A 57,671-nucleotide genomic window follows, 5' to 3' on the forward strand; every position below is an offset into this window, starting at 1 on the left:
CATACCCCTCATGAAGAGTCTGCACAGCCGCCATGATGAAGTGCGCAAAGGTTTCTCCGGCTCGTTTTGATAGGGGATTCCATATGAAGTCTTCACGAAGCTGAGGGATAAGTTGCCAGTCGAAATCCCCCTCCCTCGCCAGACGATCAATCTGACGGCTACCAGATTTTGTGTCTAATGCCCTCGCAAGTAACCGATAGCATTCGCCGAGTCGTGGGTACGGTGGTTGTGGCGAGTGGTTGCTGGCCATTGGCAGGGATTCCATCAGGTGAATTTTTAACTGTTCGCATCCTTGCGAAAGACAGTCCATAAAGTCGTTATGCCTTGGGTCCCTGACCACGATTGCGTCCGGATTGTCCACCATGGACCTTACTGGGCCAGTTCCCTCCTGGAAATTGGTTAATACCCGTTGGACGCGCGCCGCCTTTCGCGTCGCCACTGGACGGTTTGTTCGCAGTACCCTTTGCCATGTGGCAGATGATTCCGAGGTGGGGCTTTTGCATGATTCGTCTCCTAGATAAGTAGCGACATGGCTACGGACACGAATGTAGGAAATTTCTATACAGCTGGCTGCGCGCAAGTGGTCAATTTTTCTCCCACCGGCTGTTTGAACGTCGAACCCATCGACAGATATCCCACGAGGTGTTTTGCGAGAATGAGCATCGAATAGAGCTTTCAACTTCATCAAGATACAAATGTCGACGGCGTTTCGCGAAGATGGCACAGTGACACACGCCTAAAAAACTGAGGTGGTGCAGCTGTAGACGTCGTCGATACGTCTGTACTGCGTTGCATGCTTTTGAATCTTCAGCATAAGGATTTGCGTCAATGACCGCGTTCACTCCTGCTGTAAATCCCATAAAAGCCTGGCTCAGCGAGTTTTTGCTCACCCGCGAGCTATTCAAAGGACCTAACGGCAAACCTCTGTACAGCTACCAACTGTCCGAACACGAGTACGCATCCTTACGCGATTTACTTCAAAAGTACCTTCGCCTAGCGTCCAGTCCAGTTCAGGTCATACACCTGGGAGCATGTTTTTGTTTATTCGTCAGTGAGCAGTACCGTAGAAATTACAACAGCTCATGGTCCTGGTCAGGCGCTGAGAGTGAGTTAGCCGTCTCACTTTCACACAACCAGCATGCAACCTTGACCAGTAAAGGACTGGAATACTGGAAACGCCCTATTCGGTACCGTGAAAACGGTAGGGATTGGCTAGGGTCCCTTTTTGCAGAAGGTGGGCTACCTTGGCCCCTGGTTCAAAAGGAATCGCATGGCTTTGGCAAAGCCGTCAATCGAGGTATTAATCTCTTCAGTGCAGGGAGCAGCCACCGAACAACTGCTGACCTAATAGCGGCGCACGAAGATGAATTGCCAATTCCCTTTCGAAATCTAGAAACCAGGCAACTGCTTGCCGGCATTGTTGAACAGTTGATGCATCTGGCTGGGCAATATCCGCTTAAGGATCAGAAAGACCCTGCTGCTTACCTGGATAAAGTCGCTCCTGCGTGGACAGAAGCCTTTCCAATCCCTCTCGATGAAACTAACGCTAGAGGCCTGATTAATGATTGGCTACATGATGCTGGCAAGCAGCGGCTTGATAGAACAGAGGCCCTAATTCAAGCCAGAGCATTCACCTGTGAGCATTTTCTATTAGGCACACTGCCGGACTGGAGGATTAGGACAGAGCTGGCCTTGCCAAAGGAACACTCATTTGACATTGATCCCCAGCAGTTGGGTAGCACTCGGCTCGATCAAGCCTATTACGAAGGTGAGCACATATTAGCTCGTGGGCCTGCGGTGTATGCCCAGCTGAACGAGTCGCGTCTGACGATCCGCTTCTCCAATCCCTCAATATCAATAGAACGTCGCCGGCTAGGCGAACCTGTCACGCTGCGCTTACTCGACAATGGACGAGTTGTTCAATGTTTCCAATTCGACGGCAGCGAGTTGGATTACGAAGAAACGCCGTTAGTTTTTGAGCAGCGGGTTGATTGCTGGCAATTGGTCGGAACATCTTCTTGCGGTGTCGCTGGTGAGTCCGCACGTATTCGCATTCCGACCAAATTTAGTTTTTCGTCAGACAGCCTCGCACCATCGCTGCTGACTACCGACAAAGAGAGCGGCCAGTGGCTGGATCTACGGGCCGATGTATCGCTCCAAAACGGCCCTGACCTCTATCGAATCGAATTAAATCAAAATCAAAACGAACATCGAAAGCCCGCTCTGGCCGGTGTTCATGGGCTCTATGACAGTAACCCAGGTGTTGTATATTTGGGTTGGCCACGACTTGAGTTGCCCGAAGACTATGAGTTTGGTCTGGGCGATATTCTAGAATTTGCCAATGGGCAACCCCTGGACACTCCTCGCCGTACCGGGCCCTTCGGTGTCGTTCGTTACACCTTGAAAAACCGCACGGGAAAAACGCTTTTAACTCGCCGCTTTGCCGTACTACCCAAAGAATTCAGTACCTCGTTGCTTCCCGCAACCACCGAAAAACCTGCTCGATTGCAGGTCAAAGGTGCACTCCAGCTTGACTTAAAAATCGACAGCTCGCTGCTAATGGCCAAGCGATTGGAGTCTGAACACTCCGCAACCACTTTCAACCTTATTCATCGAAGCGATACACCTCCTGCTGGTTTTACGCTGGAGATCGACCAGAAAAGCAGCAATCAGCCACTACGACTTCGCCTCCCGTACCCGTATCAAGGAGCCCGGCTTATTGGACCAGACGACCGGCCCTCACGAGCACACGAACTTACGTTACCTGAGCTTATAGGACATCGCATCGCATTGACCTCAGGGCAAACTCAAGGGCAAAGTTTCTACATGCAACTGGAACTGGTGTGCGAGGCGCTGCCACATCCAAAACGGCACTATGAGATCAAAGTAGGCTCATCGCCCACGCTGCTAAATTTATTTAGCTACCAAAATGACATGCTGCAAATGCTGGGAGCTGTCGACGAACAAGACGCGTTTATTAAGCTCACCTTAGAAACCGAACAGCGCGCGTTCAGCCTGAATATCAGACGGTACAACGGCCGCTTGCAATGGGAAAGTCGAGACACATTCACGATCTGCGAAATAAGTAACGCGACAATTTTGAATGACACCGAAGTTGAAGCAATGTTGCTTTCTGATCCTAAACAAGCGCCAGTCAAAATTGAAGAACTCAAGAGCCAGGATGTTGGCACCGGGCGATTTATTATACCCAACACCATGCAACGTGATGGCCCATGGCTAATCTATCCAGCCAAAGATAGTAAAACTCAATTTCGCCCTGCACTGTTCGTGTCGACTTCGTCGATTACTGAAATTCAAACTGAAGTTTTTTCCCTGCACAGGGCGACACAGGTTTTTCACCCCAAAACCAACGCAAACGCCATCAGTCAACAAATCACCGTCATGGCAAAAGAGTTCGGACACAGTGGCTGGCAATATTTAGCGGACTTAAAGCAACACTACGCGCACCTGCCATTGTCCTCATTTGAAAGCTGGAAGGCACTGTCAAAGCAACCAGAGGCGCTGGCATTCGCGGTGCTCCGACTAGAAATGGACGAAGCGTTCTGCGCTCGAATTCGCGATGAGCTGGCGGTGATCTGGGAAGCAATTCCTCTCCCCATCTGGGCCGAAGCGCATGCACGATTTTTACAAGGGCTGATCGCATGTGGCTTGCCGGAGATTCTTATCAAAAACCTTGAAACGAATCGCGCGGCCGTGTTGCGACTTGTGGTTTCCGGCTTTGATTATTTGGGCGACTACCTAAGTACTGGCAATAAAAGCAGTCTGACCAAAATCCCTCCCCAACTGGTGGTACCGGGCTGGAATCAAGCCTTACGCCAACAACACGCTACCGACAGACAGTGGCCTACCGATCTTACTGCGGAGTTGACTAGCTGGATCATTCAGAATCCGATACCTGCATTCTTGAGAGAGATTACCCCTGTTGGTTTCACTAAAGCGGTTTCTTACTTACCAATTTTTTTGGCCTATGTGACGGCAGGCAAGGCCACCCTAAATGATCTTCCTGTTCCGATGGCGTACCTAAAATTCGCCATTCGATTGGTTTCTGATTTTGACCGTCAGGGATGGTTCGCACCTACTCACGCACTGATGGTTTCGTATTTGCTAGCCTCCGAAGACGAGGCATAAGGAGTTCCGATGCGTTTTTTCACGAATTTAATTGAGCAAAGCCTTAACCGCACGCGGGAAGCAACCTTAGGCGTCCTAGGAGTTAACGAACCAGGGCTTCGCCGCCATCTGAACGAAACAATGGTTGATGAATTGGGCGCCGATGGCTGCTTTTTGGCTCCGCCGGTTTTCGAACATACGTTTGGTTGGAAAGAGTCGGAAAAACGTCTTCTCGACTTAGAGGGGTCATTGCTCTCCAAAAGCCTGCTCAATACATTACAAAACGCCCATGCGTATGACTTTCCAAGAGAAGCCCATCCCTATACGCACCAGCTTCAGGCTTGGCGAACGTTGCTTAACGAGAAACCTCGATCTGCCATCATTACCAGTGGCACCGGCTCGGGAAAAACAGAATGTTTCATGGTGCCTATCCTTGAAGATCTAATCAGGGAGCGTGAGCGAAATCAGTCATCCTTGATTGGGGTGAGAGCGCTATTTCTCTATCCTCTCAACGCCCTAATCAACTCTCAACAGGAGCGATTAGATGCATGGACCCGTGCGTACGGTAAAGATATTCGGTTTTGTTTATACAACGGTAAAACTGAAGAACGCGAAGGGGTCATTCGTAAGATTCAAGAACAGAAACCCAACCAGGTTTTGTCACGTGAGCTTTTGCGCAAAGAGCCCGCGCCAATATTAATGACCAACGCGACAATGCTCGAATACATGCTGGTTCGTCAGGTAGACAATCCTATCCTGGAGATTTCAAAGCAACAGCAGTCTCTACGCTGGATTGTCCTCGACGAGGCACACACTTACGTTGGTTCTCAAGCCGCAGAAATGTCTCTCCTGCTGCGCCGCGTCGTTCAAGCATTCGGTAAAAATCCTGAGGAAATTCGTTTTGTCGCGACATCGGCCACCATCGCCGGGGGTGAGGCCGAAGAAAAGTTGAAACGCTACCTTGCAGATCTCGCAGGAGTGCGGCTAGAACAAGTCGACGTCATTGGAGGATCTCGTGTTTGGCCGGATATCTTGTTCGACTCGAAAGTCGAAAAGGCCTCGCTGGAGGTCGTGCAGTCTATCGAGGATGAACAAGAAATATCACCGACCCGTTTTGATGCTTTAGGACGCAATTCAATAGCACGCTCGTTAAGGCATGCGATTGTTAACTCGACGAAACCGTTAGATTTAAATGAATTACTGACGATACTGAAATCCGAATTGATGCCCGGCTCGCGGCTGGAGCAGCAACGAGAAGTGTTAGGTTGGCTCGATGTATCAACTGGCACCCGACGCCATAAGGACGAACCGCCGTTTCTTAAGCTACGGACCCATCTTTTTCAACGAATGCTTCATGGACTATGGTCCTGCATAGACCCCAATTGCACTGTCAAATCTGCCAGTCTGAATGAATGGCCATTTGGCAACGTCTACGTTCATCAACGTGCACGCTGCGAATGCAACGCCCCAGTGTACGAATTAGGATTTTGCGATGACTGTAAAACTCCGCATTTGATTGCGGAAGATCGCAACGGGGTTCTTCACCAATTGAGCCCGTACGCAGGAGATGAGTTTTCTCTGAGCTACGAAAGCGGCGAAGAAGAGACGTCGCCTGAAAGCGAGGTAACCGGCCCCACTACTAGTCGTACTTATGCACAACGTTTGGTAATTGCCGGTTTACAGGTCGCACAAGATCCCTTTTTCAGCGTCAGCCTCGATCTCGACACCCACGGCTTATGTGCTACTAACTCAGCGCGCCCTATCAACATTACTATCGCTGAAGAGAAAGCGGCTTGCTGTAGTCACTGCGATCACGAACTTCCAAACAAAAAAAGCTTTCTGAGAAAAGCGTACCTGGGCGCTCCGTTCTATGTTGCGAATGCCGTCCCGACGGTGCTGGAGTTTTGCCCAGATGCCGACAAAAAAGACAGTAATGAGCGCTCCCCAGAAGAATTACCCGGTCGGGGGCGCAAGCTAATTACGTTCACCGATAGCCGTCAAGGTACGGCACGTATGGCCGTACGCATGCAACAAGAAGCCGAGCGTTCGCGGTTGCGTGGCTTGGTATTTGAAACGCTTCGTAACGTTCAGGCCAAAGCTGATGCGGAACCTAAAGACGTTCCTACCGGCAACTATGATCTGCTGATGCGCCACGCAGAAGGCTTAGAACAGTCAGGAATGAGTGTCATGGCGGCTGATCTTCGCAGACAAGCAGCCGCGCTACGATCCGGCAGCGCCCCACAAAAACGAATCATCAACGTCGACTGGGCAAGCATGGTGCATGAGCTAGCGGCATCCAAGGATGTTGAACAATCAATCTTGCGCTACAACCGCTACGCCAACCCGGTCCTTTTTGACGGGAGCCAAGGTGGCGCAACCATGGCTCGCTTACTTTTGGCTAGGGAATTTTCCCGACGCCCAAAAAATCAAAACAGTACCGAAACTCTCGGCCTCGTAAAAGTAACCTACCGAGGTCTCAAAGAAATTAGCTCTACACCGCCGATGTGGACGGAAACAAACGCGGTACCGGCGACAGGACCATTTTCGGCGCCTGAAACTCGGTTAACTCTTGAGGACTGGCACGACTACCTTAAAGTTGCACTTGATTTTTACGTGCGCGAGAACACCTTTATAAACATGGATCGCGACATGCAATCCTGGATGGGTAGCAGGTTTACCCCCAAATCGCTGTTTTCTCCAAAAATCGAGATGGAAGAAAGCACAACAGTAAAAAAATGGCCTCAAGTAAAATCTGGAAATCCGCATCGGTTAGTAAAACTACTGGAACAAGCCACCGGATTGAATCGGACGGTCGCTACAGATGCGGACAAAATCAATGCTTGGCTAGAGGCCGCATGGTCTGCTCTGACACAGGCTCTCATCCTGGAGCCCGCAGACCCAGGGCATCGCCTGAAACTAGAAACCCTGACCTTTTCTCTATTAGAAGAGGGGTGGCTCTGCCCGATAACGCACCGAATTTTTGACTCGACTTTTCGTGGGCTAACCCCCTATTTACCCATAAAGTTGCGTCCGCAAGACTACCGTTGCCAGAAAATCCAACTCGCCTCGCTAGCCAACCTCCAGATAGATGGTAGCGCCGTGACCAAGCAATTGCAGATCCGGTCGCAGGTCTTACAAGATCCGGTCATCCAGCACCTTCGGTCTGAGAATCTCTGGACCGATATTAGCGACCGTACCGTGGAAGGCGGATTTTACTATCGAACCGCAGAACATTCGGCTCAGCAGTCGGCGCAGAGACTCGATGACTATGTTGATTTGTTTAAGAAGGGTGATATCAACGTACTCAACTGCTCCACGACTATGGAGATGGGCGTAGACATTGGGGGCATCTCTGCTGTAGTGATGAACAATCTGCCGCCCCACCCTGCCAACTATTTGCAACGGGCGGGACGCGCCGGACGCCGTAGTGAGGCACGCGCGATAGCCTACACCTTATGTAAAGCGGACCCTCATAACCAGCGCGCGTTTGCACAGCCTAAGTGGCCATTCATTACCGCCATTCCCGCTCCCACCATTACTTTAAGCTCTTCTCGCATTGTTCAGAGGCACGTCAATTCACTGCTCTTGTCTATTTTCCTAAAGTCAAAAACCAGTAGTGACGGTGACCGAACTAGGCTGACTCTCCAATGGTTTTTTGGCGGAGACGACTCACCCTGCCAGCAATTCAAAAGCTGGCTGATTAGTAGTCAGACAGAATTCGCAGACCCAATCAAACGCCTTGTCAGCGGAACTTGCTTAGATGGCTGCCTGCTTAGCACAATCTCAGCCGAGACTCAGGAAAGCGTACGTATTCTGGAGGACCGGTGGCTTGAAGAGTCTCGAAAGCTCAACGCTAAGCTGCAAGCGGCGACAGATTTACCGTACAAAAAAGCGCTAGAGCTGGAGAAAAAACGTCACGACGGTGAGTACTTGCTTCGCGATCTCGCGTCCCGTGCGTTCCTTCCAGGATATGGATTCCCTACCGATGTCGTGACACTCAATACCTACAACATTGAGGACTTCAAGCACCAGCGAACTCATCCTGAGAGTCGTGAAGACAGCATTTTCAACAACAAAGAGCTTCCGTCTCGCGGCTTAAACATTGCGATCCGAGAGTATGCACCTGGGTCGCAAGTGGTAATCGATGGGCGAGTCTATCGTTCGGCAGGAATCAGTTTGCAATGGCATGCGTCAGGCCAAGTGAACGAAGCACAAAAATTTGATATCGCCTGGCGATGCTCAAATTGTGGAGCGACAGGCGTAATCGAAAACGCCTATACCAACAGCTCCGAGCTAACGTGCTCACACTGCATGCACGCAATTCAACCAAATGAGCGCCGAACCGTCCTTCGCCCTGGCGGCTTTGTAACCGACTTTTATGAGTCCACAACAAACGACATCACTTCTCAGAAGTTCATCCGAGTCGAACGACCTCGCATCCAACTGACTGGCGAGACGATCTCGCTGCCCGACAAGCGGTGTGGTTTCGTTCGATTTGGTCACGATGGCAGTGTGTTTCATCATTCATCCGGTGAACACGAAAAAGGTTACGCCGTGTGCCTAACCTGTGGACGTGCAGATTCAATGCTCGCCTTCGGTGACATTCCTAAAAATCTGCTCCCAGATCAGCTACACCGGCCAGTGGGCGGGATCACAGGCAGTCGTAAAGAGTTCGACTGCCCCGGCACGGCAGTTAAGCCTAACCTGTTCTTGGGCTATCAAATTCGCACTGACGTCATGGAGCTTTACTTAAGAAGTCCCCAGACAGGCCTGTGGCTCGGAGATAGTCTGGCAGAGCAAACTATAGCCACGACTCTTGCCGTTGCGCTACGCGACGTAATCGCCGAACTCTTAGGTATTGCCAGCACAGAAATGGGCTTTGGTTTCCGTCTTGATCGCGATATCGAAAGTGGACAAGGGCGAACGGTCATTCAGCTGTTCGATGAAGTCAGCGGAGGAGCCGGGTTTGTCCTGGCTGGCTTAGCGAATACAACCGAGCTATTACGTAAAACGTTAGGGAAGCTGCATTGCCCGGTTAACTGCGAAAACGTCTGCTCGCACTGTCTTGCAGGTCAAGACAGTCGAGTGGAGCGAGAGGAGCTAGATCGTGGACGCGCCATGGAGTGGCTGACTGTGTCGGGCCTAATCGAACATTTAGACTTGCCCAGCGAGTTTGAAACTGTGGTGGGGGCTAGTTATTGCTCGACCGGCCCGATCCGCTATTTGTCCTCTGCGATCAATTCAGCGGATCGCAGTGAAAACGACACCTCTATTTGCTTGGTGATGAGGGGAGATGCAGAGGACTGGGACCTAGATCACCCTTACTTCCGTGAAAAAATCCTCACTTGGGCAATCGCTGACAAACTCAAGGTGAAACTGGCAATTCCTTCAGGAGCGTCGCTAAGCAAAGAACAGAAGAACACCCTCTTTGACCTGGCTAGTCTTGGGGTTGTGATTGAGGATATGGACAACTCCCTCCCACTGATCAAGCCTTACCTGGTGGCTCAAATTCGTTCCAAGTCGGGCATCAAGAGTCTTTTTAGCAGCGATGCCTCCGCTGCGACTCCAGGAGCCGGATGGCTGAGTAGCAACGATGGAATAGTATGGGCTGGAAGCGACTGTGTTTCTGATTGCGGTGGTCAGCCTATCGACGTCCGGACCTGGCGCCAATTTGAGCAGGGTGCACGGGTCATCGAAATCACCCACGAACTTGACGGGCCTATCAGCAGCTTGCATAGACGTCTCGCTACTCTCATTGAGAAGCACGCGCCCGAACTGACTGAGTTGATTGCCACAGACCAAGCAGCAGTGGTCAGCTATTCCGACCGTTATTTGAAATCACCATGGTCGTTAATGTTGTTAAGCGGTTTTCTTGAACTTTTCAAAAATGAAAAACTTAAGTCGCTGCGAATTCAAACGCTAGCATCCAGTGGCGATCAGTCCAGCAATCAAATTAGTCATGACTGGAGGTTCCAACTTGATCAAGAAGCTCTTCTTAAGCTTTGGTTGGGTAGCCAGTTCTCCATCTCACCTGAAGTTGAAATCAAAGAACGAAGCCGGGAGCTTCAACACGCGAGAGTGATAACAGTAGATTGGGTATCGGGTAAGCGCAGCAAAGTTTTCCTTGATCAAGGAATGGGATACTGGCGAGGTAGAATGCCGTATCGCGACCAGATGGGGTTTGACTTCCGCGCTAACCACGAGAGCCAAGCGCTACAAATGCTGGAGAAATATAAAGTGGCGCAAATGTGTCCTAGCGGTGAGTGGCCCACTTACATGAGCCTGCTCGTGAGCTAAGCCAAGCACCCAATGAGCCAGAGAACGGTGTCCACCTAAGACAAAGTGGACACCACTTTTCTGTCTTCAAAGGCACTCGAAAATAAGGTGCGTCAAATTTCTTTAGGCCTAGACTCTACTCCAGCTGTCACGTATGGGGTAGGTCGAGGTCAACATAAGCGAACAACGGCAGGTCATACAGATCACCGAACAGTTGATAGATCTTCGCAGAGGCGTTGATCAGTTTTTTTACACTGCCAGCGTGATGCGTCAGGTTTATACGCTTGTTGTGGTCCCGGCTCATCGCACTTAACGCCTCATAGACCCGAGCATCCGGCACACAGCAGAACTCGCCTGGAATTGATGGATAAAGCTGACAACGCAACTCTCGCATGACCAGAGGGATCTTGATCAGCATGCTTTTCTGGCCGGTCCCCAAGCCTTTTAATGAACGCATAAAGTCGAAAAACGCAGCGTATTGGCTAGTCGTGATCATGACGTTGATGGCACGTTTGATGCCGTCCCAGTTGTGGGCAAGGACTTTCACACTCGCGTAAACATCTTTCCTGAAACTGACCTGCTTCCTAGTGTCGGGATCGAGGCACTGACCTAAGGTCTGCACCATGGAGGCCTTACAGTTACTGCGCTCTATTTCGACAAACGCGTCGTTTGTCCATAAAGCTGGTGCGTCTTTGTGAGCCAGCTTCATCCAGGCCACAAAATAGACGGCATTCTCCCAAGGGCCTGTCCGAGACCAAACCACCGCCAAGACAAACAGGAGAAACAGATCCTTCTCCTCTCGTAGATCCAGCTTCAGTGAACGACCATCCAACAGAGGAATTTTGAAGTCAGCAACCCATCCTCGATAACTTCCAACCTCGTTGAGGTTGGCATAGGCGAGGTTCGGCGACGCGGCCTTGAAGCGGTCGATCAGCCATGCGGCCGCCTCCATTTCTTCATTTCCAGGCACAGTGCTCGTGGGTGCCTGAGTCTGTTCGTAACGAGGTTTGGAAATCACACTCAGCCCAGCGCAACGATACCCGGTTGATGGACATTTCATGTCTACGCGGTCAAAACGACCAGAAGCAAGCAACTGATCAACCACTTGCGCTTCCGCTTGCATCTGGTCTTTTCGGTTGGCTCCATTGGTTCTAATCCAGTAATCCAACGAGTCCGGCTTCTTGTGATCGGTCAACCCTACTTTGATGGGACCCAACACCATGGAGCCACCCAATCCCTCTACTTTTGTAACCAAAGCATCAATGCTGAATGAGCCGCCGTCTCTCAACGTAATCATTACGCGTCCTTAATTTTTTCATTTAAAACACTGTTGAATACTAGGGTCACCAGTGGATTTCCAGGTAAACAGTAAACCAGGGTTTCCCCTTACGAGCCCTACATACATCAACGTTCCCGGCACTCAAACGCGTCTCGCAGACCTTCGGCATACGAGGCCCAAAATAAACGCATACGCCCCTGAGGATCCGGCATGTACAGCGCATCCTCATAAAAATACTCCAAGGCATCAGCCGCTGCGGCATCACCGCTGAGCGCAGCTCGCTGCAACCAAAAAAGCCCCTTTGAGACGTGACGCGAAACGCCATTGCCCTCCAGGTAACTCTTCCCAAGGCGTGCAAACGCCGCAGTGTCGCCGGCACGAGCGGCTTTTCGGTACCAACGAAATGCCTTCCGGTTATCGGCATCAACCCATGAGGCTTCACAACTGCCTTTTCGATCCCGCGCGTCGTAAAGCCACGCGACCTCCAAAGCAGCCTCGCGGATCCCACCTTTAAACGCCTTTTTCAGCCATCGCTGGGCCATTTGCTCATCGACGGCGATACCTATTCCGTAGGTATACAGCTGCCCTAGATTGAAAAAGGCTTCAGATAAATCGTCCGCCGCAGCCAGCCGAAAAAGGTGCAGAGCAATCGCTGGATCCTCGATCAACGTGCACCCATCCAGCCATAACCAACCGAGGTCATTTAGCGCATCTGCATCATGTCCGAGTGCTGCTCGTCGAAGCTGCGCATATAGCAGGAGAAATGATTCTCGTGCCAAGGCCGCTTTTAAAGGATTCATGGCCTTCACTTCAGCGTATGACACAGCCCCATGACGCTCAGACATTTCAACAATCCGCAGAGTCGGCATGCCCAATCCCGCCCCCAGGCCGTCATGTTCACTGGATTCACGGAGCTCCAGCATTTCAGGCTCGGGCAGAAAAGCTTCAAGTATGTTGACGACATTTGCAGGCTTGGGCATCGCCATTTCTCGGCTCCGACATCAGATTGATTTCTCGAAAGGAATCATCCACCCTCTGAGCGACAAACTGTGTCGCAATAGAGGAAGCATGGAGATGTCAGGAAAACGCCTGGAAGAGAGGTTTCGCCTAGATCTACTCCTGGCAATGATTCCCACACGGGGCGGCACGGCAACGCCGTCCGGCTTGCGCGTGGCACAGTTCCAAGAAAGACTTCGAGCCCAGTCCATCGAGGTGGACGACCGGACGATTCAACGCAACCTCAAAGCCTTGCTAGAGGATAAACGCTACGGTGTTAAGCGAAAAAAAGAAGGTCGAGAATACGTGTATTGGGCCGACAAGGAATTGTCGAGGTTCGTGCTCAAACCCACTGACGCAATGAATTTGATCATGGTCATCGATCATGCCCGCCCGTACACCAGCCGCACGCTAGGCGGTAATCTTCAGGAGCTGTACGAGCACGCCCAGTCGATTTTGAACAAACATTCCCACCGACTTTATGACTGGACCAAGAAGGTGGTCAGCAACACCCGTTTTCTGAATTTACAGCCGGGATTGGTCGAGCCGCAGGTCTTTCAAACCATCCAGGACGCCTTGCTGGAGGGAAGCATGCTGGATGTGCTGTACCAGCCACGCGGCGCGCCATACCCCAAGCCTTACCGATTGACACCGTTGGGCCTGTCCTTTCAGGACGCCAACATCTACCTGTCACTCGTCGTGGATGGCAGAGACCAGGACACGCCTTATGCCTGGCCAATACACCGTTTCAAATCCGCGAAAGCGGCAGGGTTTGAACCCGCTCAGGTACCCGCTGAGTACGACATTCGTAACACCAGTTCATTGAAGAGCTTGATTGGGCTGGAGAACGAACATCCCATCCAGCTGGAGTTGCTGATCGATGAAAAGATGTTTCAGCGCCTGAGCGAGAACTGGCTCAGTCCGCAACAGGTTTTACAGCCCTACGATACGGAACGCTGGCACCTGAGTTGTGAACTGCATTTGAGCCAAGGGTTGCGACTTTGGATTTTGAGTCAAGGTGCCAGCGTTGAGGTTCTCAAGCCGTCTGTACTCAGAGGGGAGATCCTTGCAGAAATCGAACAGATGTCGGCGCTGTATCGTGTCAAAAGCGCGGATACCTAATGCTTGTTCGATCTACACCGGACCGCGCCTGCACCACAGCAAACAACACCGGCAGAATTCTTTCACCTTGCGGGCGTACCACCCCACCCGCAAGTGGGTCCGGTACGCCCTTCGGCTCATTCAAACGCAACCCTCAGCTTTCTTCGTGCGCGGCGGCCGCTTCCCGCTGAATTTGCGCGTACCCAATGAAAGTCTTCAGCGACCAACGTGCCTGGGCAAACTTGATGAACCGTTGCTCTTGATGGTCATTTAGCTCGCCATGAAGGTCGTGATAAAAATTGATCGTCCGCCTTCTGCCATCGAAACTTTCGATCAGCGAATACGTGTCGGTAGCCATTTTTCGAACTTGATGAAGTTCTGTAGTCGGTTCTTCCCCTAGACCCTCGCAGTAGCGTGGAAGCTTGTCTTCCAGGTCATCGTTGTTTCCCTGAATGTTCAGGCGCAGTTCCAGTAAGACAAAATTGCCTAGTCGGCGCCGTTGGTACTTATCTTGTTTACGGTTGTTTTCCCCCTCACGATTTCTATTTTCAGTAGCCCAGAGGTGCTCCACCGAGTAATAGTCTGAGGTTTTACCCTCCGAAACCCCGAGAAGAATTTTATCAATTTGAATCGTTTTTCGCGGTTGGAGCTTTGCCTCGTAGTTCATGAGAAAGTACCGCAAGCCACGCCATTTGTAAAAATCGTCGGGGCTGTCAGGGTCCAGAGAGAAGGACTTAATAAACCGGTGATCCGCCGCTAGCCAATTGATAAAATTAACGAGCCGATACTCCAACGCATCCTCATCGGTTTCCAAATGGATGCGCCCGACCTTAAGCTCTTCAGGGGGAAGCGCGGCCAAAAGCTCAGAGTGGTAGTAACGTGCCGCGTACCCATAAAGATCGCCTTGTCCGGTGTCATTACGTGACGTCATGTTCCGCGCCATGTAGACCCGAAAATTGAGGATCTCCAACAACCGAAGCAGTTTATGCAGGCGCTCGCCCGAGCCCTGCAATTTGATCACCATAGCCAGGAACAGCGGCATAATGGACGCATGACGTGCCTGCGCGCGGATTTGATCAAGAAGCACCACTATCTCAGGCTCTAAACCTGCGTGATCACGCCCATACAGACGTTGATACCAGAGCGCGGCGGTTTTCATAAACTGCACAAAAGCTGCAATTTTTTTGATCACCGGCTCGCGGGGTAAATCCTCAGTCAGACAGCTGTCGAGGTTTACTCGCTTTTTCAGCTCTTCATAACCGTATTGGCTATCGGTTTTATTCAGTTTGAAATGGACGACTAGGCAGTAACGAAGAAATGCACTTTCGTCGCCGGCTGAGGTTTTGCCAGCGATGTTCAAGGCCCTTAGGATTTCTGACCAATCCTGATCGATTGTGTCCCTGAGCGAAGCCGCAGAAAGCTTCACACAGCAGTAAATCAAATAGTTTTTAACCTTCTCCAACTCGCTAAGCGGTTTCCCCCTGTTGTTGATGACCTCGAACATGATCCCTGTTTCAGCATCTTCTTCAGGCGCGAACACCAGAAAGCCGAGCCGGGACTCAAGGATGTCCCTGATCCGCTGTGGCTCAATTCCCAAAGCGATTTTGTCCTCAAGCCACTTCTTAATCGAACCTCTGGCGCTGAGTAATCGTTGATGCGCCTCAAGTTTAATTGGACTGTTATCGAGGTTGCCTTCAGCCATCACCACACGTTCGAAAAACGACCGTGTATCCGAGTTTAAGCGCAACACAGCCCGATCATTGCCAAGCTCACCACGGCGTAAATACAGCGCGGAAAACGCTGCCCGTTCTTCGATAGGCAGCGACTCACACAGCAGGTACAGAAAAATGGCGAGTGTGGTCAGCCGCTGCTGACCATCCACGACGTGGAAGGCGTTGTCTGTTGCATGTTTCGGGCGACTGAGGACGAGTGTGCCGGTGTAGTGACGTAATGCGGCGCCATCTTGCATCAGATGATCGACGTCCTTGAGCAGTTCGTCGACCTGCTTTTTGTCCCACGCGTAGCCACGCTGATAATCCGGAATGGTGAAAAGCCGATCCGAAAAGATGCTCGGCAGCGTCAGCAGTTGAGCGCCAAATCCTTGTGTGGTCATTGCGGTGTATCGCTCCTTGAATGGGGGGCGTGCAGAGAACGTGAGAGATCACGTGCCCACTCAACGCCATCAGTAACCTTAAACCTGCTGGAGCCGCCAACGACTGAATGATCGTTGTAGGCAGTAAAATCGGCCCGGTTGAGCAACCCCGACGTGGCGGGCGAACCATGATGCCACTATGCCGCCATCGCACTCAGCGGTAAATTTTTATTATGGATTGGGTTTGGGTTCGCTAGATGCGCCAGCCCAGCCGCGACCAATACGATTCCCCAGCGGGCGAACGTCAATCGGCAATGACTGTGAAACACGCCGCTTGACGGTCAATGCGATTCAGCCAAGGGCTGGGTAGTGGGCAGTCGAACCGCTGTGCGCATAACACGGTTCCGGTTAAAACGCCGGATGATTGCAAGGCGTTGCGCAGCCCCCGGCCCGCACCCGGCCCTACGGTTTGATCCCTCCCCCCGCCGACTGATAGCCTAACCCCACAGGCCATTCCCCAACACCGAGGCTCGATGCGGTGACCGACACCAAGTTGTTGGCGACACTCCAGGCGGAGAACGCGCGCTTAATTGCCTTGCTCGACGCGCACGGCATCGATTGGCAACCGCCTGTCGAACCTGTGCTGATCCCCCTGGCGCCCGTTGATCCGTCGTCCGCCCTGGACACCCGCAGCAAGCTCGCCCTCTTTCGTAGCTTGTTCAGAGGCCGTACCGACATCTACCCGCTGCGCTGGGAAGGCAAAAGCGGGAAGTCCGGCTATGCACCGGCCTGCGCGAACGAGTGGCGTCCGGGGATCTGCGAGAAACCACGGATCAAATGTGGCGACTGCCACCAACGCCAACTGCTGGAAGTGACCGACGACGTCATCTTTCGCCATCTGGCAGGCGCGGTCGTGGTCGGCGTATATCCGTTGCTCAAGGACGATACTTGCTACTTTCTGGCCGCCGATTTCGACGAGGCCGAATGGCGCGATGACGCCCGCGCATTCGTGGAGTCCTGCCAGGCCCTCGGTGTGCCCGTCGCCTTGGAAGTCTCACGCTCGGGCAACGGCGCGCATGCCTGGATCTTCTTCGAGGACAAGGTACTGGCCAGCGATGCACGCCGTCTCGGAGCCGCCATCATCAGTCATGCCTGTGAACGCACGCGGCAATTATCGCTCAGTTCCTACGACAGGTTGTTTCCCAACCAGGACACCCTGCCCAAAGGCGGTTTTGGCAACTTGATCGCGTTACCGCTGCAAAAACGCTCCAGGGCGCAGCATCACAGCGTCTTTGTCGATGACGCCCTGGTGCCCTATGCCGATCAGTGGGCGTTCCTCGCCACCCTCCAACGCATGAGCCCCGAGCGCCTCCACCCCGTCATTACTCAGGCCACGGGCAACCGCGACCCCGTCGCCATTGCCTACGCCGATGAAGACGAAGGTGCCCAGCCATGGAAAGTCCCCTCGCCTCGACCACAGAAGCCCAACGGCCCGATGCCTGCCACCCTGAGCATCACCCTGGCGAACCTGATCTACTTTGAAAAGGCCCAGCTGCCTCAACCCTTGGTCAACCAGTTGATCCGCCTCGCGGCATTTCAGAATCCCGAGTTTTACAAAGCGCAGGCCCTGCGCCTGTCAGTGTGGAACAAACCCAGAGTCATTGGCTGCGCGCAGAATTTCCCCCAACATATCGCCTTGCCCCGCGGCTGCTGGGACGCCGTGCAGGTGCTGCTGGCGGAGTACCAGATCACGCCACTGGTGGAAGACGAGCGTTTCGCGGGCCATCCGTTGGGTGTCAGTTTCCTCGGCACTCTGCGTCCTGACCAAGAAACAGCTGTTAGCGCCATGCAAGCACATGACACCGGTATCCTCTGCGCGCCAACGGCCTTCGGTAAAACCGTGAGTGCCGCAGCGCTCATTACCAGGCGGCGTGTGAATACCTTGGTACTGGTGCACAGGACCGAGCTACTCCGGCAGTGGCAAGAACGCTTGCAGGCGTTCCTCGGCGTCGGCAAAGAAGTCGTCGGCACCTTGGGCGGCGGCAAGCCCAAGCTCACCGGCCAGATCGATATAGCCGTCATGCAATCGCTATCGCGCAAAGGCGAGATCAGTGACCTTGTGAAAAATTACGGCCAGATCATCATCGACGAATGCCATCACCTGTCGGCGGTGTCTTTCGAAGCGCTGTTGCGCAGTTCGCCCGCGCGTTACGTGCTCGGGCTGACGGCGACCCCGATCCGCCGCGATGGGCAGCAGCCCATCATTTTCATGCAGTGCGGACCTATCCGCCATACCGCCGCGCGCCCAGCCAGCGCCCCTCATGATTTGTCCGTGAGCCCTCGCATACTGTCCGCCCCCCTCATCGTCCCTGAGGGCTCGGGTATCCAGGAAGTATTCAGGCGATTGGCAGATGACTCACAGCGCACGGCCACCATCGTTTCTGCTGTGGTGCAAGCTTACCGCCAAGGCCGAAAAGTCCTGGTGCTTAGCCAACGCACTGAGCATGTTGAGACGCTAGATGTTGCGCTCAAGGAGCATGTCGCGAATCTGTTCACGCTCCATGGCCGCATGCCGAAGAAACGGCGGGCGTCGCTGATCAGTACATTGGAGTCTCTGCCCGAAGATGCGCCTCGGGTGCTCGTGGCCACCGGTACGCTAATTGGCGAAGGGTTCGATCACCCTGCACTGGATACCTTGGTGCTGGCCATGCCCATTTCCTGGCGCGGCATCCTCCAGCAGTACGCCGGACGCCTGCATCGCCTACACACCGCCAAATCCGACGTACAGGTGATTGATTTCGTAGACGAGGGTAACGTCGCAGTGTTGAGGATGTGGGAGAAGCGCAAGGCCGGTTACAAAGCCATGGGCTATCGACTGGTCGATTCATCCACCACACTTTCACTGCTGTAGGCCTGTCGCGTGAAAGGAAAGAACTGGCATCAGCCCGATTGAAGAGCCATCTGAACGAACCGACATCCGCTACCCTGATATCGGTTTCGAACTGAGATTCGACTCGCTGAAAGGACCTTCGCAATGCAGGAACAGTACGACCGGGCCAAACTGCTGGATGAGGTTTGGACAGAAGCGGTGACGATAGTCGCACCGCGCTACCAACTCTCTGACGTAGGCCTTAAGAAACTCTGTGGACGACTACAGATCCCAACCCCGCCTCGGGGCTACTGGACACGACTGAAGGCTGGCAAGTCGGTGCCGCCGCGCCCCAAACTCCGCGAATACGTTGGCCACCCGATGAACCTATTTCGCACGCCGGCCCCGCACACCGAGGCTGAGCCCAAGCCAATGGATGAGCGGCTGGTACCGCTGCTGGCCTTTGAGCGAGCACCTGGCAACCAGATTATCGTCCCTGATCAAGTGAAGCGTTGGCACCCGATGACCAACGCTGCCCGCGTTGCATTGAAGAAACCCGTCATTGATTCACGCGGCCAGCCCAGCGCGCGCGCCTGCGTTAAATATTTGTGTTTCACCCTCCTTGCAGGATCGCGCGCTAAGGCTCGTGGATACCGTCCTAAAAGCACTGGAAACACGTGGCTATCGTATCGAGCAGAGCAAGAAGCAGGTCGACATCCTCATCATGGGCCGAGGTTATCATCTGCGCGTGTTCGAACCCTGCAAGCGCAGCCCATATGTGCCAACGCCAAAACAACTGGAGGACAAGGCTCGCGGGCGCTGGAGCTACTGGCCTAATTGGGCATATCAACCGACAGGGAAACTCTACCTGCTAATAAATGAAGGGTATGCAGGCAAAGTTACCGACTCACCGGGCCAACCGGTCGAGATGCAATTGAACAAGCTGCTCGAACAGGTCGTTACAAACGCCGTCGGGGAGCTGGTGAATGCAGAGCAGCAGGCCATTGCCGATGAAAAGCGTCGCCAGCTGCGCGAAAACGCTGCCGCGCGAAAACGCATACAGAATGACGAACGAAAACGCTTAGCCGCCCTAGAGTCCGATGCACAGAACTGGCGCCGCGCCCAGGTCATCCGCGACTATATCGACACCCTTCAGCGCACGTCGCTATCGGGAACCCACGGCATAGAGCATACGAGCTATTTGCAATGGGCGGGCGCCAAAGCCGATTGGCTAGATCCACTGATACGAAATGTGACCGATATACTGGACGAAGATATCAAGATCCCCTATTAGCCAGCACTTTCATGAGCGATGAAACGAAAAAAACCTAAGACTTAATACATACATTTGACGAGATAGTCGCGTTGAAAGACGCACAACAGCGCCAAAAACTGGTAAATGATCTTGCCCAGGCCATGCCTGCTATATTCGACAGGTTCCCAATAGAACTCGCCTTTGGTGACGCCAGTCCCGCCATCGGCGACTGGTCGGACCCAACCGACTCGGGAATGCTGGTCACCGGCGATGGTGTTGGGTGCAAGAGCGGCGTGTATTTTTTTGGTACCCCTGAAGCGCAAATCCTCTTTATCGGCAAGGCAACCCGGAACAACCTGCACCATCGGGTCTGGGACCATGTTAAGACGCCCAGCATCCGAGAAGACGGTTGGCGAACCTTTCCCAACCATCGGTTCACAGGGTTTGCGAACGACAAAAATCTAGTGCCTCACGTTCAAGACGGTGAAGCACGGATTGCAGTCATTACGGTCTCTGACCCGGTGATGGTATCTCTCATTGAGGTCTATCTACTGACGGCCCACATGAAACGGCACGGTGCATTGCCAGCTTTCAACCGACAAGTTGGCTAGTCAACTGACTGGCATTGCTTGTGGTTGCGTCGCACTGACACTTGCACACTGCAACTCAGGCTGACCAGACAGCTCAGATTTGATCAGCTCGACAGTGCGCAGCACCTCCGTGACCAATGCCATGGGGTCAGACAAACAGTCAATTTTTCTGGCAACGTTGTCCTGGTAAAGGCATGAGTACCATTTGAACGCATTCCAATTCCGCCACATCAGGTACAAAGGCAATTGAGGCGTTTGCGCCAACAATCCTCCATCGCTCGCCAGTTTCCCGCTACTGACCGGCACCACGCCATAATGCAGCGCATCAGTGGCAACCTCGATTCGTAGCAGCATTCCCTCGACACCAATGTCGAAAAACTGCCCCACGTGCTTCAACCTCAATGCCTTGGGCAAGAACCACTTGCGGCAATTCGCCTCGCTACTGTCATGCCCGGTAAAGTCAATCGGCGATGACACGGGCGTACAACGTTCTGACAATGCGTGTCGCACAGCATCAAAGAAGCCGAACAATACTGTCCCCTTCGCATGGGGCAGTGCCTGGGCGATGGCCTCGGCAGCCTGCAAATTGTCGTCGGCAATGAGAAGTTCGATCAGTGCATTTCGTGTGGTATGGGTCATGGCTCGCCCGGTGATTTTCTGGACCAGATTCTTGTACTGGATCAATGCATGCTGAAGTGCCGGCGTCGCGCTTGAGGTGCTGACGCACCGCTCAAGCCAGTCGAGGATGTGTTCCTGGTACGACAGTCGACGGTAGCTCACGCCGCAATGACTGCTTGCGTGCGCCTCCGTACCTTTCTTTGTCAAGTACCACAACTGCCACTGCTTGCCTGAGGCCTTTCCAATATCGTCATAACGCTTGAGTTGTTGGTTGCCGTCGAGGGCGTCGATCTTGTTTTCGATCAGGATGAGGTGATCCCTCAGGTGAATCACCACATCCACACGACCGTACCCCGCGAATATCTGCTCCTTTTGCACCCTGGCGTCGCTGAGGGTGCATTCGTGTTCGAAACCCATTGTCGACAGGAACAGTTCCAGGAAGTACACACCTTGACCGTGACGGCCCTCGGGGCTCAAGAGTTCTGCGATCATGGCCGAGTGAGTGTTGACCTCGGCCCGCTCGATTCGGGTGATGGAGAAGAGGTTGAACAGCTCACCGCTTGCTGCGAGTTTGGCGTTCGTCTCCCTCACCAAGCTGCTGGCCTGATTCAACAGCAGTTGTGCTTTCTCCATGCTCACTGTTTCCCCAGAATCGGATTCAGTATTTTTCGTAGTTCAGACTCGATTAACCCAACCCCGAAGTAAGATGTCGGCGGCGCCTCGAAACTCTGATAACTATATGTAATTTCCACATCACGAATTAAGTGCGGTCTTGCCCGAAGCTTAAGTGCATACGTTCCGGACTCCAAGAGCGATTCGACGTGATTTTTGAGTCGATCAGCTATCGACTCTCGCTTCCCTAAATAAAATGGAATCGGTTTGCCTGCTGCCAATGCCGCTAAGTGATGCTTCACCCGACTCGGGTAATAACGAGGGATTTTTCCGTCATGCGCTTTGGCCCGTATTGCTCCCCATCGCTCACCAAATTCGCCAAGTTCCGCTGCTGTGGAAAACTTAAATTTCGCTTCGAAGTAATAAATCCCAGGCTTTTGAGGCAGGACAGGAAGCTCATCATCCTCACCGAGATCAAGCGTTTTTTGGGTTTCTCGCAAGCGTTGGGCAAGTGCAGTAATTGGCGCATGTTCAGTCAGTTTTGAATGAGCACTTACCAGTTGCTTCAAAGCCGCTTCAAGTCTTTCCAAAGGTCACTCCCAAGTTCTGAGCACAAAGAGGCACCCAAGAGTGCGTGTTCATGGTGGTGTCCTCCATGTTGCTGGAGGGTAAGGGTGTATCAGTCTCAGTGCGCCGTTGCCGCTATTCGTCCCGTAGCTACCGGTCACAGATCCGGCATATTCCATTGCAAATCAAAGCTTACGTCAGCGCATGACAAGTGCATGCAAGGTATGGAACAGGTGCTCGAGAATTTTTCCAGCGGATGCATCTGTGTCAGGCTTCGAGGAGGCGGTCGTGAACGGCCTGTACCCCGGGTAAAACGTATCCTGCAAGCTCAGCGCTTGCACTTTCTGTAATCGCGTGGGCATGCAGGGTGCGGTGCTGGAAAGCACCAGGCAAAGGATCGCCGCCTCTCGCAATGCCCCCCTCGGCCGACCGTCATTCGATCTGGCCAATGCCTCAAACAACTTATGCAGGAAGCAAGACAGGTGAAACAGTTCGTCTTCGTCCAACTCAAGCACGTGGCGCCAGGAGACTTTGACGTGACAATTGAAGCGGTGCCGTTTGTCGATTTCGGGTAGAGCCCGTCCCAGAAAAAGACACTCGCTGGCTGCCACCAGCACATCAGGCTGTACGTCCTCGACGACAAAGGCAAAGCCCTCCAGTAGATGTGCTTCATCAGGATCTGCCGGGTTGTGATGCAACATCACCGATGGCAAAACAGGCTCTTTGGATGACGCGTCACACAACTCGGCCTTGATAAAAAAGCCGAGTGCGGCCAAGCCGTTCAGTGCCCGCAGAATGATCTCGACCAGTTGCTGACGGTAATCCCGGTTGAGTTGGCCTTGATGGTCGAAGATGTGACCGTCAACTTCCTTGATCTCCCACAGGATGTTATGCAGATAACCGGTTGTTTCGTGATACCAGTATTTCAACCTCCGCGCGTCCTCGCCAACCGGCTCCATCAATGCCAAAGGAGGTTTGGTTTGCCTCAGTTCCTGCAATTCACCTTGCAACCGTATGACTTCCTGCTCGGACGCCTTGAGCCTAGCTTGAAACTGCCGGTCGCGAGACTTGAGGCTGGCGGCGAGGTCCTGCCCCACCGCGAGCTTGCCCAGTCGGATTTGCCCCGGAACTGGATTATCAAAACGCGCAACCGGAAGCCGCTCGCCCGGCCCCAGTAGCTGGTCACACCAGTGAGCGAAGGTCAGGTCCTTCGACGCGATCGCAGACAAGCGGCCCTTCAGGGCACGGTCAAGCACCACCTCTTCCACGTTGGTAAAGTCTGCCAATACACCATATTTGCTCAGAACACTCAGTTGAGCTGCCTTTGCCTTGCTCTCTAAACCCACAGTCGCTCTCCCTGCCTCAACGCTGTCTACCGACAAATCGTCGAGAGCATGCCAGCAGGCTTGGCAAACTGCCAACATCGCGTGAGCTGGGTGTATTGGCCGATTAACTCTGCCATCCGTACTGGAAGATCTGAATAGGGTTGAGTTGGCTGCTGAACGACAAACCTCTTATCACTCGCCACTGGATAAGTCGGACGCGACGCACTGACTTGGTCATCGAGCCCCCCCCCTGGACTCCAGATTCCAATTGCCTTGCGAGTCTTCTGGCGGTTAGCGCCCGGACCCACGACTAAATACTCGCCTTCACCGACACCATGAAATTACGCGGATTCCCATAGTATTTGCCAAACGTCTCAATGCCGATAGTCGAGTAATAGCGCTTACCGGCGAGCGTCAGCGTCTGTCCATCTGCCGCCTATCATCGCGGGAAGCTGCCGGCCAGAAGCGGTCTTTCAGTCCTACTAATGAATGCTGCCCCTCCATCTCGCTTGCGTGCAAGATTCATTAAAGCTTTTCAGCAAATGGCAGATACCGTATGACAGGCATGATGGCCGTCAATGCGTTATCACAGCTACAGTCGTCGGAAGAGGATGAGCCATGGGCGAAGGACCGCAACCAGTACAAACGCTTGTCGTGCAACACGCATCAAGCACTTCAATTGTATTTACTTGTACAAAATGTGGGCTGTGCTGCAAAAACCTAGATAAATCTATGGTTTATGCACATTTGGACCGCGGTGATGGTACTTGTATAAATTTTGACAGCCACAGTCATATTTGCAAAATCTATAGTAGCCGCCCATTGATCTGTCGAGTGGACGACTTTTATGAACAAAATCTGTCCGCGCACGTAAGCAAAAACGAATACATAGCGGCCAACTTTCAAGCATGTGCAGATGCACAGCAAGCACACAGAATCGACAATTCTCCTACACATAAAGAGGGATCTTAAAATGCCACTTCCGTTTATTTTATGGGGTGCTGCTGCTGCTTTGGCGGCAACGGGTGTATTCAAAGGCGTTGAGGCATCCAACAACTTTGATAAAGCCAAAGGCATCGGCGAAGATGCAGAGCTTGAATTTAAAAAGGCATCTAAAGTACTTGACGGTGCACGCGAGGAGACCCAAGCCGCGCTGGCGGCACTCGGCAAGTTAAAAATTCATACATTTAGCCATCAAATTAAATACCTCGTTGAAGCGTTCAAGAAGCGAAAAGACACTAAGAGTACCCTGAAAGGGTTCAATGAAAACTTTACCGTCGAGGAATTGAAGTCTTATGAAAAGCTGGTGCTGAACTCTCTGGAAATTGAGAGAGGCCTTGCATCGGGAGCGGGCGGCGGAGCGTTGGCGGCTATTGGGGCCTATGGTTCAGTAGGGGCATTAGCCAGCGCCTCCACAGGCGCGGCTATTTCCGGGCTTTCTGGCGCAGCGGCCACTAATGCCACCTTGGCTTGGCTTGGCGGAGGCGCATTGAGCGCCGGCGGCTTTGGAATGGCCGGAGGCATGATCGCCTTAGGCGGAATTGTGCTTGGCCCAGCGCTCGCTATCGGCGGGTTCATGATGGCAAGCAAGGCTGAAGAAGCATTGACTAAAGCTCATGATTACCAAGCCAAAGTCGAAACCGCCATTGCTGAGATGGAGGTGTTGAAAACTGCACTTAAGGCTATAAGAACGAATGCGGCCGAGATGGCCAAAACCATTAACGAGATCGTAGCGCGCTTCGAGCTGATCAAAGTAAAAGACGACAGCGATCCCAGCGCATTCGAGAAGATGGTGGTGCTTGGTACAGGGCTTAAACAAGTACTTGATATACCAATCATCACGCCAGACGGTTCGGCGGCAAAAAATATCAAAAGCACTATTTCCGGAATTTTGTCCTTGAGCTAAAACATGAAAAAGCACATCCAAACTATCATTCAGAAAGCGCCCACCATTCCGTTGCAAGCGGCCCAGTCTTCCCTTGAGGAGCTAATGTCAGCTTGGCTGGAATACAAAAAGGTTGCCGAAGTTGAAGGCACCAAAAGAGCAGCTATATCCGCATTCAAAGATGTAAAACTAGAACAGATCGGTGCCCAAAGAGTTATTCTGGAGCAGTACCTGGCTAAAACCTTCGAAGAGCGAGCGACAACGATTCATAATTTCTTCGAAGTACTCGACAAGGGCATTCAAACTGGCGATAGCACTTTGATAAGCGGTGCAATCGGCGCCATTGTCGACATTTCCAAGCAATCTCCACTTGCTGGGGCGCGCGAGCTTATCGGTGCCTTTTACGATCCAGATATCAAGACGATCGAGATTTAGGCTCTCTACGACACAACTGGCGGTAGCCGCGGCCGTAAGGCCGCGTAACCGGCGCCTCATTATGACGGGGGACCTAAGTAGCATCGATTTATCCGGGTGTGACCCTGTGACCGGCTGCTTTCGGCCCCGAGTGTGTAAAAACGTTTCGCCAAAATTGAAGTGTGCACGTCTACGTTAAATCTAAAATTTATCGGCACGTCAGCAGATGTGGATTTCGCGTAGAAGCGCGATTTACAGTCCGGTTTTGAGTACCTGTCGCGCTCAAAAACGTTTTTACACAGCCTCGGCCAAAAGCGGTCAGTCGTTGGAGTTGACGAAAACAGAGGCAATTCAAGTTACGGGTTGGAAATGGTATTCGGCGCTCGCCAGGCGAAGCCAGGGTCGGAGGCCCGCAGTGGTACTGTTAAAATATTGTGGCCTATTTCTACTTCAAAGGTGCTGCTGACTGATGTTCACTCCGCCATCGCTGTGCTCTCTATTACGGAAAATTGATTTCCAAGCAACCCAGCCAACTACTAACTTTAATAAGGATGCGTCGTATGGATATGGACAAACACTTGCAAGAATTTCTAGAGGCGTGCTTGTTTAGAGGGAAAATAGTTGATCGCCGTGAAGGGCGAGGTGGGTTGATTTATATTGTAGATCAAGAAAATAGCTTTCCGAACCGAGTGGCATATAAAACCATCAAAGAATTCGAAAACAACACCGCTGAACGAGTTAATGGCTTTATTCGCGAAGCGCACAACTGGGTGGATTTTTCCGGTCATTACTCCATAATCACGCCGCACTTTATAAAGTTTTATAACGGGGTACCTTTGGTATGTATGCCATGCTGTGACGGGGATCTTCGTGACTTAATAGAGTTAAAGCCTGATCTCGTCGCCGTCATAAATATTGGTCTCCAAATAGTAAAAGGGATGATCGTTGCGAATAGTCGCGGAATGGAATACCACCAAGATATAAAGCCTGAAAATATTCTTTATTCAGATTTGAGCAAAAAACTTCGTGACTTCCCTCCGTCACATATCGATCCTTCTGTGAGGTATTCGGTAAAAATTGCTGATTTCGGTGTGGCTAATGCATGGTTCGATGATCACTTAGGCGGCACTAATTCATACAAAGCGCCTGAGCAGTATGTAGTGGACAAGACGAAAGCGTTCGCCCCTGATGTTTTTGCGGTGGGGATAGTTATTGCAGAACTGTATCAAGGCTATCACCCAGCAGTGCAATCTTCGACGATTGACCCTGGAAAAACATGGAAGGGTTCCAAGTTGAAAAAGTGGGCTGGCAGCGATATCAGAAACTTCTCTGAACCCCAGTCGCCAGCAGCTGAAGCTCTAATAAAACTTTTAGGTGACATGCTCTCCGCTGAACCAAGTGCGCGCCCTACATTCTCTAGATGTTACGAAAGACTGGCAGAGTTGCTGGAAACGCTCAGTCCAATAACACTCAATCAAATGGAATTGCTATTTGATTATTATGACTGCAATGCAAACCATCAAAGCCTAGAGTCGGACCTGCATGGACAGTTAAAGCTCTTGGTTATTCCTAGCAAAAGGCAATTTGTGAAGGATAAACTAGCGAGAGACTTGAGTTTTTGTCTCGGTACGGATTCGGAAGACTTAGAAAACTTTCTTGAGATTCATCATAGAGCGAAAGCATTGCAGCAAGCATGCAGAGGGGATATTGATAGCGCTCAGAGAGCACTTCTTATTGAGGCTTCCAGAAAGGTTGTGTTATTTGTGCTTTCATCCTGCGAACTAATTACCTCGTTTAATCTTTGGTCGACTCCTGCATTCAAAGAATCGCCCCCCGAAAAAATAGGTAGTGACTTGGAAGCGAGGTCGGAAATACTTTGCACAAATATTGAGCGCCTTATTTATTTAAAATCATACGACCAAGAACTAAAAGGACAAGTTGAGTCTGGCGGCAGTGAAATTAAAGCATGCCTTTTAATGAATGAGGCGTCGAATGAGTGGATTGCGAATAGGTGGAGCAATGCCCGAGCGCTGCTAGGCCGGGCCCTTCAGTTGGCTACATCTGAGCCGGAGTTGGATGTGCTTTATAAGAACTGGCTATCCGTGGAAAAACTTCATTCTGAACCGGACGCATAGCGCCTTAAATTACATTTCTTAAATTCACTGGTCGAATAGATGAAAGCAAGGATCAGCGCTCGCCGATTCTTGTGGCAACCAATCTCATCGTGGTACACCACGACAAGATCAATGGTGTGTAACGTTCATCTACGTAGCCCATTGAGAGTGGCCGCAGTGGTTCAGCATGAAGGCCGATTCACTCATGCATTCGTAGACTCTCCGAATGACAGCTTTTGTCCGATTGTGTTGAAAAAGTCGGCTTTCCCGAAACACTCGAATATTGATGGATGAAAACACCTCAGTTGCACGCGGCTACGTGAACTCCGAGTCCTGAACGTTCTGCCGAAAATTCAGATTTCAATCTCAGGCGCGTACTTTTCTCGCGCAGAATTCGAAGCCGACTTTTTCAACAGAATCGGCCGGTTTCAGTCCTTCGCGACAGGCAGAAAGCGGCGAAATTCGGTCATCAACTATCAGATAGCTGGAGTCTTCGGCTAAAGCTGCTCTGAAATCCATCTGCCCCGGAGCACTGCGTCCAGCATTATTGTTGCGACACTAATGACCATTTTCTCAACTGCCACGGACCCGCATTTGGTTCTAAAGAGCCAACCCCTCGAGCCTTGGCTGTAAAGTAATGCTGAGTCAGCAACTCTAGACGTACTACCTGACCAACTGATACATAGGATGGCTTTTTGAGATTATCGTAAACAGGAAGGCAGTCGGGATGCGTGAAAACGAGACTCACGACTAGCGACAAGCCTAGCGTCATCGGCACCCCAGAGAAACACATAGAAAGCAGAAGAAGTGCGGGTTTAAACATCATGCGCCTCCGCTGGCTTCATTCTGTGTAAGCAAGTCGCGATAGCAGCCGAGTGTAATAGGAGAGCCCATGGTACGGTTTTGAAACAATACCGACACTGGTAGCTCGGCTGCATGACCTCTTTCAGCGCACCGCCACTCATCAGCGTGCAGTCACCGAACCAGCCTTGACGAATGGTAGCTATGAAAATCAGGCACATTCTTACAGACGAAAAAAAGCCCGATCACGGGATCGGGCTTTTTACTTAGTGGGATCATTGTGGGATCACCACTAAATTCGTTCCCTTCTCAAAAGTCTGAAAAATATCAAACCCTCAATAAATAATGGCGGAGAGATAGGGATTCGAACCCTAGGTACCGGTGAAGGTACAACGGATTTCGAATCCGTCCCATTCGGCCACTCTGGCATCTCTCCAACGGCGCGCATCATAACATCCTGTTTCCTGGAAGCAAAGCGCCAAAGCGATTTTTTTCCGTGCTATCAGATGCTTGCGTCGATTACAGCGGTACGCCAAGACGGTTGGCGACTTCTTCGTAGGCTTCGATGACGTCACCGAGGCCCTGACGGAAGCGGTCTTTGTCCATCTTCTTGCGAGTGTCTTTGTCCCACAGGCGGCAGCCATCCGGGCTGAATTCGTCACCCAGGACGATGGAGCCGTCGTGGAACACGCCGAATTCAAGTTTGAAGTCCACCAGCAGCAGGCCGGCGTCGTCGAACAGTTTGCTCAGGACGTCGTTGACCTTCAGCGACAGCTCCTTCATGCGAGCCAATTGTTCAGCGGTGCCCCAACCGAATGCCACTACGTGGGATTCGTTGATGAACGGGTCACCCTTGGCGTCGTCTTTCAGGAACAGTTCGAAGGTGTAGGGATTGAGCTTGAGGCCCTCCTCCACGCCCAAACGCTTCACCAGGCTGCCGGCCGCGTAGTTACGCACGACGCACTCGACCGGGATCATGTCGAGTTTTTTCACCAGGCATTCGTTGTCGCCCAGCAGTTTGTCGAATTGGGTCGGAATGCCGGCCGCTTCGAGTTTCTGCATGATGAAGGCGTTGAACTTGTTGTTCACCATGCCTTTGCGGTCGAGCTGTTCGATGCGCTTGCCGTCGAACGCCGAGGTGTCGTTGCGAAACAGCAGGATCAGGCGGTTGGCGTCGTCGGTCTTGTACACCGATTTGGCTTTGCCGCGGTAGAGTTCTTCACGTTTTTCCATGATGGGCTCCGCTTGCTAAGTAGGTGGGCTAGGCGATATGTCGCCAGTCGAGCCCTGAATCTTGATCGGCCAGTTGCAGCCAGTCCGGGTCGCACCCAAGGGTGTCGACAAAACATTGCCGGGCAAGCGTCGGCAGGTTGTTCTTGCTGCTCAGGTGGGCCAGGACCAGGTGTTGCAGGTCTTGCCAGCCCAACTCATACACCAGGTACGCCGCCTGGTGGTTGTTCAAATGCCCAAACTGCCCGCCGACCCGCTGCTTGAGAAAGGCCGGGTAGTGGCCACGCGCAAGCAGGTCGCGGCAGTGGTTTGACTCGATCATCAATGCATCGAGGTCGCGATAGCCCTCCAGTACCTTGGCGCAGTAGGAGCCCAGGTCAGTGAGCAGGCCGAAGCGCCGCTCACCATCACTGAATACGTATTGCGTCGGTTCCTGGGCATCGTGGGCCACTTCAATCACATCGATGCTCAAGGCACCGATCTGCAATTGCTCGCCACCAGCGAGCAACCCTGCGGGTTCAATCGGTTTGCGCATCCCGCGCAAGGTACCGCGACTGAGGTACACCGGAAGATTGTAGCGCCGAGACAGCAAACCCACGCCATGCACGTGGTCGGCATGTTCGTGGGTCACCAGAATCGCGCTCAGTTGCGCGGGGTGAACCCCCAGGCGCAGCAGGCGTCGCTCGGTTTCCCGCAGGGAGAAACCACAATCCACCAGGACGTACGTGTCGTCATGGGCTACAAGCGTGCCGTTCCCTTGGCTACCGCTGCCGAGAACGGCAAAACGCATCGGATCAGCCCAGGTTGTCCTGAATCACGCCCAACACTTTACGCGCCACTTCTGCCGGCGCCACGGTGTTGATGTTTTTCTCGACGGTGACTTGCACGCTGTCGCCAACCTTGCTCAAACGAACCTGATAGCGATCGGCGCGAGTTTCGACCTCTTCCTTGGTCGGCGTGCTGCCGAACAGCTTGCTGAAGAAACCTGGCTCTTCGTCTTTCTTCTCGGCTTTTTCGGCCAAGTTGATGTAGTACAGGCCCAGGCTGCGGTTGATGTCTTCAACGCGCCATTCGCCGTGCTCCAGCGCGCGGCCGACACTCGACCAGGCGCGGTCCAGGTCTTCACCCAGGTTGAGCACCACGTTGCCGCTGCCGTCTTCGCTGAGGCTGACACGGCTCGGTGTATCAAAGCTACCGGCGGCGAGCAGGGAGACGGAGCCGCCCTTCTCGGAGATACGGCTCATGCTGGCGAGCATTTCGTCAACCAGGGCAGCGTCCACACCGGTGTTGACCGAACGCGGGGTGAAGTCGACGTTGGCGGTGCTGCCGGCAGGGCGCTCGGCGCTCACCACATAGACTTCACTGGTATTGCGTTGCACGCCTGGCTCGATACGCACGCGGATGCGGGCTTCGCTGTCATTGGCTACGCCGCCGGCCTGCAGGCGCTTGGCCATGGATGCCGACAGTTCGCTGGTGTGCTGCCACGCGGTGGTGAACTCACCGGTCTGCGGGCGTTGCTCGTCGATGCGAAAACCATTGTCCTGGAAGAACTGCACGGCCACCGGCCAGACTTCGGCAGGTGGGCGCTGGGCCATGACCCAACGGGTATCGCCGCTCTTCTGCAGGCTGTAGTCGCTGGCATCGGCCACGGCCGACAGCGGCTGTGGACGCGGTACTTGGTATTCACCCTTGAAGGTGTCGTCGGCCACGTTGCGCGGAATCGGCAGCAACGGGTCAAGGCGCTTGGCGACATTGACGTCCGACGGCAATTTCATCGGGGCGGTTTGTTGGGCTTCCAGGTAATCGCTACCGCGGTCGCGGAAGTAGCCTTCCGGGCCCCAGATCCAACCGCAGCCACTGGTGCTGGAGATAATCAAGGCAAGTGCGGAAAGTCCGGCCAATCGCTTCATGCGTAGTGCTTCCTCAATTAAACCAGGACGCCGGACTGGCGCAGGGCCTGTCGCAGCGGTTCGTGACAGGCTTCGCTGAGCCAGGTGAGCGGCAGACGGATACCGTCCGGCATCAGGCCCATCTCATGCAGCGCCCATTTCACGGGGATAGGGTTGGATTCGATAAACAGGGTTTTGTTGAGCGGTGCCAGTTGTTCGTGGATCGCCCGGGCCTTGACCGCATCACCGGCAATGGCAGCGGCGCACAGCTCGCTCATGGCGCGCGGTGCGACGTTGGCCGTTACCGAGATATTGCCTTTGCCGCCCAGCAGGATCAGTTCGACCGCAGTGGCGTCGTCACCGGAATACACCAGGAAGTCGCTGCTGACGCCGGCCAGGATGTCCTTGGCGCGTTGCAGGTCACCGGTGGCTTCCTTGATGCCGATGATGTTCGGCACGGTGGACAGGCGGATCACGGTCTCGGCCTTCATGTCGCAGGCGGTGCGACCGGGCACGTTGTAGAGAATCTGCGGGATGTCGACGGCTTCGGCGATGGTGCGAAAGTGCAGGTACAGGCCTTCCTGGGTCGGCTTGTTGTAGTACGGCGTCACCAGCAGGCAGGCATCGGCGCCGGCTTTCTTGGCGTTCCTGGTCAATTCGATCGCTTCGCGGGTCGAATTGGCGCCCGTGCCGGCGATGACAGCAATACGCCCTGCCACGCGCTTGACCACGAACTCGATCACTTCGATGTGTTCTTCCACATCAAGTGTGGCCGATTCACCTGTGGTGCCGACCGCCACGATGGCATTGGTGCCCTCTTGCAGGTGGAAGTCCACCAGTTTGCCCAGGCTGTCCCAGTCGAGATTACCTTGTGCATCCATGGGTGTGACCAGTGCCACCATACTGCCCGCAATCATGCAACCGCTCCTGCCGGAAAAAGAGAGCGGTAATGGTACTGGCGCCAAGATGCTTGTACAAGCGAAGTACCGCCTGAGGATGCGTTCTGGATCAACTTAGTTCGCAGCAACGCCATCATTGGGCCAAAGCGGGGTTTGATGACGCTGTTTACGTAATGAAAACGCCACCTCCTAGCCCTTGGCGATGGTTTTCGCTACCCTTCATGCTTTGATTGATACTGCTTTCATCGTATCGACCGCTCATCGCTTTAGGAAGGCTGCATGTCCACCCCCACAGTCCGCGAACAATTCCTTGTCATCAGTGCCCTCGGCGCCAACCCCATGGAGCTGACTAACGTCCTGTGCCGCGCCAGCCATGAAAACCGCTGCGCCGTCGTGACCTCCCGCCTGACCCGCCACGGCGAGTGCAGTGCGCTGGTCCTGCAGATTTCCGGAACCTGGGATGCCCTGGCCCGCCTTGAAACCGGCTTGCCGGGTTTGGCCAAGAAGCACGACTTCACCGTCAATGTGGTGCGCAGTGCGGCCCTGGAGAACCGTCCCCAGGCCCTGCCTTACGTGGCCTATGTCAGCTCGGCCTACCGCTCGGACATCGTCAACGAGCTGTGCCAGTTCTTTATCGACCACAATGTCGAGCTGGAAAACCTGACCTGCGACACGTATCAGGCCCCGCAGACCGGCGGCACGATGCTCAACGCTACCTTTACCGTGACCTTGCCGGCCGGCGTGCAGATCAGTTGGCTGCGTGACCAGTTCCTGGATTTCGCCGATGCCCTGAACCTCGACGCACTGATCGAGCCATGGCGCCCACAGAACCCAATGTAAGGAAGCCTTCATGGCTGTAGTCATCGACACACCCGTAGCCGACTTCGAAGCCCAGGCCACCAGCGGGCAGACCTTCAGCCTCGCCGGGCTCAAGGGCAAGCAAGTGGTGCTCTATTTCTATCCGAAAGACAGCACCCCGGGCTGCACCACCCAAGGCCAGGGCTTTCGTGACCAGCACGCAGCGTTCAAGGCAGCCAACACCGAGGTGTTTGGTGTGTCCCGCGACAGCCTGAAGTCCCACGAGAACTTCAAGGCCAAGCAGCAATTCCCCTTTGAGCTGATCAGCGACAAGGACGAAGCGGTTTGCCAGCTGTTTGATGTGATCAAGCTGAAGAAGCTGTATGGCAAGGAATACCTGGGCGTTGATCGCAGCACCTTTCTGATCGACAAAAATGGCGTGCTGCGCCAGGAATGGCGTGGCGTGAAAGTGCCAGGCCATGTGGATGCAGTGCTGGAAGCGGCGCAGGCGCTGAACAAGGCTTGATTCACTTGCGGGCCTTGGAATAGCTATCGCAGGCAAGCCAGCTCCCACATGTGATCATTGTTCGACAGGGCAACTCAGTCAATGTGGGAGCCGGGCTTGCCCGCGATAAGGCCTGCACCGGCACCACAAATATCAGAGTAACGGCGCTACAACAGGCTCCTGCCGGGGCCAGGCATCCAGTACTGCCTTGAACAGCGTCGCCAGGGGAATTGCAAAGAACACCCCCCAAAAGCCCCACAACCCGCCAAACAACAACACCGCACAGATGATCGCCACCGGATGCAGGTTCACCGCCTCGGAGAACAGCAGCGGCACCAGCACGTTACCGTCCAGCACCTGGATGATGCCGTACACCGCCATCAGGTAGATGAACTGGTCACTCCAGCCCCACTGGAACAGCGCGATCAACATCACCGGCACCGTCACCACCACCGCGCCGACATACGGCACCACCACTGAAACACCGACCAGCAGCGCCAACAAGGCCGCGTAGTTCAGCCCCAGTGCCACAAAGCCGATGTAGGTCACGCCACCGCAGATAAAGATCTCGATGACCTTGCCGCGAATGTAGTTGGCAATCTGCCGGTTCATTTCCTCGGCAACCCGGGTAATCAGCGCCCGCTCACGCGGCAGGTAGCCACGCACCCAACGACCGATCATCTCGCGGTCCTTGAGGAAGAAAAACACCAGGATCGGCACCAGCACCAGGTAGATCATGATGTTGACCAGCAGCGGCAAACTCGAAAGGGAAAAGGTCAGCGCCCATTGCCCGAACTTTCCGATTTCACCGCGCGCCACTTCAATGGCCTGCAGTACTTGCTCATCCGACACCAGGTGCGGATAACGCTCGGGCAACAGCAGCAACAGCGATTGCCACTTGGCGAGCATGCCCGGTAGTTCATTGAACAAGGTGATCAACTGATGCCACAGCAGCGGCACCACGATCACGATGAACACCAACAAAAGGCCCATGAACAAGGCAAACACCAGGCCCACCGCCGCCCCTCCTGGCAAACGCAAACGCTCCAGAATGGAAACCAGGCCTTGCATCAAGTACGCCAGCACCATCCCCGCCAATACCGGCGCGAGCATACCGCCCAGGGTGAGCACGGCCGTAAAGGCCAGAAACAGCAGGACGGCCAGCACCACGGCTTCTTCGTCGGAGAAGTAGCGCTGAATCCAGTCACGTAACACTTTGAACATCAATAAACCTCAGGCGATAAGTACAGCATATTCAAGCGATTCAGGCCTTGCGCAACCAGTAACGATACACACCGGCATCATCTTCTTCATGCAGCAGGGTGTGGCCGGCCAGCTTGGCAAACGTACGGAAATCCCGCTGGGAGCCTGCGTCCGTGGCGATCACCTTGAGCACCGCGCCGCTGGCCAGTCGATTGAGTTCCAGCTTGGCCTTGAGCAATGGCAGCGGGCAGTTAAGGCCACTGGCATCCAGTTCGGCATCGAAGGCTACAGCGTCGGTCATGGTTTTGCTCCGGGTGGGCGTCGGGGGCGCTTAGAATATCTGGTCCGAAGCTCAGTGTCCGGCTACAGTAAGGTCTTTGTCGAAAGGCTTTGTGCATGACTTTTTTGCGCCCTACCCTGCTGACGCTGGCTTGCCTGCTTGCCTCTCCAGGCTTCGCCGACGACCTGCCGTCACTTGGCGACGCCAGTTCTGCCATTGTCTCGCCGCAACAGGAATACCAACTGGGCCGAGCATGGCTGGCCTACCTGCGTGGCCAGGTCTCGCAGCTCAACGACCCGCAACTGAAGGATTACGTCGAAACCAGCGTTTACAAGCTGGTTGAGACCAGCCAGGTGAATGACCGGCGCCTGGAGTTCATTCTGATCAACAGCCCGCAGTTGAACGCCTTTGCCGCACCGGGGGGCATTGTCGGGGTCAACGGCGGCCTGTTCCTCAACGCCCAGACCGAAGGCGAATACGCCTCGGTGCTGGCGCACGAATTGGCTCACTTGTCCCAACGCCACTTCGCCCGAGGCGTAGAAGCACAGCAGCGCATGCAGATCCCGATGATGGCGGCGCTGCTCGGCGGCATCATCGCTGCTGCCGCTGGCGCGGGGGATGCAGGCATTGCCGCGATTGCCGGCAGCCAGGCCGCCGCAATCCAGGAACAACGCCGCTTTTCTCGGCAAAACGAGCAAGAGGCTGACCGCATCGGCATTCTCAACCTGGAGAAGGCCGGCTACGACCCACGTTCCATGCCGACCATGTTCGAGCGTTTGATGCGCCAGTACCGTTTCGATGCCAAGCCACCGGAATTCCTGCTGACTCACCCGGTGACCGAATCGCGGATCGCCGACACCCGCAACCGTGCGGAGCAGGCCAAGCAGGGCGGTATTGAGGACAGCCTGCGCTATCAACTGATCCGCGCTCGGGTGCAGCTGTATTACGAAGACACGCCTGGGCTGGCAGCCAAACGCTTCCAGGCCCAGCTGGATGAGAATCCGAAAAGCGACGTGGCGCGTTATGGTCTTGCCATCGCCCAGATCAAAGGTTCGCAGTTCAACCTGGCAAGGGAAAATCTCAAGCCCCTGCTGGCCAAGGCGCCCAACGACATCACGTACAACCTGGCGCAGATAGAGCTGGACATGACTAACAACCGCCTGCCGGATGCCCAACAGCGTACGGACCGGATGTTGACGCAATACCCAGGCAACTACCCGTTGAACCAGGTACGGGTAGATCTTCTGCTCAAGCAGAACCGCACGGCTGACGCGGAAAAAGCCCTCGAAGGCCTGCTTAAATCACGCTCGGACGATCCGGATGTCTGGTATCAGGTCGCGGAAACCCGGGGTTTGTCAGGCAATATCATCGGCCTGCATCAGGCGCGCGCCGAGTACTTCGCGCTGGTGGGTGATTTCCAGCAAGCCATCCAGCAACTCGATTTCGCCAAGCGTCGCGCGGGTAGCAACTTCCCGCTGTCATCACGTATCGATGCACGCCAGCGCGAGCTGATCGAACAGGAACGCCTGGTCAAAGGCATGATGAGCTAAACCTTGCAGCCACAAAAAAGCCCCGCTCTCGTGCATCGAGAGCGGGGCTTTTTATTGGACTAGCGGATTACTCAGCCAGCTTGAACGTAATGAAGCTTGCACGGCCCTGACGCAGGACGCGCATCGACACCGAGCGATTCTTCGGCAGCGCCTTGGCGATGTCGGTGAACTCTTTGGTGGAGTTGATAGCCTGGTTGTTCAGGTGAGTAATCACGTCACCCGGTTGCAGGCCGATCAGGGAGGCAGGACCGTCCTGGACTTCCTTGATCACTACACCACTCTTGAGGTCGAAGCTTTTCTTCTGCTCTTCGGTCAATTCGACTACGGCAATGCCCAGGCGGTTGCTGCTGCGTTCGGCACCCGGCTTGCTGTTGCCAAGCGCATCAAGCGCCGCGCCTTCTTCCGGGATCGCGCCGACAGTCAGCTCAACGTTCTGGCGCTTGCCGTCGCGAATCACTTCCAGCTTGGCTTTGCTGCCGGCCTTGAGCGCGCCTACCAGGTGTGGCAGGTCTGCAGACATGACGATTGGCTGGCCGTTCATGCTCAGGATCACGTCCCCCACCTGCAGGCCGCCTTTGGCTGCCGGGCCATCGTCCTGGATCTGCGCAACCAGAGCACCGGCTGGCTTGTCGAGGCCAAAGGATTCAGCCAGATCCTTGTTCACTTCCTGGATCACCACGCCCAGCCAGCCGCGGCTGACTTTGCCACCGGTTTTCAGCTGGTTGGAAACGTCCATCGCCACGTCGATCGGGATCGCGAAGGAAACACCCATGAAACCACCGGAGCGGGTGTAGATCTGCGAGTTGATACCGACTACTTCACCCGCCAGGTTGAACAGTGGACCACCGGAGTTGCCCGGGTTGATCGGCACGTCAGTCTGGATGAACGGCACGTAGTTTTCGTTCGGCAGGCTGCGGCCGATGGCGCTGACAATGCCTTGGGTCACGGTGTGGTCAAAACCAAACGGCGAACCGATGGCGACTACCCACTGCCCGGCTTTCAGGTCCTGGGATTTGCCCAGCTTCAGCACCGGCAGGTCTTTGCCTTCGATTTTCAGCAGGGCCACGTCGGAACGGGGGTCGGTACCCACCAGCTTGGCTTTCAGCTCACTGCGATCAGCCAGGCGCACCAGGATCTCGTCGGCATCGGCAATCACGTGGTTGTTGGTAAGGATATAGCCGTCAGGCGAGATGATAAAACCCGAACCCAGGGACTGAGCCTCGCGCTGGCCACCACCGCCACGCGGCGTGCGCGGCTGGGGCATGCCGCGTTCAAAGAACTCGCGCAGCATTGGCGGCAAGCCTTCCAGATCAGGCATCTGCTGGTTGGAGACTTTGCGATCAGGCAGCTTCTGCGTAGTACTGATGTTTACCACGGCAGGCGACGCCTGCTCCACCAGTTGGGTGAAGTCAGGCAGATCGGCCGCTTGCGCGGTAACGGCCTGACCCAGCACCAGCACCGTGGCGACTATGGATAGGTAAGACTTCAAACGTGGTATCGACATACAGCTCCCGTTACGACGAGCAGGGTTGAGCGACAGGGTTCAATAAATGCCGAAAAAAACTGCGACCGACATTTTTGTTCCGCGAACAAAACAAGGCCAAGGCCGTGAAGCCCTGACCTATAAAAAACATAGGGGATATTAGCAAGTGAAAAAAATGATCCAGACATTTCATGCTCTCGGCAGAGGCAGGCATCGGCTTTCTCCTGCACAACATTGAAATATCAGGATGAACATAGGATTAACAACTCACGGCGTGGCCGGCGTGGCGCCGCTACGTACAGACAGCGCAATTCGCTCGGCGGTACCGATCGGGATTTCTCCGACGACCGTCACCATCACCTCGCCCTCTACAGTGTTCAGGCGCCGCGATACCGCAACGGTAGGCCCAAGTTGGGTACGCGTCTCGGTAACAGCCGCGCCGTTGAGCGGCTCCAGAAACACTGAGAAACGTGCAAGCCCATCGTCATACATCAAGCTGCTGACAACCACCTTGGTGTGGGAATCTTTATGCGCGCTGCTGCTGGACAATTGAAAGCCCGGCGGCAACCAATCCAGGTGCCAGGCCTGAGGGGCTTCGGCTTCTGATGCCTTGGCAGTGGAAACAGCCACCGGCGTGCATTCTCCACTGGGCTGTAAATCCCGATCATCGGGCACCGAGGTGTTGAGCTGGGTAAACTGGAATCTCTCAAGCAACTGGCCTTGGTCATTGAGCAACAACGACTTGAGTGGCAGCGCGGTTTCGCGGTCCAGGTGCAGTTCAAAACCATAACGGTATTGATCACGGGGCGTCACAGAGACAATGATTGCGTTTCGACCAGCCACGCGCGATTTGCCGGTTACGGCAAGATCGTAGAAAACCTTGAGTTTTTGCGGGTAAAAAGCGCGTGCAGGGGCGTTGGAGGAATCTCCAAGACCGGCAACCAGCGTGCCGCTTACGCATTGGGTACGACCGTCAACGCGCAAGACTTCCTGGGCAGAACCATCGAGCTGTAAAAGCCGCTCACGGACCAGGCCATTCTGGACACGATGCCAGATGTCATGGGTAGAAAAACTACCGTTACGCTCGTAGATAAAGGTGCCCTGGAAGCTTTGTTGCTGCTCCGCCCGCCCAAGACGAGTCAGCCAGTCTTGGGCTTCGTCGGCATGGGCAGGGACTACAAACCAGCCACTGAGCAACAGCGCAAGGAGCGGTATGGCACGCATAAAGCTCCTTGGCGGACTAGCGGTTTTCCAGGCTTGCAGCGCGAGCGTATGGCAGAGCGCTTTCAGTGCCTTTCAGGGCAGATTCCTGTGCGTGTTGGCGCAGGTAGCCCGGAAGACGCTGATCCTGCCAGCCGGATTGCCCTTGAAGTACACCGTTGGCCATAGGCCCGGTGGTATCGGAGCTTTCCTTGTAGCCGGCCAGTACGGCTGGGCCCTTGACCTGCGGACCGGCCATAACCGGTTGCTGAGTCTGTTGGGCCAGTTCGGCACCGGCGATCTCGTCCTGGTTGTACAGGCGAACACCGGCCAATACAGCAACGGTCACCGAAGCGGCCACTGCCAAACGACCCAGGCTACGCCAAGGACCGCGAGCAGCTTTTGCCGGAACGGCTTCATCAGCCAGTGCAGCAGAAACGGCCGCAGCAATATCCAGACGAGGGATTAGTAGATCCTTGTGCATCACCGCCCGAGCGACTTGGTAACGAGACCAGGTATCACGGGTTTCGGCGTCATCAAATGCATTAAGCACTCGACGAAGTTCCAGTTCATCCGCTTCGTTATCCATCACTGCGGACAGCGATTCCTGCAGGGCATCACGACTCATGGCGGTTCCTCTCTTGGCTGTCGCCGCTGTCTCAGTTTTCCTGCAACAACGGCTGCAGGGCTTTATCGATGGCTTCCCGAGCCCGGAAAATCCGGGAACGTACGGTACCCACCGGACATTGCATGACGCTCGCAATGTCCTCGTAACTCAGACCATCGAATTCACGTAAAGTTAACGCCGTACGTAAATCTTCTGGCAGTTGCTGAATAGTGCGATGAACGGTGCCTTCGATCTCGTCGCGCAGCAGAGCACGCTCCGGCGACTCGAGATCCTTGAGGCCGTGATCACCATCATAAAATTCAGCATCTTCCGAACTAACATCACTATCCGGCGGGCGGCGACCGCGAGAAACCAGATAGTTCTTCGCCGTGTTAATGGCGATGCGGTAGAGCCACGTGTAAAACGCGCTATCACCGCGGAAATTACCGAGTGCACGATAAGCCTTGATAAAGGCTTCCTGTGCAACGTCCTGCGCTTCATGGGTGTCGTGCACAAACCGCACGATCAACCCGAGAATTTTGTGCTGGTATTTCAGCACTAGCAGATCAAATGCCCGCTTGTCGCCGCGTTGAACGCGCTCGACCAGCTGCTGATCCTCTTCCTGGGTTAGCATGAACACTCCTCGTTGTACTTGAAGGAGGCTTGCATAACTAATCGATCAGGCTTGCAAACATAGACTCGGACTTTTCGCAAAAGTTCTCCCCCTCCAAGCAAGTTTCCGGTACGCACTGATTTGGCACACACGAAAAACGCAGCGCGGGCAATGCCGGCTGCGCGAATAATCTGTCGCCAGTTTCCTGACACGCCTGCAAGAGGCGCCGACCAGTAAATCCAGCGTGTTCCCAGCTTTCGGGCATCCTGCTATTGAGTCGGGGCCTATGCAAAAAGTTCCCATCTCGATCGCTGTCCGTTTCATGAAAGCCGTGCAGTTCGTTGACCGTAGTCTCACAATGCCACGAATGCCCGGCTATTGTGCCGCTCCCCCCCTCTATATACTAGTGGGCCGTGTGACCCTTTGATTCGCCGATCCAGGCGTCCTGTTTGCGCCCCCTTCGGATCGCTTTTTGCGGAATCCTTCAAATGAGCCAACAGTTTCAACACGATGTCCTGGTGATTGGCAGCGGCGCCGCGGGCTTGAGCCTTGCGCTGACCTTGCCGGGCCACCTGCGCATAGCCGTTCTGAGCAAGGGCGACCTGGCCAATGGCTCGACATTCTGGGCCCAGGGCGGTGTCGCCGCGGTGCTCGATGACACCGACACCGTACAATCCCATGTCGAAGACACCCTCAATGCCGGCGGCGGCCTGTGCAATGAAGAGGCGGTGCGCTTCACCGTCGAGCACAGCCGCGAAGCCATCCAGTGGCTGATCGAGCAGGGGGTGCCCTTTACCCGCGATGAACATTCCGGTACCGACGACGGCGGCTTCGAGTTCCACCTGACCCGCGAAGGCGGCCACAGCCACCGGCGCATCATCCACGCCGCCGACGCCACCGGCGCCGCCATTTTCAAAACCTTGCTCGACCAGGCCCGGCAACGCCCCAACATCGAATTGCTGGAACAGCGCGTCGCCGTCGACCTGATCACCGAAAAGCGTCTGGGCCTCTCGGGTGACCGCTGCCTCGGCGCCTACGTGCTCAACCGTGCCAGCGGCGAAGTCGACACCTACGGCGCACGCTTCACCATTCTCGCCTCGGGCGGCGCGGCAAAGGTGTACCTCTATACCAGCAACCCCGATGGCGCCTGTGGTGATGGCATCGCCATGGCCTGGCGTTCGGGGTGCCGGGTGGCAAACCTGGAATTCAACCAGTTCCACCCCACGTGCCTGTATCACCCACAGGCCAAGAGTTTCCTGATCACCGAAGCCCTGCGCGGCGAAGGCGCACACCTGAAACTGCCCAACGGCGAACGCTTCATGCAGCGCTTCGACCCGCGTGCCGAGCTCGCGCCGCGCGACATCGTCGCCCGGGCCATCGACCACGAAATGAAGCGCCTGGGCATCGACTGCGTCTACCTGGACATCAGCCACAAACCCGAAGCCTTCATCAAGACGCACTTCCCGACGGTCTACGAGCGCTGCCTGGCGTTCAACATCGACATCACCAAAGGCCCAATCCCAGTCGTCCCGGCGGCGCACTACACCTGCGGCGGTGTGATGGTCGACCAACACGGCCGCACCGACGTGCCCGGCCTGTATGCCATCGGCGAAACCAGCTTCACCGGACTGCACGGCGCCAACCGCATGGCCAGCAACTCGCTGCTGGAATGTTTCGTCTATGCGCGCTCCGCCGCCGCCGACATCCTTGAACAACTGCCCCGCATCCCGGTACCGGCCGCCCTGCCCCGCTGGGACGCCAGCCAGGTGACCGATTCGGACGAGGACGTGATCATCGCCCACAACTGGGACGAGTTACGGCGCTTCATGTGGGACTACGTGGGCATCGTGCGCACCAACAAGCGCCTGGCGCGGGCACAACACCGGGTTCGGCTGCTGCTGGATGAGATCGACGAGTTCTACAGCAACTATAAAGTCAGCCGCGACCTGATCGAGTTGCGCAACCTGGCGCAGGTGGCGGAACTGATGATCCGCTCGGCGATGGAACGCAAGGAAAGCCGGGGCCTGCATTACACCCTCGACTACCCGCAGATGCTGCCCGAGGCGCGCGACACTATTCTGGTGCCAACCACCTACGGCGGCTGAACTTCAGGCGCACCCGCAGGCGCCGATGCACATCGGCGGTCTGCGAATCGCGCGGCACACACACCGAACGCACCCGCCAGTCACCCTGCACGCGAAAGCGCAGCACCACGATCAACGGCAACGCCAGGCTGTCGGGACGCAGTTGCACGCTGTGCCAGCCACGCGCGGTGCTCCACAACTGCCAACCGTCTTCATCGCGGCGCAGGCCACGGATCGACGAACGGTGAGTCAGCAGAATATGGCGCGGCAGCACCCATCCGCCGTGCGCCAGGCACAGCAAGGCGCCGAAAGCGGCAACCCACGGGGGCACATCGAGAAACCACAACGCACCCAGTGCGAACGCCTGGGCGAAAAGATAAGCCGCCAGCAACTGCCCGGAGGCGTGCCAGCGGCATTCGAACGTATTACTTGGGCTGGACACGATCCAGGATCATCCGAACCATGCGTTGCAGCTCCGGGTCTTCCGATTCGGCGCGCTCCATGAACCAGCCGAACATGTCCTGATCTTCGCATTCCAGCAGCTTGCGGTAGCAATCGCGGTCGACGTCGTTGAGGTGCGGGTAGACCTCCCTGACGAACGGTACCAGCAACACGTCCAGCTCAAGCATGCCGCGGCGGCTGTGCCAGTAGAGGCGATTGAGTTCTACATCTTCGACCATGGAGCGCTCCTCAAATAGAGCGCAAGTATACAGGCCGACGCTGCCTGGAACAGTCGGCTTTGGTCGGCCATACCGAAACTATCCATTTGCCGGGCGCCCCTCTATGATGCACCCATGACTTTTTAACCTGCGATGACCCATGGCTGACTCTGCTTTCTTCTGCTCCCTGCCACACGAAGGCGTTCTCGCCGTCCGCGGTTCCGACGCTGCCAAGTTCCTCCAGGGACAACTGACCTGCAACCTCAACTACCTGAGTGACACCCAGGCCAGCCTGGGCGCGCGCTGCACCCAAAAAGGGCGCATGCAGTCGAGCTTCCGTATCCTGCTGCAAGGTGATGGCGTGCTGATGGCCATGGCCACCGAACTGCTGGAGCCGCAACTGGCAGACCTTAAGAAGTACGCCGTATTCTCCAAGTCCAAACTCACCGACGAAAGCGCCGCCTGGGTGCGTTTCGGGGTGTCGCAAGCTGACCCGGTACTGGCCAGCCTCGGCCTTGAGCTACCCGCCGAGACCGACAGCGTGGTGCGCAGCGACGACTTGATCGCCATCCGCGTATCCCCAGGCCGCGCCGAACTCTGGGCCCCTGCCGCCCAAGCCGAAACCCTGCGCAGCCAACTCGGCTCGCAATTGAACGAAGTTGAACTGAACCAATGGCTGCTGGGCCAGATTCGTGCCGGCATCGGCCAGGTCATGCCCCAGACCCGCGAACTGTTCATCCCGCAAATGCTCAACCTGCAAGCCGTGGGTGGTGTCAGCTTCAAGAAAGGCTGCTACACCGGCCAGGAAATCGTCGCGCGCATGCAGTACCTGGGCAAACTCAAGCGTCGTTTGTACCGCCTGAGCCTGAATGCCAGCGAATTGCCAGAGCCCGGTACGCCACTGTTTTCCCCGACTCACAACAGCGCCATTGGCGAGGTGGTGATTGCCGCCCGTGCCGACCAGGCGATTGAACTTCTAGCGGTGCTGCAAGCCGAAGCAGCAGAGAGTGGCGATGTGCATGTAGGCACGCTGGAAGGCCCGGGCCTTCAACTGCTCGACCTGCCTTACCAGCTGGACCGTGATCGCGAGATCCAGCGCTGATCGTCGTACCTTTTTGCAACACCCTAGAGATCTTGAATGAACAAGCTGGCGGAAAAAGTCCAACAGGCTTTGGTTGTGGCCATCGATAACGATGACCTGGTTCTGCCAACGCTACCGGAGGTGGCCCTGAAGATTCGTCAGGCCGCCGAAGACCCGGACATCAGCATCAGCCACCTGAGCAAAGTGATCGGCCGAGACACTGCCCTGTCGGCACGGCTGATCAAAGTGGTCAACAGCCCGCTGTTGCGTGCGACCCAGGAAGTCACCGACTTGCACACCGCCATCACTCGGCTGGGCACCAACTACAGCAGCAACCTGGCGATTGGCCTGGTGATGGAACAAATCTTCCACGCCCGTTCCGAAGTGGTCGAACAAAAGATGCGTGATGTGTGGCGGCGCAGCCTGGAAGTAGCCGGCGTGAGCTATGCGCTGTGCCGCAACCACAGCCAATTGAAGCCGGACCAGGCAGCCCTCGGCGGCCTGGTGCACCAGATTGGCGTGCTGCCGATCCTGACCTACGCCGAAGACCACTATGAGCTGCTGGCTGACCCGGTCAGCCTGAATCACGTGATTGAAAGCATCCACCCATTGCTGGGCGCCAAGCTGCTGCGCCGCTGGGACTTCCCGGAAATGCTGGTCAACCTGCCAGCGCAATACATGGACCTGGAGCGCGACTCCGAGCGCCTGGACTATATCGACCTGGTCCAAGTCGCCGTGCTGTACTGCCATCGCAACACCGATCACCCTCTGGCCAGCGTGCCGGTATCGACGCTGCCTGCGATCAGCAAACTGCGGATCGACCCCTACAACGACGCCTTGCGCGCCGAGCTGGATGAAGCGCGGTCGATGTTTTACTGATTACCCGGCGATAAAACTGACCCGCACCTTCAACCCCGCCAGCTCACCATCATGCAAGCTGATCTGCGCCAGGTGTGCCCGGCAGATCTCGCCGACAATTGCCAGCCCCAAGCCCGAACCCAGGCCCTGCTGGCTGCGCCGATAAAAGCGCTCGAACACCCGGTCCCGCTCATCCAGCGGGATACCCGGGCCGTCATCTTCCACCTCAAGTACCGCTGGCGCCGTGACCCGCAGGATCACGTTGCCACCCGGCGGTGTGTGGGCCAGAGCGTTGTCCACCAGGTTGCTCAGTAATTCGTTCAACAACGTCGGCTCGCCCCGCAGCCACACCGGTTCGTCCGCCTCCAGTGCCAACGCCACACCGCGGGCATGGGCCAGCGGCGCCATGGCCATGCCCAGCTCACGGGCCAACTGGCTCAAGTCCAGCAACTGCGCTCCGCCTTCGGCAATTGCCCGGGCGCCGTTTTCGATGCGCGCCAGCGAGAGCAATTGATTGGCCAGGTGAGTCAGGCGATCGGTGCCTTGGGCGGCGGTTTCCAGGGTGGTGCGCCAGGTGGCCGGGTTGTCGGCGCGCAGGCCGAGTTCCAGGCGCGCCTTGAGCGCCGCCAGCGGCGTACGCAGCTCATGCGCGGCATCGGCAATGAACTGCGCCTGGCGCTCGAACTGCCCGCGCAGGCGTTCGGTGAAATGGTTGAGCGCCCGCACCAGCGGGCCCAACTCATGTTGCACTTCCACCAGCGGCAACGGCCGCAGGTCATCCGGCTGACGCTCCTCCACCGCCGTGCGCAAACGCTCCAGCGGGCGCAGGGCCGCACTCACGGCAAACCACACCAACAGCAACGCGCCGACGGCCAGCATGCCCAAGCGCAGCAACGTATCAGCCATCAGGCTGCGCGCCATGGCGACTCGCGCCTCATCGGTTTCGGCCACGCGGATTTCCGCCATGCCGTTCATGTTCGGTTCGGACACCGGCTTGAGCAGGCTCACCACCCGCACGTTCTGGCCCTGATACCTGGCGTTATAGAAACGCGCCAGCGCCGGGTAGTCATCGGTACGTGGCGTACCCGGCGGCGGGCCCGGCAGGTTTTCGTAGCCAGAAATAAGCTTCTGGTGAATATCATTGACCTGGTAGTAAATCCGCCCGGCGCTGTCATAGGCGAATGTGTCCAGTGCCACGTAGGGCACATCGGCACTCAAGGTGCCGTCGCGATGAGACAAGCCGGCAGCAATGGTCCGTGCCGAGGCCAGCAGCGTGCGGTCATATGCCGTGTCCGCTGCCTCTCGACCATTCCAGTAAGCGCTCAAGCCGCTGGCAATCATCAACACCACCAACAGCAACGCCAGGTTCCACAGCAGGCGCCAGCGCAGGCTGCTGGGCTTATGCATCGCGGGCTTCCAGCAGGTACCCCAGGCCACGGAACGTGACAATGGCCACTGGCTGGCCGTCGAGTTTCTTGCGCAGGCGGTGCACGTAGATTTCGATGGCATCGGGGCTGGCCTCTTCATCCAGGCCGAACACCTGGGATGCCAGTTGCTCCTTGCTCATCACCCGGCCGGGACGTGCGATCAGCGCCTCAAGCACCGCCTGCTCGCGGGAGGTCAGGGTCAGCAGTTCACCGCCCAGGGTGAAGCGCCGGGTGTCCAGGTCGTAGATCAGCACGCCACAGGCCTGCTGCCGCTCACCGCCGAGCACGCTACGGCGCAGCAGCGCTTTCACCCGCGCTTCCAGCTCAGTCAGTTCGAACGGCTTGGCCAGGTAGTCATCTGCGCCGAGGTTGAGGCCATGCACCCGGTCTTTTACGTCGCTGCGGGCCGTCAGCATCAACACAGGCAGATTTTTCCCACGCGCCCGCAACCGTGCCAGCACCTCAAAACCGTCCATGCGCGGCAGGCCCACATCAAGGATCGCCACTGCGTATTCCTCGCTGCTCAGGGCCAGGTCCGCCGCCACACCATCGTGCAGCACGTCGACGGTCAAACCCGTGCTCTTGAGCGCCTGGGCAACACTTTCGGCTAGCTGCAAATGGTCTTCGACCAGAAGGACACGCATGGGTTTTTACCTCGTTCGGGGGTGGTCGGCGCCACGCTTTGCCGGGGAGTTTACAGGCGCCGCCTGTGCTGTGAAGCCCGAAAACATTGAAAGGCCACTGAAAGGTTAGTGAAAGCTTCGCCCTTTAGCATCCAGCCACGGTGGGTTTCGCCTGCCGAGCTATTTCACCCATAGCGCCCGAAAAACGCCTCGAAGCGTTTTCGCCAAAATAAGAACAATAACGGAGTACACCCACGATGCTGCGCACACAGCCGCCTGCTCGTTCTTCTCGTCTCATCCAGACCGCCCTTGCCAGTGCCGCCGCCCTTGCCGGCTTCTCGCCTGCAGGCCAAGCTGCCTTTTTCGAGGACAGCACCGCCACCCTCGAAACCCGCAACATGTACTTCAACCGCGACTTTCGCGACGGCACCAGCGCGCAACAATCCAAGCGCGACGAATGGGCCCAGGGCTTCATGCTCAACCTGCAGTCGGGCTACACCGACGGCACCGTCGGCTTTGGCGTGGATGCGCTGGGCATGCTTGGGGTCAAGCTCGACTCCAGCCCCGACCGCACCGGCACGGGCTTGCTGCCGACTCACGATGACGGACGCGCTGCCAACGAATACTCCAAACTCGGCCTGACCGGCAAAGTGAAGATCTCCGCCACCGAGCTGAAAATCGGCGCGCTGATCCCCGAGCTGCCGATCCTCAAACCCAACGACGGGCGCATCCTGCCGCAGACGTTTGAGGGTGGCCTGTTGAGTTCCAAGGAGTTCAAGAACCTGGTGTTCACCGGCGGCCGCCTGAACAAGGCCAAGGACCGCGACGACACCAACTACGAGGACATTGGCCTCAACAACAAGAACAGCCGCTTTCTCAGCGGCGCCACCGGCAAGCATTTCGACTTCGGCGGTGTGGACTACAAGTTCGCCGACAAGATCACCGGCAGCTACCACTTCGCCCAACTCGACGACGTGTACCGCCAGCACTTCCTCGGCCTGGTGGCCTCGCGCCCGATGGGCCCCGGCACCTTCGGCGCCGACCTGCGCCTGGCCGTCAGCGATGACACCGGTGCAGCGCGCGGTGGCAAGATCGACAACACCTCCCTCAACGGCCTCTTCAGCTATGCCCTCAATGGCCATAAGCTCAGTGCCGGCTACCAGCACATGTCCGGTGACAGCGCCTTTCCCTACGTGGATGGCAGCGATCCTTACCTTGTCAACTTCGTGCAGATCAACGACTTTGCCGGCGCCGAAGAACGCTCCTGGCAGGCACGCTACGACTACGACTTCGCCAAGCTTGGGATTCCTGGCCTGAGCTTCATGAGCCGTTACCTGTCGGGTGACAACATCAAGCTCAAGAACGGCGAGACCGGCAAGGAGTGGGAACGCAACAGCGAGATCCGTTACGTAGTACAGAACGGCACCTTCAAGGATGTGGCCGTGCGGCTGCGCAATGCCACCTACCGTTCCAACTATTCGGCCCGTGATGCGGATGAAGTGCGCTTGCTGGTGAGCTACAGCGTCGCGCTTTGGTAACAGCAACCTCATAACAACAATGATGGAGATGAACATGACCCTTTCACTGCGTAAATTTGCCCTGACGGCCAGCTGCATGCTGTTCGCCAGCCAACTGTTGGCCGCCGAGCCCAAGCGCCCGGAATGCATTGCCCCGGCATCCCCGGGCGGCGGGTTTGACCTGACCTGCAAACTGGCGCAGAGCGCGCTGGTCAACCAGAAACTACTCAGCAAGCCGATGCGCGTGACCTACATGCCCGGCGGCGTGGGCGCGGTGGCCTACAACGCAGTCGTGGCCCAGCGCCCGGCAGACGCCGGCACATTGGTGGCCTGGTCCAGCGGTTCGCTGTTGAACCTGGCCCAGGGCAAGTTCGGCCGCTTCGATGAAAGCGCCGTGCGCTGGCTCGCCGCCGTCGGCACCAGCTACGGTGCCATCGCGGTCAAAAGCGATTCGCCCTATAAAAACCTCGACGATCTGGTCAAGGCCCTGAAGAAAGATCCAGGCAGCGTGGTCATCGGTTCCGGCGGCACCGTCGGCAGCCAGGACTGGATGCAAACCGCATTGATCGCCAAGGCTGCCGGGATCAACCCGCGCGACCTGCGTTACGTGGCACTGGAAGGCGGCGGTGAAATCGCCACTGCCCTGCTGGGCGGCCATATCCAGGTGGGCAGTACCGACATCTCCGACTCCATGCCACACATCCTCAGCGGTGACATGCGCCTGCTGGCGGTGTTCGCCGACGAGCGCCTGGACGAGCCGGAAATGAAGAACATCCCGACCGCCAAGGAACAAGGCTACGACATCGTCTGGCCCGTGGTGCGGGGTTTCTACCTCGGGCCAAAAGTCAGCGACGAAGACTACGCCTGGTGGAAAGACGCCTTCGACAAACTGCTGGCCTCCGACGAGTTCGCCAAGCTGCGTGACCAGCGCGAACTGTTCCCGTTCGCCATGACCGGCCCGGAACTGGACACCTACGTGAAGAAACAGGTGGCTGACTACAAAGTGCTGGCCAAAGAGTTCGGCCTGATCCAGTAATCGCCCCTTGTTCGCGCGGCCACGCCCTTGCGCATCGGGGCGTGGCCCAGGAGTTTCACATGCTCTTACAACGCATTTTCGCCTCAGTGATGTTGCTGGCCTGCGCCGGCCTTGCCCTGATGGCCTGGCCGTATCAGGCCTCGTTTTCCTACGAGCCGGTAGGGCCCCGGGCCTACCCGCTGCTGATGCTCGGGCTGATGGGCCTGGGTTTGATCTACATGCTGTTTCGCCCACAGCCCACCAAGCACACGGAAGAAGAACCAGCGCTGGACCGCCACACCCTGGTCAAGATCGGCATCTGCGTTGCGCTGTTGCTGGTGTTTGCCGGCACCTTCGAACCCCTGGGTTTTATCCTCAGCAGCATGCTGATCGGCATTCCGATGGCCCGCCTGTATGGCGGCCGCTGGCTACCCAGCGTGGTGATCGTGACCTTGATGAGCATCGGCCTTTATCTGTTGTTCGACAAAGCCATGGATGTACCGCTGCCGCTCGGCCTGCTTGAAGTTCTGGAGAACTGATATGGATACGTTCAGCTATTTGGGCCAGGGCTTCGGCGTTGCACTGACCCCTTACAACCTGATCACCGCGCTGTGCGGCACCTTGATCGGCACCGTGGTCGGCCTGCTGCCGGGCCTGGGCCCGATCAACGGCGTGGCGCTGTTGATCCCCATCGCATTCGCCCTCGGGCTGCCGCCCGAGTCGGCGTTGATCCTGTTGGCCGCCGTGTACCTGGGCTGCGAGTACGGCGGGCGCATCAGCTCGATCCTGCTGAACATCCCGGGTGAAGCCTCCACCGTGATGACCACCCTCGACGGCTACCCGATGGCCCGCAAAGGCCTGGCGGGCGTGGCCTTGTCGCTGTCGGCATGGAGCTCGTTCATCGGCGCGTTTATCGCCACCTGCGGCATGGTGCTGTTCGCCCCGCTGCTGGCCAAATGGGCGATTGCCTTCGGCCCGGCGGAATATTTCGTACTGATGGTGTTTGCCATCGTGTGCCTGGGCGGCATGGCCGGTGACAAACCGCTGAAGACCTTCGTGGCAGCCTTGATCGGCCTGTTTCTGTCGGCAGTGGGTATTGATGCCAACAGCGGTGTGTACCGTTTCACAGGCGATAACATCCACCTGACCGACGGCATCCAATTCGTGGTGCTGGTGCTGGGCCTGTTCTCCATCAGCGAGATCCTGTTGCTGCTGGAAAAAACCCACCGTGGCCAGGAAGCGGTAAAAGCCACCGGACGGATGATGTTCAACCTGAAGGAAGCTTCCTCGGTATTCGTAGTGAATATTCGCTGCGGCCTGTTGGGTTTCATCATGGGCGTATTGCCGGGCGCTGGCGCCACACTGGCCTCTGCCGTGGCCTACATGACCGAGAAACGCCTGGCCGGCGCCACCGGTAAATTCGGCCAGGGCGACATGCGTGGCCTGGCCGCTCCGGAAACCGCGATCGGCGCTTCTGCCTGCGGCGCCCTGGTGCCAATGCTGACCCTCGGTGTACCCGGTTCGGGCACCACAGCGGTAATGATCGGTGCCCTGTCGCTGTACAACATCACCCCCGGCCCGCTGCTGTTCCAACAGCAACCGGACATCGTCTGGGGCCTGATCGCCTCGTTGTTTATCGCCAACATCATGCTGGTGATCCTCAACATCCCGATGATCCGCATCTTCACGCGCATCCTTGCCGTGCCGAACTGGGCGCTGGTACCGGTGATCGCGATCATCACCGCGATCGGTGTGTACGCGGTTCACGCCACCACCTTCGACCTGTTCCTGATGGTCGGCATCGGTATCTTCGGCTACATCCTGCGCAAGCTGGACTTCCCGCTGTCGCCGGTCCTGCTGGGCTTTATCCTCGGCGGCTTGATGGAGCAGAACCTGCGCCGTGCGCTGTCGATTTCCAACGGCGAACTGCAAATCCTCTGGTCGAGCCCGATCACCTTCGGTGTATGGGTGCTGACTGCGTTGATGCTGCTGTTCCCGCTGGTGCGTATCTGGCGCAAGCGTTCCCTGCAGCGTCGTGCCGTGGCCGATGTCTGAGGTCACGTTCAGAAGCTGGTGGGCAACACCGCTGGTCGGTCTGCTGGGCGGGTACCTCGCCAGCCAGATCGGCTGGCCACTGCCGTACATGGTCGGCTCGTTGCTGGCGATCATCCTTGTTCGCTGCCTTACACCCTGGCAGCTCGCAGAAATCCCCGGCGGCCGCAAATGCGGCCAGTGGGTGGTCGGCATCGGCATCGGCCTGCACTTCACCCCAGTGGTGATGGAGCAGGTGATGAGCCACTTCGGCCTGATCTTCTTCGGCGCGCTGGTCACCAGCCTCTCCAGCATTGTGGGGGTGTGGTTGATGCGCCGCAGCGGTGAAGACCGCGCCACCGCATTTTTCTCCAGCATGCCGGGTGGTTCCGGCGAGATGGTCAACCTCGGCGCACGCAATGGCGCGGTGCTCAGCCGCGTCGCGGCGGGCCAGAGTCTGCGGGTGTTGGTGGTGGTGCTGTGTGTACCGGCGGCGTTCAAATACGTGCTGGGTGAAGGTGCTCCGCAGTTTCATCCAGCCAACGTCGATTGGACCTGGCTGGCGGTGCTGTTCCCTGTCGGCGGCTTGGTGGCCTGGGGTTGGCAGCGCTTGCGCCAGCCAAACCCATGGCTGTTCGGGCCGTTGCTGGTGAGCGCCGCCGTCAGCATTACCTGGGACTTGCACATCGGCCTGCCCGACGGCGGCAGCCAGATCGGCCAGTGGCTGATCGGCAGCGGCCTGGGTTGCCACTTCAACCGGCAGTTCTTCCGGCGTGCACCGTTGTTCATGGGGCGTACGTTGATCGGTACGGCGTTGACCATGTTGATCGCCACGCTGGCGGCTGTGGGCTTGAGTGCGCTCACACAACTGGATCTGCGTTCGCTGACACTGGGCATGATGCCAGGCGGAATTGCGGAAATGAGCCTGACGGCGGAAACCCTGCAACTGTCGGTGCCGTTGGTGACGGCGATGCAGGTGATGCGTTTGTTGTTTGTGTTGTTTCTGGCGGAGCCGTTGTTTCGGCACTGGAACCGGCAACCAGACAAAATCTAAAGCCTGAGAGACGTTCAATAGTGGGAGCTGTCGAGCCCAAGCGAGGCTGCGATAGTGGTGGGTCAGGCAGCATTATGCTGACTGTGCCGCCGTCTTCGCAGCCTCGCTAAAGCTCGACAGCTCCTACACTGGATCTATGTCAAACCGGCGGCAATCGCCACTCGATCGGCGTCTCGCCATTCTGCTCCAGAAACTTGTTGGTGCGGCTGAAATGCCCGCAGCCAATAAACCCTCTATACGCCGACAGCGGCGACGGATGCACCGACGTCAGCACCAAGTGCTTGGTGGCGTCGATCAGCTTCTGCTTGCCCTGCGCATGGGCGCCCCACAGCAGGAACACCAGGTGTGGCTGGTGCGCGCTGACAATCTCGATCACCCGGTCGGTAAAGAACTGCCAGCCCTTGCCTGCATGGGCGTTGGCATTCGCGCGCTCTACCGTCATGGTGGTGTTGATCATCAGCACACCCTGGTCGGCCCAGCTTTGCAGGTGGCCGTGGTTGGGGATGTCGATGTTCAGGTCGCGCTTGAGTTCTTTATAGATATTGACCAGCGACGGCGGCGCCGGCACGCCCGGTTGCACCGAGAAGCACAAGCCATGGGCCTGGCCGGGGCCGTGGTACGGGTCCTGGCCGAGGATTACCACCTTGACCTTGTCCAGCGGTGTTGAGTTGAGCGCGTTGAAGATCATCGGTCCCGGCGGGTAGATCTCCTTGCCGGCCGCGTGTTCCTGACGCAGGAATTCACGGAGCTGGGCCATGTACGGCTGGTCGAACTCGTCACGCAGGGCGTGTTTCCAGCTGGGTTCGAGTTTGATACGGTCGTCGGTGGTCATGGTTGCATCCAGAAAAAACAATGGTGCGAACCCTAGGAAAGCCCACCCTGCTTGTCAATTGATCTGACGCAGAACCGGCACTTTCCCGCGAAGCGATCATACTCAACCTTCACTTTCTCGATTGAGGTCATGATGAACCTGCACTTCGAAGAACTGATTGGCACCGACGGCGCCCGCATCGGCGTCGCCAGCCTGGACGCGGAAAAATCCCTTAACGCCCTGTCGTTGCCAATGATCCTGGCCTTGGGCGAACGCCTGGATGCCTGGGCCAAAGACCCGCAAATCGTTTGTGTGCTGCTGCGCGGCAATGGCCCCAAGGCGTTTTGCGCCGGTGGCGAAGTGCGCAGCCTGGCCCAGGCCTGCCGTGCACATCCCGGCGAGGTTCCGGCGCTGGCCGCGCAATTTTTCGCCGCGGAGTACCGCCTCGACTACCGCCTGCACACCTACCCCAAACCGTTGATCTGCTGGGGCCACGGCTATGTGCTGGGCGGCGGCATGGGCTTGCTGCAAAGCGCCGCCGTGCGCATCGTCACCCCGAGCAGTCGCCTGGCCATGCCGGAAATCAGCATCGGCCTGTACCCGGATGTGGGTGCGAGCTGGTTCCTGTCGCGCCTGCCCGGCAAGTTGGGTGTGTTCCTCGGCCTGACTGGCGCCCACATGAATGGCCGCGATGCCCTGGACCTGGGCCTGGCCGACCGTTTCCTGCTGGATGAACAACAAGACGAACTGCTGGAAGGCCTGCTGCAACTGAACTGGCAGGAACAGACCGACATGCAGCTCAACAGCCTGCTCAAGGCCCTGGCCCAGGAGGCCACCGGCCAAATGCCCGAAGCCCAATGGCTACCGCGCCGGGCGCAGATCGACGAGTGGCTGGATGTGGGCGAGGTGCGCTGCGCGTGGAGAGCCTTGAGCCAGTTGCGCGACCACACCGACCCGCTGTTCAGCCGCGCCGGCAAGACCCTGAGCGAAGGCTGCCCGCTGACCGCACACCTGGTGTGGGAGCAGATCCAGCGGGCGCGTCACCTGTCCCTGGCCCAGGTGTTCCAGATGGAGTACACCCTGAGCCTGAACTGCTGCCGCCACCCGGAATTCAGCGAAGGGGTGCGGGCGCGGTTGATCGACAAGGACCAACAGCCCCACTGGCATTGGCCGGACATCAACCTGATCCCTGAGGCGGTGGTGCAGGCGCACTTCCACAAGGTCTGGGAAGGGCGCCATCCGCTGGCAGATTTGTCCGACTACTGAAAGCCCTCAGCGGTGCCCGCCGCCATGGCCTCCACCCTGATTGCCGCCCCCCTGGCCACGGCCACCGCCATTACCCCAGTGGCTGCCCCAACCCTGGTTGGAGTAAGGCCGGTAACCGGCTCGCGGTCCCGCAGGATAATACCGCGGCGCCGGCTGGTAATACCGCGGCGACGGGTAATAGCGTTGCGGCGGCGGGTAGTATCCCTGACGGTAGTGATAGTACGGGCCACCGCCGTAGTAATACGCCGGCGCAGGCGCCGTGTAGACCTCGGAACCGTAGTAGGCCTGGCCGCCACCGTAATAAGGCGCGCACGCAGAAAGGGTCAAGCCGAGCAAAGCGATGAGAAGCAGTCGACGATACATGGCGGCCTCCTGGACCGCGGAAGAGCACACCCAGCGACGCTGGGGGGCGGCAAACAGCTTTCACTGCCTGACGAAATATCTGACATCAAAATCGGAATCTGGTGCGATTCGGACATATATTGATACATCTACCGGTCGCCTCATTGCAGTGCAACCTCGCACCAGCACAACGCACGTTCTGCGCGCGCTGCGCTGTTCCTATCTCGCCAACCCGCGCCGTTACTGCGCCCATGCCACTTGGCACGACTCTCGCTTTACCTCCTCCGTGCAGGAGTCATCACAGGTTCGCGGCACCACAATTTGCAATGGCTGACTAGGGTTCCGGCTCGCTAAGGCGAGTGGCTGGTCCGAGAGTTGGCGACCTCCAGTTGAGGTTACACGGCGGGATAAAAGCCCGGGAGACAAGCCACCGTTTACGGTGCCGCGTTGCTCCTGCTCGCCCTATGATCAACTGGAGAAGCACCCATGCCCTCGATACGTTTACCCGCCCTGCTCGCCGCCGCCTTCGCCGCCGTGGTGAGCTTTTCCGCCCAAGCCGCCCCCAAAGACCATTTCAGCGTGTGCTGGACGATTTATGCCGGCTGGATGCCCTGGGAGTACGCCGGCAGCCAAGGCATCCTCGACAAGTGGGCCAAGAAGTACGGCATCAAGATCGACATGGTGCAGCTCAACGACTACGTCGAATCCATCAACCAGTACACCGCCGGCCAGTTCGACGGCTGCACCATGACCAACATGGACGCCCTGACCATCCCCGCCGCCGGTGGCGTGGACAGCACCGCACTGGTGGTCAGCGACTTCTCCAACGGCAACGATGGCGTGGTCATCAAGGGCGAAGGCAAGACCGTCGCCGACCTCAAGGGCATGAACGTCAACCTGGTGGAACTCTCCGTGTCCCACTACCTGCTGGCCCGCGCCCTGGAGTCGGCCGGCCTCACCGAAAAAGACCTGAAAGTGGTCAACACCTCCGACGCCGACATCGCCGCCGCCTTCAACACCGACCAGGTCAAGGCCGTCACCACCTGGAACCCGATGCTCTCGCAGGTCTTGGCCAAGCCCGGCGTCACCGAAGTGTTCGACTCCAGCAAAGTGCCCGGCGAAATCATGGACATGATGGTGGTCAACACCCAGACCCTCAAGGACAACCCCAAGCTGGGCAAAGCGTTGACCGGTGCCTGGTTTGAAGTGGTCGCGCTGATGAACGCAAAAACCGCCGCCAGCACCGAAGCGCTGGAACACATGGCCAAGGCCTCCGGCACCGACCTCAAGGGCTTCCAGTCGCAACTGGACACCACCAAGCTGTTCGCCACGCCCAAGGAGGCCCTGGCCTTCGCCACCAGCGCACAGTTGCCGGCCACCATGGGCAAGGTCGCCGAGTTCTCCTTCCAGCACGGCCTGCTGGGTGAGGGTGCAAAAGACACCAACGCCGTGGGCATGAGCTTCGCCAACGGCGTGACCCACGGCGACACCGCCAACCTCAAGCTGCATTTCGACCCCAGCTACGTACAGATGGCCGCCGACGGCACGTTGTAAGAGGACCCGGCCATGCGCCTGATCAACCGTCACCCGGAACGCTCCAGCCGCTTGCTGTTGGTGCTGCTGCCTTTCGCGCTGCTGCTGTTCGCCTACTTTGTGGGCTCGGCCGAGCGCCTGGCAGACAACCCCAACGACAAGCTGCTGCCCAGCGCCGCACAAATGGGCGA

At 56.4% G+C, this 57,671-nt stretch carries 46 protein-coding genes, 1 tRNA gene and 1 riboswitch (1 of these 48 running past the window's edge); of the genes, 24 read left to right on the forward strand and 23 right to left on the reverse strand.

Going from position 1 to position 57,671, the window contains the following annotated elements; genetic code table 11:
* Positions 1-828 precede the first annotated feature (828 nt).
* Both ACZRN6_RS02625 and ACZRN6_RS02630 read left to right on the forward strand, forming a co-directional pair.
* Positions 829-4,149: an STY4851/ECs_5259 family protein gene (locus ACZRN6_RS02625; protein WP_464007135.1), complete on the forward strand. Its 3,321-nt coding sequence runs from the start codon at positions 829-831 to the stop codon at positions 4,147-4,149.
* 9 nt (positions 4,150-4,158) lie between these two features.
* On the forward strand, positions 4,159-10,425 hold the full coding sequence (locus ACZRN6_RS02630) for a DEAD/DEAH box helicase (RefSeq protein ID WP_464007136.1): 6,267 nt from the start codon (positions 4,159-4,161) through the stop codon (positions 10,423-10,425).
* 127 nt (positions 10,426-10,552) lie between these two features.
* Here the strand turns inward: ACZRN6_RS02630 and ACZRN6_RS02635 are convergent, their stop codons facing one another.
* Positions 10,553-11,701: a hypothetical protein gene (locus ACZRN6_RS02635; protein ID WP_464007137.1), complete on the reverse strand. Its 1,149-nt coding sequence runs from the start codon at positions 11,699-11,701 to the stop codon at positions 10,553-10,555.
* Between the two features lie 107 nt (positions 11,702-11,808).
* The gene (locus tag ACZRN6_RS02640) at positions 11,809-12,669 is read right to left on the reverse strand and encodes a tetratricopeptide repeat protein (RefSeq protein WP_322143760.1); all 861 of its coding nucleotides are present in this window, start codon (positions 12,667-12,669) and stop codon (positions 11,809-11,811) included.
* Between the two features lie 88 nt (positions 12,670-12,757).
* Here ACZRN6_RS02640 and ACZRN6_RS02645 point away from each other — a divergent pair, with 88 nt between their 5' ends.
* The gene (locus tag ACZRN6_RS02645; protein ID WP_322143759.1) at positions 12,758-13,801 is read left to right on the forward strand and encodes a helix-turn-helix transcriptional regulator; all 1,044 of its coding nucleotides are present in this window, start codon (positions 12,758-12,760) and stop codon (positions 13,799-13,801) included.
* Positions 13,802-13,934: 133 nt separating this feature from the next.
* Here ACZRN6_RS02645 and ACZRN6_RS02650 read toward each other — a convergent pair whose 3' ends face one another.
* Positions 13,935-15,893: a DUF262 domain-containing protein gene (locus ACZRN6_RS02650; RefSeq protein WP_464007138.1), complete on the reverse strand. Its 1,959-nt coding sequence runs from the start codon at positions 15,891-15,893 to the stop codon at positions 13,935-13,937.
* A 517-nt stretch (positions 15,894-16,410) separates the two neighbouring features.
* On the opposite strand from ACZRN6_RS02650, the gene ACZRN6_RS02655 reads away from it, so the two are divergent.
* The 3 genes from ACZRN6_RS02655 (at position 16,411) to ACZRN6_RS02665 (ending at position 20,607) form a co-directional block, all read left to right on the forward strand.
* The gene (locus tag ACZRN6_RS02655; RefSeq protein WP_322143757.1) at positions 16,411-18,783 is read left to right on the forward strand and encodes a TOTE conflict system archaeo-eukaryotic primase domain-containing protein; all 2,373 of its coding nucleotides are present in this window, start codon (positions 16,411-16,413) and stop codon (positions 18,781-18,783) included.
* 520 nt (positions 18,784-19,303) lie between these two features.
* The gene (locus ACZRN6_RS02660; RefSeq protein ID WP_464007139.1) at positions 19,304-20,035 is read left to right on the forward strand and encodes a hypothetical protein; all 732 of its coding nucleotides are present in this window, start codon (positions 19,304-19,306) and stop codon (positions 20,033-20,035) included.
* Positions 20,036-20,106: 71 nt separating this feature from the next.
* Positions 20,107-20,607 carry a hypothetical protein gene (locus tag ACZRN6_RS02665; RefSeq protein ID WP_464007140.1) on the forward strand — a complete coding sequence of 167 codons (501 nt, stop codon included), beginning with the start codon at positions 20,107-20,109 and terminating at the stop codon, positions 20,605-20,607.
* Here ACZRN6_RS02665 and ACZRN6_RS02670 read toward each other — a convergent pair whose 3' ends face one another.
* From ACZRN6_RS02670 to ACZRN6_RS02680, 3 genes are all read right to left on the reverse strand, one after another.
* Positions 20,608-21,837 carry a PDDEXK-like family protein gene (locus ACZRN6_RS02670; protein WP_464007141.1) on the reverse strand — a complete coding sequence of 410 codons (1,230 nt, stop codon included), beginning with the start codon at positions 21,835-21,837 and terminating at the stop codon, positions 20,608-20,610.
* Between the two features lie 2 nt (positions 21,838-21,839).
* The gene (locus ACZRN6_RS02675; protein ID WP_464007142.1) at positions 21,840-22,406 is read right to left on the reverse strand and encodes a hypothetical protein; all 567 of its coding nucleotides are present in this window, start codon (positions 22,404-22,406) and stop codon (positions 21,840-21,842) included.
* Positions 22,407-22,580: 174 nt separating this feature from the next.
* Positions 22,581-23,729, reverse strand: a complete 1,149-nt coding sequence (locus ACZRN6_RS02680; protein WP_322143752.1) for a hypothetical protein — start codon at positions 23,727-23,729, stop codon at positions 22,581-22,583.
* 597 nt (positions 23,730-24,326) lie between these two features.
* On the opposite strand from ACZRN6_RS02680, the gene ACZRN6_RS02685 reads away from it, so the two are divergent.
* The 4 genes from ACZRN6_RS02685 (at position 24,327) to ACZRN6_RS02700 (ending at position 28,142) form a co-directional block, all read left to right on the forward strand.
* Positions 24,327-24,680 (forward strand): YkgJ family cysteine cluster protein, encoded by a 354-nt coding sequence (locus ACZRN6_RS02685; RefSeq protein ID WP_322143751.1) that lies wholly within the window; start codon positions 24,327-24,329, stop codon positions 24,678-24,680.
* 1 nt (position 24,681) lies between these two features.
* Complete coding sequence (locus ACZRN6_RS02690; protein WP_153336589.1) at positions 24,682-25,614, forward strand: hypothetical protein; 933 nt, start codon at positions 24,682-24,684, stop codon at positions 25,612-25,614.
* 3 nt (positions 25,615-25,617) lie between these two features.
* Positions 25,618-26,028 (forward strand): hypothetical protein, encoded by a 411-nt coding sequence (locus ACZRN6_RS02695; protein WP_322143749.1) that lies wholly within the window; start codon positions 25,618-25,620, stop codon positions 26,026-26,028.
* A gap of 539 nt (positions 26,029-26,567) precedes the next feature.
* Complete coding sequence (locus ACZRN6_RS02700; RefSeq protein WP_464007143.1) at positions 26,568-28,142, forward strand: protein kinase domain-containing protein; 1,575 nt, start codon at positions 26,568-26,570, stop codon at positions 28,140-28,142.
* A 1,126-nt stretch (positions 28,143-29,268) separates the two neighbouring features.
* On the opposite strand, the gene ACZRN6_RS02705 is transcribed toward ACZRN6_RS02700, so the two are convergent.
* The 5 genes from ACZRN6_RS02705 to dapA form a co-directional block, all read right to left on the reverse strand.
* Positions 29,269-29,358, reverse strand: a tRNA-Ser gene (locus tag ACZRN6_RS02705).
* Between the two features lie 83 nt (positions 29,359-29,441).
* Positions 29,442-30,155, reverse strand: coding sequence for a phosphoribosylaminoimidazolesuccinocarboxamide synthase (purC, locus tag ACZRN6_RS02710; RefSeq protein WP_003211975.1), 714 nt, complete (start codon positions 30,153-30,155; stop codon positions 29,442-29,444).
* A 28-nt stretch (positions 30,156-30,183) separates the two neighbouring features.
* Positions 30,184-30,942: an MBL fold metallo-hydrolase gene (locus ACZRN6_RS02715; protein WP_322143743.1), complete on the reverse strand. Its 759-nt coding sequence runs from the start codon at positions 30,940-30,942 to the stop codon at positions 30,184-30,186.
* A gap of 4 nt (positions 30,943-30,946) precedes the next feature.
* Positions 30,947-32,062, reverse strand: coding sequence for an outer membrane protein assembly factor BamC (gene bamC, locus ACZRN6_RS02720; protein WP_322143742.1), 1,116 nt, complete (start codon positions 32,060-32,062; stop codon positions 30,947-30,949).
* Between the two features lie 17 nt (positions 32,063-32,079).
* On the reverse strand, positions 32,080-32,958 hold the full coding sequence (gene dapA / locus ACZRN6_RS02725) for a 4-hydroxy-tetrahydrodipicolinate synthase (RefSeq protein ID WP_322143741.1): 879 nt from the start codon (positions 32,956-32,958) through the stop codon (positions 32,080-32,082).
* 261 nt (positions 32,959-33,219) lie between these two features.
* Here dapA and ACZRN6_RS02730 point away from each other — a divergent pair, with 261 nt between their 5' ends.
* Together ACZRN6_RS02730 and ACZRN6_RS02735 are read left to right on the forward strand one after the other, a co-directional pair.
* Positions 33,220-33,780: a glycine cleavage system transcriptional repressor gene (locus ACZRN6_RS02730; protein ID WP_003172487.1), complete on the forward strand. Its 561-nt coding sequence runs from the start codon at positions 33,220-33,222 to the stop codon at positions 33,778-33,780.
* Positions 33,781-33,790: 10 nt separating this feature from the next.
* Positions 33,791-34,264 (forward strand): peroxiredoxin, encoded by a 474-nt coding sequence (locus ACZRN6_RS02735; RefSeq protein ID WP_322143740.1) that lies wholly within the window; start codon positions 33,791-33,793, stop codon positions 34,262-34,264.
* Positions 34,265-34,396: 132 nt separating this feature from the next.
* Here ACZRN6_RS02735 and ACZRN6_RS02740 read toward each other — a convergent pair whose 3' ends face one another.
* Positions 34,397-35,467 (reverse strand): AI-2E family transporter, encoded by a 1,071-nt coding sequence (locus ACZRN6_RS02740; protein WP_003211986.1) that lies wholly within the window; start codon positions 35,465-35,467, stop codon positions 34,397-34,399.
* A 40-nt stretch (positions 35,468-35,507) separates the two neighbouring features.
* Positions 35,508-35,747: a sulfurtransferase TusA family protein gene (locus tag ACZRN6_RS02745; protein WP_322143739.1), complete on the reverse strand. Its 240-nt coding sequence runs from the start codon at positions 35,745-35,747 to the stop codon at positions 35,508-35,510.
* Positions 35,748-35,842: 95 nt separating this feature from the next.
* Between ACZRN6_RS02745 and ACZRN6_RS02750 the strand changes: the two genes are divergently transcribed.
* The gene (locus ACZRN6_RS02750; RefSeq protein WP_322143738.1) at positions 35,843-37,276 is read left to right on the forward strand and encodes a M48 family metalloprotease; all 1,434 of its coding nucleotides are present in this window, start codon (positions 35,843-35,845) and stop codon (positions 37,274-37,276) included.
* A 67-nt stretch (positions 37,277-37,343) separates the two neighbouring features.
* On the opposite strand, the gene ACZRN6_RS02755 is transcribed toward ACZRN6_RS02750, so the two are convergent.
* From ACZRN6_RS02755 to rpoE, 4 genes are all read right to left on the reverse strand, one after another.
* Positions 37,344-38,780 carry a DegQ family serine endoprotease gene (locus ACZRN6_RS02755; protein WP_464007144.1) on the reverse strand — a complete coding sequence of 479 codons (1,437 nt, stop codon included), beginning with the start codon at positions 38,778-38,780 and terminating at the stop codon, positions 37,344-37,346.
* 246 nt (positions 38,781-39,026) lie between these two features.
* A complete protein-coding gene (locus tag ACZRN6_RS02760) occupies positions 39,027-39,983 on the reverse strand; it encodes a MucB/RseB C-terminal domain-containing protein (protein ID WP_464007145.1) in 957 nt (318 codons plus the stop codon).
* A gap of 16 nt (positions 39,984-39,999) precedes the next feature.
* The gene (locus ACZRN6_RS02765) at positions 40,000-40,587 is read right to left on the reverse strand and encodes a sigma-E factor negative regulatory protein (RefSeq protein WP_003172479.1); all 588 of its coding nucleotides are present in this window, start codon (positions 40,585-40,587) and stop codon (positions 40,000-40,002) included.
* Positions 40,588-40,618: 31 nt separating this feature from the next.
* Positions 40,619-41,200, reverse strand: a complete 582-nt coding sequence (rpoE, locus tag ACZRN6_RS02770; RefSeq protein WP_003172477.1) for an RNA polymerase sigma factor RpoE — start codon at positions 41,198-41,200, stop codon at positions 40,619-40,621.
* 467 nt (positions 41,201-41,667) lie between these two features.
* Between rpoE and nadB the strand changes: the two genes are divergently transcribed.
* The gene (nadB, locus tag ACZRN6_RS02775) at positions 41,668-43,284 is read left to right on the forward strand and encodes an L-aspartate oxidase (RefSeq protein WP_464007146.1); all 1,617 of its coding nucleotides are present in this window, start codon (positions 41,668-41,670) and stop codon (positions 43,282-43,284) included.
* On the opposite strand, the gene ACZRN6_RS02780 is transcribed toward nadB, so the two are convergent.
* The gene (locus ACZRN6_RS02780) at positions 43,253-43,705 is read right to left on the reverse strand and encodes a protein YgfX (protein WP_464007147.1); all 453 of its coding nucleotides are present in this window, start codon (positions 43,703-43,705) and stop codon (positions 43,253-43,255) included. The two genes, nadB and ACZRN6_RS02780, sit on opposite strands and share 32 nt — an antisense overlap.
* On the reverse strand, positions 43,689-43,943 hold the full coding sequence (locus ACZRN6_RS02785) for an FAD assembly factor SdhE (protein ID WP_003212000.1): 255 nt from the start codon (positions 43,941-43,943) through the stop codon (positions 43,689-43,691). The genes ACZRN6_RS02780 and ACZRN6_RS02785 overlap by 17 nt, the downstream gene beginning before the upstream one ends.
* Before the next feature lie 139 nt (positions 43,944-44,082).
* On the opposite strand from ACZRN6_RS02785, the gene ygfZ reads away from it, so the two are divergent.
* Positions 44,083-45,024, forward strand: coding sequence for a CAF17-like 4Fe-4S cluster assembly/insertion protein YgfZ (ygfZ, locus tag ACZRN6_RS02790; protein ID WP_464007148.1), 942 nt, complete (start codon positions 44,083-44,085; stop codon positions 45,022-45,024).
* Between the two features lie 36 nt (positions 45,025-45,060).
* Entirely contained in the window at positions 45,061-45,882 is an 822-nt protein-coding gene (locus ACZRN6_RS02795) for an HDOD domain-containing protein (RefSeq protein ID WP_322143732.1), read from the forward strand.
* Here the strand turns inward: ACZRN6_RS02795 and ACZRN6_RS02800 are convergent, their stop codons facing one another.
* Together ACZRN6_RS02800 and ACZRN6_RS02805 are read right to left on the reverse strand one after the other, a co-directional pair.
* Positions 45,883-47,268, reverse strand: coding sequence for a sensor histidine kinase (locus ACZRN6_RS02800; RefSeq protein WP_322143731.1), 1,386 nt, complete (start codon positions 47,266-47,268; stop codon positions 45,883-45,885).
* A complete protein-coding gene (locus tag ACZRN6_RS02805; protein ID WP_003212008.1) occupies positions 47,261-47,932 on the reverse strand; it encodes a response regulator in 672 nt (223 codons plus the stop codon). The genes ACZRN6_RS02800 and ACZRN6_RS02805 overlap by 8 nt, the downstream gene beginning before the upstream one ends.
* 236 nt (positions 47,933-48,168) lie before the next feature.
* Here ACZRN6_RS02805 and ACZRN6_RS02810 point away from each other — a divergent pair, with 236 nt between their 5' ends.
* The 5 genes from ACZRN6_RS02810 to ACZRN6_RS02830 are packed head-to-tail and all read left to right on the forward strand — an operon-like array spanning position 48,169 to position 53,528.
* Positions 48,169-49,449 (forward strand): OprD family porin, encoded by a 1,281-nt coding sequence (locus ACZRN6_RS02810; protein ID WP_322143730.1) that lies wholly within the window; start codon positions 48,169-48,171, stop codon positions 49,447-49,449.
* Positions 49,450-49,477: 28 nt separating this feature from the next.
* Positions 49,478-50,464, forward strand: a complete 987-nt coding sequence (locus tag ACZRN6_RS02815) for a Bug family tripartite tricarboxylate transporter substrate binding protein (RefSeq protein WP_322143729.1) — start codon at positions 49,478-49,480, stop codon at positions 50,462-50,464.
* 59 nt (positions 50,465-50,523) lie between these two features.
* Positions 50,524-50,982 (forward strand): tripartite tricarboxylate transporter TctB family protein, encoded by a 459-nt coding sequence (locus ACZRN6_RS02820; protein WP_322143728.1) that lies wholly within the window; start codon positions 50,524-50,526, stop codon positions 50,980-50,982.
* A gap of 1 nt (position 50,983) precedes the next feature.
* Positions 50,984-52,498, forward strand: a complete 1,515-nt coding sequence (locus ACZRN6_RS02825; RefSeq protein ID WP_464007149.1) for a tripartite tricarboxylate transporter permease — start codon at positions 50,984-50,986, stop codon at positions 52,496-52,498.
* Positions 52,491-53,528, forward strand: a complete 1,038-nt coding sequence (locus tag ACZRN6_RS02830) for an AbrB family transcriptional regulator (protein WP_322143726.1) — start codon at positions 52,491-52,493, stop codon at positions 53,526-53,528. The genes ACZRN6_RS02825 and ACZRN6_RS02830 overlap by 8 nt, the downstream gene beginning before the upstream one ends.
* 139 nt (positions 53,529-53,667) lie before the next feature.
* On the opposite strand, the gene ung is transcribed toward ACZRN6_RS02830, so the two are convergent.
* Positions 53,668-54,360: a uracil-DNA glycosylase gene (gene ung / locus ACZRN6_RS02835; protein WP_322143725.1), complete on the reverse strand. Its 693-nt coding sequence runs from the start codon at positions 54,358-54,360 to the stop codon at positions 53,668-53,670.
* A 132-nt stretch (positions 54,361-54,492) separates the two neighbouring features.
* Here ung and ACZRN6_RS02840 point away from each other — a divergent pair, with 132 nt between their 5' ends.
* Positions 54,493-55,605 carry an enoyl-CoA hydratase/isomerase family protein gene (locus ACZRN6_RS02840; protein ID WP_464007168.1) on the forward strand — a complete coding sequence of 371 codons (1,113 nt, stop codon included), beginning with the start codon at positions 54,493-54,495 and terminating at the stop codon, positions 55,603-55,605.
* A gap of 6 nt (positions 55,606-55,611) precedes the next feature.
* Here ACZRN6_RS02840 and ACZRN6_RS02845 read toward each other — a convergent pair whose 3' ends face one another.
* On the reverse strand, positions 55,612-55,968 hold the full coding sequence (locus ACZRN6_RS02845; protein ID WP_322143723.1) for a hypothetical protein: 357 nt from the start codon (positions 55,966-55,968) through the stop codon (positions 55,612-55,614).
* Positions 55,969-56,270: 302 nt separating this feature from the next.
* Positions 56,271-56,371: riboswitch (guanidine-I (ykkC/yxkD leader) on the forward strand.
* Between the two features lie 62 nt (positions 56,372-56,433).
* On the opposite strand from ACZRN6_RS02845, the gene ACZRN6_RS02850 reads away from it, so the two are divergent.
* Positions 56,434-57,501, forward strand: coding sequence for a putative urea ABC transporter substrate-binding protein (locus ACZRN6_RS02850; RefSeq protein ID WP_464007150.1), 1,068 nt, complete (start codon positions 56,434-56,436; stop codon positions 57,499-57,501).
* 12 nt (positions 57,502-57,513) lie between these two features.
* A protein-coding gene (locus ACZRN6_RS02855; protein ID WP_464007151.1) for an ABC transporter permease crosses the window boundary here: on the forward strand, positions 57,514-57,671 show its beginning. It continues 658 nt past the right edge of the window; 158 of the gene's 816 nt are visible here — the first part of the coding sequence; its start codon is at positions 57,514-57,516; its stop codon lies beyond the right edge, outside the window.

Source organism: Pseudomonas sp. A125, from assembly GCF_055409485.1.

Bases quoted from the DNA above. Each gene is read 5' to 3' on its own strand.
- ACZRN6_RS02625 (WP_464007135.1), top strand. From the start codon at position 829: ATGACCGCGTTCACTCCTGCTGTAAATCCCATAAAAGCCTGGCTCAGC.
- ACZRN6_RS02630 (WP_464007136.1), top strand. From the start codon at position 4,159: ATGCGTTTTTTCACGAATTTAATTGAGCAAAGCCTTAACCGCACGCGG.
- ACZRN6_RS02635 (WP_464007137.1), bottom strand. From the start codon at position 11,701: ATGATTACGTTGAGAGACGGCGGCTCATTCAGCATTGATGCTTTGGTT.
- ACZRN6_RS02640 (WP_322143760.1), bottom strand. From the start codon at position 12,669: ATGGCGATGCCCAAGCCTGCAAATGTCGTCAACATACTTGAAGCTTTT.
- ACZRN6_RS02645 (WP_322143759.1), top strand. From the start codon at position 12,758: ATGTCAGGAAAACGCCTGGAAGAGAGGTTTCGCCTAGATCTACTCCTG.
- ACZRN6_RS02650 (WP_464007138.1), bottom strand. From the start codon at position 15,893: ATGACCACACAAGGATTTGGCGCTCAACTGCTGACGCTGCCGAGCATC.
- ACZRN6_RS02670 (WP_464007141.1), bottom strand. From the start codon at position 21,837: ATGGAGAAAGCACAACTGCTGTTGAATCAGGCCAGCAGCTTGGTGAGG.
- ACZRN6_RS02685 (WP_322143751.1), top strand. From the start codon at position 24,327: ATGGGCGAAGGACCGCAACCAGTACAAACGCTTGTCGTGCAACACGCA.
- ACZRN6_RS02690 (WP_153336589.1), top strand. From the start codon at position 24,682: ATGCCACTTCCGTTTATTTTATGGGGTGCTGCTGCTGCTTTGGCGGCA.
- ACZRN6_RS02695 (WP_322143749.1), top strand. From the start codon at position 25,618: ATGAAAAAGCACATCCAAACTATCATTCAGAAAGCGCCCACCATTCCG.
- ACZRN6_RS02700 (WP_464007143.1), top strand. From the start codon at position 26,568: ATGGATATGGACAAACACTTGCAAGAATTTCTAGAGGCGTGCTTGTTT.
- purC (WP_003211975.1), bottom strand. From the start codon at position 30,155: ATGGAAAAACGTGAAGAACTCTACCGCGGCAAAGCCAAATCGGTGTAC.
- ACZRN6_RS02715 (WP_322143743.1), bottom strand. From the start codon at position 30,942: ATGCGTTTTGCCGTTCTCGGCAGCGGTAGCCAAGGGAACGGCACGCTT.
- bamC (WP_322143742.1), bottom strand. From the start codon at position 32,062: ATGAAGCGATTGGCCGGACTTTCCGCACTTGCCTTGATTATCTCCAGC.
- dapA (WP_322143741.1), bottom strand. From the start codon at position 32,958: ATGATTGCGGGCAGTATGGTGGCACTGGTCACACCCATGGATGCACAA.
- ACZRN6_RS02730 (WP_003172487.1), top strand. From the start codon at position 33,220: ATGTCCACCCCCACAGTCCGCGAACAATTCCTTGTCATCAGTGCCCTC.
- ACZRN6_RS02735 (WP_322143740.1), top strand. From the start codon at position 33,791: ATGGCTGTAGTCATCGACACACCCGTAGCCGACTTCGAAGCCCAGGCC.
- ACZRN6_RS02740 (WP_003211986.1), bottom strand. From the start codon at position 35,467: ATGTTCAAAGTGTTACGTGACTGGATTCAGCGCTACTTCTCCGACGAA.
- ACZRN6_RS02745 (WP_322143739.1), bottom strand. From the start codon at position 35,747: ATGACCGACGCTGTAGCCTTCGATGCCGAACTGGATGCCAGTGGCCTT.
- ACZRN6_RS02750 (WP_322143738.1), top strand. From the start codon at position 35,843: ATGACTTTTTTGCGCCCTACCCTGCTGACGCTGGCTTGCCTGCTTGCC.
- ACZRN6_RS02755 (WP_464007144.1), bottom strand. From the start codon at position 38,780: ATGTCGATACCACGTTTGAAGTCTTACCTATCCATAGTCGCCACGGTG.
- ACZRN6_RS02760 (WP_464007145.1), bottom strand. From the start codon at position 39,983: ATGCGTGCCATACCGCTCCTTGCGCTGTTGCTCAGTGGCTGGTTTGTA.
- ACZRN6_RS02765 (WP_003172479.1), bottom strand. From the start codon at position 40,587: ATGAGTCGTGATGCCCTGCAGGAATCGCTGTCCGCAGTGATGGATAAC.
- rpoE (WP_003172477.1), bottom strand. From the start codon at position 41,200: ATGCTAACCCAGGAAGAGGATCAGCAGCTGGTCGAGCGCGTTCAACGC.
- nadB (WP_464007146.1), top strand. From the start codon at position 41,668: ATGAGCCAACAGTTTCAACACGATGTCCTGGTGATTGGCAGCGGCGCC.
- ACZRN6_RS02785 (WP_003212000.1), bottom strand. From the start codon at position 43,943: ATGGTCGAAGATGTAGAACTCAATCGCCTCTACTGGCACAGCCGCCGC.
- ygfZ (WP_464007148.1), top strand. From the start codon at position 44,083: ATGGCTGACTCTGCTTTCTTCTGCTCCCTGCCACACGAAGGCGTTCTC.
- ACZRN6_RS02795 (WP_322143732.1), top strand. From the start codon at position 45,061: ATGAACAAGCTGGCGGAAAAAGTCCAACAGGCTTTGGTTGTGGCCATC.
- ACZRN6_RS02800 (WP_322143731.1), bottom strand. From the start codon at position 47,268: ATGCATAAGCCCAGCAGCCTGCGCTGGCGCCTGCTGTGGAACCTGGCG.
- ACZRN6_RS02805 (WP_003212008.1), bottom strand. From the start codon at position 47,932: ATGCGTGTCCTTCTGGTCGAAGACCATTTGCAGCTAGCCGAAAGTGTT.
- ACZRN6_RS02810 (WP_322143730.1), top strand. From the start codon at position 48,169: ATGCTGCGCACACAGCCGCCTGCTCGTTCTTCTCGTCTCATCCAGACC.
- ACZRN6_RS02815 (WP_322143729.1), top strand. From the start codon at position 49,478: ATGAACATGACCCTTTCACTGCGTAAATTTGCCCTGACGGCCAGCTGC.
- ACZRN6_RS02820 (WP_322143728.1), top strand. From the start codon at position 50,524: ATGCTCTTACAACGCATTTTCGCCTCAGTGATGTTGCTGGCCTGCGCC.
- ACZRN6_RS02825 (WP_464007149.1), top strand. From the start codon at position 50,984: ATGGATACGTTCAGCTATTTGGGCCAGGGCTTCGGCGTTGCACTGACC.
- ACZRN6_RS02830 (WP_322143726.1), top strand. From the start codon at position 52,491: ATGTCTGAGGTCACGTTCAGAAGCTGGTGGGCAACACCGCTGGTCGGT.
- ung (WP_322143725.1), bottom strand. From the start codon at position 54,360: ATGACCACCGACGACCGTATCAAACTCGAACCCAGCTGGAAACACGCC.
- ACZRN6_RS02840 (WP_464007168.1), top strand. From the start codon at position 54,493: ATGAACCTGCACTTCGAAGAACTGATTGGCACCGACGGCGCCCGCATC.
- ACZRN6_RS02845 (WP_322143723.1), bottom strand. From the start codon at position 55,968: ATGTATCGTCGACTGCTTCTCATCGCTTTGCTCGGCTTGACCCTTTCT.
- ACZRN6_RS02850 (WP_464007150.1), top strand. From the start codon at position 56,434: ATGCCCTCGATACGTTTACCCGCCCTGCTCGCCGCCGCCTTCGCCGCC.